47 protein-coding genes (2 of these 47 cut by a window edge) are annotated in these 57,671 nt (G+C 58.3%); 20 read left to right on the top strand and 27 right to left on the bottom strand.

Annotated features, from left to right (window positions below):
* On the top strand, positions 1-721 hold the 3' portion of the coding sequence (locus CLH61_RS02750) for a DUF7281 domain-containing protein (RefSeq protein WP_099613152.1). It extends 146 nt beyond the left edge of the window; the window shows 721 of its 867 coding nt (coding positions 147-867); the start codon falls outside the window, past its left edge; it ends in the stop codon at positions 719-721.
* Here the strand turns inward: CLH61_RS02750 and CLH61_RS02745 are convergent.
* Complete coding sequence (locus tag CLH61_RS02745; RefSeq protein ID WP_099613151.1) at positions 718-1,635, bottom strand: bifunctional transcriptional activator/DNA repair enzyme AdaA; 918 nt, start codon at positions 1,633-1,635, stop codon at positions 718-720. The genes CLH61_RS02750 and CLH61_RS02745 overlap by 4 nt on opposite strands.
* A gap of 103 nt (positions 1,636-1,738) precedes the next feature.
* Entirely contained in the window at positions 1,739-2,704 is a 966-nt protein-coding gene (locus tag CLH61_RS02740; protein WP_099613150.1) for an ABC transporter substrate-binding protein, read from the bottom strand.
* A 484-nt stretch (positions 2,705-3,188) separates the two neighbouring features.
* Between CLH61_RS02740 and CLH61_RS02735 the strand changes: the two genes are divergently transcribed.
* On the top strand, positions 3,189-4,718 hold the full coding sequence (locus CLH61_RS02735; protein ID WP_143752060.1) for a hypothetical protein: 1,530 nt from the start codon (positions 3,189-3,191) through the stop codon (positions 4,716-4,718).
* A gap of 80 nt (positions 4,719-4,798) precedes the next feature.
* Here the strand turns inward: CLH61_RS02735 and CLH61_RS02730 are convergent, their stop codons facing one another.
* Positions 4,799-5,908 (bottom strand): helix-turn-helix transcriptional regulator, encoded by a 1,110-nt coding sequence (locus tag CLH61_RS02730; RefSeq protein ID WP_099613148.1) that lies wholly within the window; start codon positions 5,906-5,908, stop codon positions 4,799-4,801.
* Between the two features lie 8 nt (positions 5,909-5,916).
* On the bottom strand, positions 5,917-7,101 hold the full coding sequence (locus CLH61_RS02725; RefSeq protein ID WP_099613147.1) for a helix-turn-helix transcriptional regulator: 1,185 nt from the start codon (positions 7,099-7,101) through the stop codon (positions 5,917-5,919).
* Between the two features lie 976 nt (positions 7,102-8,077).
* Between CLH61_RS02725 and CLH61_RS02720 the strand changes: the two genes are divergently transcribed.
* A complete protein-coding gene (locus CLH61_RS02720; RefSeq protein ID WP_099613146.1) occupies positions 8,078-9,346 on the top strand; it encodes a tyrosine-type recombinase/integrase in 1,269 nt (422 codons plus the stop codon).
* Between the two features lie 82 nt (positions 9,347-9,428).
* Here CLH61_RS02720 and CLH61_RS02715 read toward each other — a convergent pair whose 3' ends face one another.
* The 5 genes from CLH61_RS02715 to CLH61_RS02695 all read right to left on the bottom strand — a co-directional run bounded on the left by CLH61_RS02715 (position 9,429) and on the right by CLH61_RS02695 (position 14,867).
* Positions 9,429-11,669: a patatin-like phospholipase family protein gene (locus CLH61_RS02715; protein WP_099613145.1), complete on the bottom strand. Its 2,241-nt coding sequence runs from the start codon at positions 11,667-11,669 to the stop codon at positions 9,429-9,431.
* Between the two features lie 41 nt (positions 11,670-11,710).
* A complete protein-coding gene (locus tag CLH61_RS02710) occupies positions 11,711-12,544 on the bottom strand; it encodes a transporter (RefSeq protein ID WP_170003569.1) in 834 nt (277 codons plus the stop codon).
* Between the two features lie 15 nt (positions 12,545-12,559).
* The gene (locus tag CLH61_RS02705; RefSeq protein WP_099613144.1) at positions 12,560-13,291 is read right to left on the bottom strand and encodes a porin family protein; all 732 of its coding nucleotides are present in this window, start codon (positions 13,289-13,291) and stop codon (positions 12,560-12,562) included.
* Between the two features lie 101 nt (positions 13,292-13,392).
* The gene (locus tag CLH61_RS02700; protein ID WP_211289049.1) at positions 13,393-13,704 is read right to left on the bottom strand and encodes a helix-turn-helix domain-containing protein; all 312 of its coding nucleotides are present in this window, start codon (positions 13,702-13,704) and stop codon (positions 13,393-13,395) included.
* A 203-nt stretch (positions 13,705-13,907) separates the two neighbouring features.
* Positions 13,908-14,867, bottom strand: a complete 960-nt coding sequence (locus CLH61_RS02695) for a helix-turn-helix domain-containing protein (protein WP_099613142.1) — start codon at positions 14,865-14,867, stop codon at positions 13,908-13,910.
* 246 nt (positions 14,868-15,113) lie between these two features.
* On the opposite strand from CLH61_RS02695, the gene CLH61_RS02690 reads away from it, so the two are divergent.
* Complete coding sequence (locus CLH61_RS02690) at positions 15,114-17,477, top strand: DUF1254 domain-containing protein (RefSeq protein ID WP_211289048.1); 2,364 nt, start codon at positions 15,114-15,116, stop codon at positions 17,475-17,477.
* Between the two features lie 199 nt (positions 17,478-17,676).
* On the opposite strand, the gene CLH61_RS02685 is transcribed toward CLH61_RS02690, so the two are convergent.
* Positions 17,677-18,606 carry a DMT family transporter gene (locus CLH61_RS02685; protein WP_099613141.1) on the bottom strand — a complete coding sequence of 310 codons (930 nt, stop codon included), beginning with the start codon at positions 18,604-18,606 and terminating at the stop codon, positions 17,677-17,679.
* A 173-nt stretch (positions 18,607-18,779) separates the two neighbouring features.
* Here CLH61_RS02685 and CLH61_RS02680 point away from each other — a divergent pair, with 173 nt between their 5' ends.
* Positions 18,780-19,412, top strand: coding sequence for a nitroreductase family protein (locus CLH61_RS02680; RefSeq protein ID WP_099613140.1), 633 nt, complete (start codon positions 18,780-18,782; stop codon positions 19,410-19,412).
* A 69-nt stretch (positions 19,413-19,481) separates the two neighbouring features.
* Entirely contained in the window at positions 19,482-20,369 is an 888-nt protein-coding gene (locus tag CLH61_RS02675; RefSeq protein ID WP_099613139.1) for a LysR family transcriptional regulator, read from the top strand.
* 68 nt (positions 20,370-20,437) lie between these two features.
* On the opposite strand, the gene CLH61_RS02670 is transcribed toward CLH61_RS02675, so the two are convergent.
* Complete coding sequence (locus CLH61_RS02670; protein WP_099613138.1) at positions 20,438-21,331, bottom strand: LysR family transcriptional regulator; 894 nt, start codon at positions 21,329-21,331, stop codon at positions 20,438-20,440.
* Positions 21,332-21,420: 89 nt separating this feature from the next.
* Here CLH61_RS02670 and CLH61_RS02665 point away from each other — a divergent pair, with 89 nt between their 5' ends.
* Complete coding sequence (locus tag CLH61_RS02665) at positions 21,421-22,170, top strand: NAD(P)H-dependent oxidoreductase (protein ID WP_099613137.1); 750 nt, start codon at positions 21,421-21,423, stop codon at positions 22,168-22,170.
* 33 nt (positions 22,171-22,203) lie between these two features.
* Here the strand turns inward: CLH61_RS02665 and CLH61_RS02660 are convergent, their stop codons facing one another.
* On the bottom strand, positions 22,204-23,472 hold the full coding sequence (locus CLH61_RS02660; RefSeq protein ID WP_099613136.1) for an MFS transporter: 1,269 nt from the start codon (positions 23,470-23,472) through the stop codon (positions 22,204-22,206).
* 86 nt (positions 23,473-23,558) lie between these two features.
* Positions 23,559-24,515 carry an AraC family transcriptional regulator gene (locus CLH61_RS02655; RefSeq protein ID WP_099613135.1) on the bottom strand — a complete coding sequence of 319 codons (957 nt, stop codon included), beginning with the start codon at positions 24,513-24,515 and terminating at the stop codon, positions 23,559-23,561.
* A 480-nt stretch (positions 24,516-24,995) separates the two neighbouring features.
* Here CLH61_RS02655 and CLH61_RS02650 point away from each other — a divergent pair, with 480 nt between their 5' ends.
* The 8 genes from CLH61_RS02650 to CLH61_RS02615 all read left to right on the top strand — a co-directional run bounded on the left by CLH61_RS02650 (position 24,996) and on the right by CLH61_RS02615 (position 37,638).
* Complete coding sequence (locus tag CLH61_RS02650; RefSeq protein ID WP_099613134.1) at positions 24,996-26,189, top strand: efflux RND transporter periplasmic adaptor subunit; 1,194 nt, start codon at positions 24,996-24,998, stop codon at positions 26,187-26,189.
* Entirely contained in the window at positions 26,186-29,359 is a 3,174-nt protein-coding gene (locus tag CLH61_RS02645) for an efflux RND transporter permease subunit (protein WP_099613133.1), read from the top strand. Before CLH61_RS02650 ends, CLH61_RS02645 begins: the two co-directional genes overlap by 4 nt.
* 48 nt (positions 29,360-29,407) lie before the next feature.
* Positions 29,408-31,453: an LTA synthase family protein gene (locus CLH61_RS02640; RefSeq protein WP_099613132.1), complete on the top strand. Its 2,046-nt coding sequence runs from the start codon at positions 29,408-29,410 to the stop codon at positions 31,451-31,453.
* Between the two features lie 84 nt (positions 31,454-31,537).
* On the top strand, positions 31,538-32,506 hold the full coding sequence (locus CLH61_RS02635) for a beta-ketoacyl-ACP synthase III (protein ID WP_099613131.1): 969 nt from the start codon (positions 31,538-31,540) through the stop codon (positions 32,504-32,506).
* Positions 32,507-32,702: 196 nt separating this feature from the next.
* The gene (locus CLH61_RS02630; protein WP_228152504.1) at positions 32,703-34,211 is read left to right on the top strand and encodes a phospholipase D family protein; all 1,509 of its coding nucleotides are present in this window, start codon (positions 32,703-32,705) and stop codon (positions 34,209-34,211) included.
* A gap of 156 nt (positions 34,212-34,367) precedes the next feature.
* Positions 34,368-35,852 (top strand): flavin-containing monooxygenase, encoded by a 1,485-nt coding sequence (locus tag CLH61_RS02625; protein WP_099613129.1) that lies wholly within the window; start codon positions 34,368-34,370, stop codon positions 35,850-35,852.
* 95 nt (positions 35,853-35,947) lie between these two features.
* Positions 35,948-36,628, top strand: a complete 681-nt coding sequence (locus tag CLH61_RS02620) for a FadR/GntR family transcriptional regulator (protein ID WP_099613236.1) — start codon at positions 35,948-35,950, stop codon at positions 36,626-36,628.
* Positions 36,625-37,638, top strand: a complete 1,014-nt coding sequence (locus tag CLH61_RS02615) for a bile acid:sodium symporter family protein (protein WP_099613128.1) — start codon at positions 36,625-36,627, stop codon at positions 37,636-37,638. Before CLH61_RS02620 ends, CLH61_RS02615 begins: the two co-directional genes overlap by 4 nt.
* On the opposite strand, the gene CLH61_RS02610 is transcribed toward CLH61_RS02615, so the two are convergent.
* Positions 37,606-38,274, bottom strand: coding sequence for a molecular chaperone DnaJ (locus CLH61_RS02610; protein ID WP_099613127.1), 669 nt, complete (start codon positions 38,272-38,274; stop codon positions 37,606-37,608). The two genes, CLH61_RS02615 and CLH61_RS02610, sit on opposite strands and share 33 nt — an antisense overlap.
* Positions 38,275-38,501: 227 nt before the next feature.
* Here CLH61_RS02610 and CLH61_RS02605 point away from each other — a divergent pair, with 227 nt between their 5' ends.
* The 3 genes from CLH61_RS02605 to CLH61_RS02595 all read left to right on the top strand — a co-directional run bounded on the left by CLH61_RS02605 (position 38,502) and on the right by CLH61_RS02595 (position 43,593).
* Positions 38,502-40,610 carry a TonB-dependent receptor plug domain-containing protein gene (locus CLH61_RS02605; protein ID WP_265734782.1) on the top strand — a complete coding sequence of 703 codons (2,109 nt, stop codon included), beginning with the start codon at positions 38,502-38,504 and terminating at the stop codon, positions 40,608-40,610.
* 161 nt (positions 40,611-40,771) lie between these two features.
* Positions 40,772-41,644, top strand: coding sequence for an ABC transporter substrate-binding protein (locus tag CLH61_RS02600; RefSeq protein ID WP_099613125.1), 873 nt, complete (start codon positions 40,772-40,774; stop codon positions 41,642-41,644).
* Positions 41,641-43,593: an ATP-binding protein gene (locus CLH61_RS02595; protein ID WP_099613124.1), complete on the top strand. Its 1,953-nt coding sequence runs from the start codon at positions 41,641-41,643 to the stop codon at positions 43,591-43,593. Before CLH61_RS02600 ends, CLH61_RS02595 begins: the two co-directional genes overlap by 4 nt.
* Before the next feature lie 45 nt (positions 43,594-43,638).
* Here the strand turns inward: CLH61_RS02595 and gorA are convergent, their stop codons facing one another.
* The 11 genes from gorA to gspE are packed head-to-tail and all read right to left on the bottom strand — an operon-like array spanning position 43,639 to position 53,561.
* Positions 43,639-45,000: a glutathione-disulfide reductase gene (gene gorA / locus CLH61_RS02590; protein WP_099613123.1), complete on the bottom strand. Its 1,362-nt coding sequence runs from the start codon at positions 44,998-45,000 to the stop codon at positions 43,639-43,641.
* 31 nt (positions 45,001-45,031) lie between these two features.
* The gene (locus tag CLH61_RS02585) at positions 45,032-45,703 is read right to left on the bottom strand and encodes a GNAT family N-acetyltransferase (protein WP_099613235.1); all 672 of its coding nucleotides are present in this window, start codon (positions 45,701-45,703) and stop codon (positions 45,032-45,034) included.
* Between the two features lie 54 nt (positions 45,704-45,757).
* On the bottom strand, positions 45,758-46,282 hold the full coding sequence (gene gspM / locus CLH61_RS02580) for a type II secretion system protein GspM (protein ID WP_099613122.1): 525 nt from the start codon (positions 46,280-46,282) through the stop codon (positions 45,758-45,760).
* A 4-nt stretch (positions 46,283-46,286) separates the two neighbouring features.
* Positions 46,287-47,591, bottom strand: a complete 1,305-nt coding sequence (gene gspL, locus CLH61_RS02575) for a type II secretion system protein GspL (RefSeq protein ID WP_099613121.1) — start codon at positions 47,589-47,591, stop codon at positions 46,287-46,289.
* A gap of 17 nt (positions 47,592-47,608) precedes the next feature.
* On the bottom strand, positions 47,609-48,610 hold the full coding sequence (gspK, locus tag CLH61_RS02570) for a type II secretion system minor pseudopilin GspK (RefSeq protein ID WP_170003566.1): 1,002 nt from the start codon (positions 48,608-48,610) through the stop codon (positions 47,609-47,611).
* Positions 48,607-49,398 carry a type II secretion system minor pseudopilin GspJ gene (gene gspJ / locus CLH61_RS02565; protein WP_099613120.1) on the bottom strand — a complete coding sequence of 264 codons (792 nt, stop codon included), beginning with the start codon at positions 49,396-49,398 and terminating at the stop codon, positions 48,607-48,609. The genes gspK and gspJ overlap by 4 nt, the downstream gene beginning before the upstream one ends.
* Positions 49,399-49,400: 2 nt before the next feature.
* Complete coding sequence (gene gspI / locus CLH61_RS02560; RefSeq protein ID WP_099613119.1) at positions 49,401-49,781, bottom strand: type II secretion system minor pseudopilin GspI; 381 nt, start codon at positions 49,779-49,781, stop codon at positions 49,401-49,403.
* Between the two features lie 19 nt (positions 49,782-49,800).
* On the bottom strand, positions 49,801-50,328 hold the full coding sequence (gspH, locus tag CLH61_RS02555) for a type II secretion system minor pseudopilin GspH (RefSeq protein ID WP_099613233.1): 528 nt from the start codon (positions 50,326-50,328) through the stop codon (positions 49,801-49,803).
* Positions 50,329-50,333: 5 nt separating this feature from the next.
* Positions 50,334-50,786: a type II secretion system major pseudopilin GspG gene (gene gspG, locus CLH61_RS02550; RefSeq protein ID WP_099613118.1), complete on the bottom strand. Its 453-nt coding sequence runs from the start codon at positions 50,784-50,786 to the stop codon at positions 50,334-50,336.
* Between the two features lie 51 nt (positions 50,787-50,837).
* Entirely contained in the window at positions 50,838-52,049 is a 1,212-nt protein-coding gene (gene gspF / locus CLH61_RS02545) for a type II secretion system inner membrane protein GspF (protein ID WP_099613117.1), read from the bottom strand.
* 3 nt (positions 52,050-52,052) lie between these two features.
* On the bottom strand, positions 52,053-53,561 hold the full coding sequence (gene gspE / locus CLH61_RS02540) for a type II secretion system ATPase GspE (protein ID WP_099613116.1): 1,509 nt from the start codon (positions 53,559-53,561) through the stop codon (positions 52,053-52,055).
* A gap of 158 nt (positions 53,562-53,719) precedes the next feature.
* On the opposite strand from gspE, the gene CLH61_RS02535 reads away from it, so the two are divergent.
* Together CLH61_RS02535 and CLH61_RS02530 are read left to right on the top strand one after the other, a co-directional pair.
* The gene (locus CLH61_RS02535) at positions 53,720-54,379 is read left to right on the top strand and encodes a type II secretion system protein N (RefSeq protein WP_099613115.1); all 660 of its coding nucleotides are present in this window, start codon (positions 53,720-53,722) and stop codon (positions 54,377-54,379) included.
* A gap of 24 nt (positions 54,380-54,403) precedes the next feature.
* Positions 54,404-55,045: a transglutaminase-like cysteine peptidase gene (locus CLH61_RS02530; RefSeq protein WP_228152503.1), complete on the top strand. Its 642-nt coding sequence runs from the start codon at positions 54,404-54,406 to the stop codon at positions 55,043-55,045.
* 13 nt (positions 55,046-55,058) lie between these two features.
* Here CLH61_RS02530 and recD read toward each other — a convergent pair whose 3' ends face one another.
* The gene (gene recD, locus CLH61_RS02525; protein WP_228152502.1) at positions 55,059-57,284 is read right to left on the bottom strand and encodes an exodeoxyribonuclease V subunit alpha; all 2,226 of its coding nucleotides are present in this window, start codon (positions 57,282-57,284) and stop codon (positions 55,059-55,061) included.
* Positions 57,281-57,671, bottom strand: the final stretch of a protein-coding gene (recB, locus tag CLH61_RS02520) for an exodeoxyribonuclease V subunit beta (protein ID WP_099613113.1). 3,371 nt of this gene lie beyond the right edge of the window; only the last 391 of its 3,762 coding nucleotides appear in the window; the start codon falls outside the window, past its right edge — the gene reads right to left on this strand; the stop codon is at positions 57,281-57,283. Before recB ends, recD begins: the two co-directional genes overlap by 4 nt.

The raw sequence follows: 57,671 nt of genomic DNA, 5'->3' as shown, positions 1-57,671 counted from the left end.
ACAAAGATTGCGGGAGTACGCCCGGTCGGTCCATGGTATTGACCCCTTGTTTGACGCCCGGGATGGTGGACGGCTCGCCATGGCCCGCTACGACAGCAGCGAAAAACTGGCGAAAGATTCGGTGTTTGGCCGGCTGTTGGTTATGGCGACGGCCGGGAATGCCGAGATCCGGGTCAGCGGCAGTCCGGTCCGGACGCCTCCCGGGGCGGTGCTGAGCGTGGTGCCGGAGCAGCTGGATGCCGATGCCCTGAAAGGGCAACCGCTGGTGGTCATCGAGAACGGCGCGCTGATGCCCCACTGGCCGGAAATCCGCTTGCCGGACGGCTGGAGTGATGCCGTCCTGTTGTACCGGGGGCATCGGGAGAACCAGCGCGCGGCGACCGAACTGATGGCCGTTCAACCCTCGGAGAGACTGGGCCTGTTTTTTGACTTCGATCCGGCAGGTCTGGTGATGGCGCTGCAGGCTGGCAAAGGATGGTTGTTTGTACCCCGTGACTGGCCGCAGCTCTGCCGTGACTCCGGCGTCAACCAGCCCGGTGTCCATCGCCAGCAGCGCGCGGCACTGCAGCAATTGCAACATGTGCAGGAGCGAAGCGGCAGTGGCGACCTGGCGGAACTGCGGGCCCGTATGGAGTCTGAAGAGCTCGCCGTTATGCAGGAGCACATTGTGCAACGGCAGCTGGAGCTGGAGGTGTTGCGGCTAGAAGACCTGCTGGCCTAGTCCGGCCGGTTTTTGTGCTCCGCCTCGAGCAACGCCGCCTTGCGCTGCAGACCCCAGCGGTAACCGCCAAGGCCACCGTCGCCGCGCAATACCCGGTGACAAGGGATAAGGACCGCGATCCGGTTCTTGCCGCAGGCGGAGGCCGCAGCCCTGGTTGCCCTGGGATTACCGATGTTCTCGGCCACCTGGCGATAACTGACCACATCACCCTCCGGGATACTCAACAGAAACTGCCAAACTTTCACCTGGAATGCGGTTCCCCTCATGTCCAGCGGCAGCTCTGGCCGTGGCGCACCGTCGCTGATGTGCCGATCCAGTGCGATCATCCAGGCGTCCAGTTCCGGGGCATCTTTTGCCGGAGAGGCCGTCAGGGCTGCCCTCGGAAACTCTGCCGCGAGGGCGGCCAGCAGCGCCTGTTCCGAGTCCCCGAACTGCGCGAAACAGATGCCCTTTCCGGTAGCCGCCATCAGCAGCAGGCCGAGGCGGGTAGGGCGGCTGCAATAAACAATGTGCTCCCCGGGTGCACCCGAACGATAGGTTTTCGGCGCCATCCCCATCGTCCGTGACGGCTCACCGTAGATGCGACTTACGGAGCTGAAACCGGACTCGAAAATGGCATCCGTCACGCTGCCACCGCTGGTCAGGGCCTGCTTGAAAAGCCGCATCCTGATGGCATCCTGGTACGCCTTCGGCGAAATTCCGAAGGCGTTCTTGAACACTTTCTGGAACCGGGACGGCGACAGGCCGGCCATGCCTGACAGCGTCGCCAGAGTCAGGCGCTGATCGGAATGTGCCTCGATATGACGGGCAATCCCGATCAGCTCCGTAACCTGTGGGTCCCGGCCTGACCGCTCTCGTGCAGGATCTGCGTCCGGTATATGCTTTTCAGAGGGCTTAGGCTTGGCTATCGGCATGGTTCATCTTCGGTCAGCAATGGATTATCTGATAGCCCTATGAGACCTCACTCGGCACCAGGTTTCCATCCGAATCTTGCTCCCGGGCGCAATGGTTGGGCCCTTAATCGACAAAGCTCGACTGGCTGGAAATCAGCGAGGAGAGTTTCAGATTCCAATGTTTCATGCCACTGGTGCTGTACACGTAATGACCGCTCAAGGATTTTAGCTGCGGTATGCTGTCCGGTTTAACGCCGTTTAATATCAGCGAAGCCAAACGGGCTGCGGTAAGACCTTCCTGATATGCGGATACCGTAAAACCACCAATCCCTTGCTCCTTGCCGATAAAAATATCCCAGAACGAAAAAATAGGCACTTGAGCCCGGGCGAACGCCTGAGCCATCAGATCTTGTGGCAAAACATAGTTCTCGGCAGCATCCCTGATGGTGTGGTGGGTGCCCACGATGACCGCATCGAAGCGTTCGTGAGCGCTGAATACCGCCTGTAACCAGGTGTCCTTCTGGTTGGTCAGAACGATGTCCAGTCGGGATCCGTAGAGTGTCGCCTGCCGTGCTTCCCCGAAAAATTCGCTGACTGCGTTGCGCATGGTGGGAGAGTCGTCCATCAGCACCAGGAAGCGTTCGCTGGGCCGCAGAATTTTTCGCAAGTGGCGGATACTTTCCCCAAAGAAAGGGCGCTCCAGAACGCCAGTAACCAGAGGGTGGTTCAGCAGCGGGTGTTGTTGCGGTCCGCCATTTACCCCGAAAAACACCACCGGAACCTGCCGTTCAACAAGATCACCGGCCATCAACGAAAACGCATTATCGTCCCCGAGAATCGCAATATCTGGCTGGATCACGGTTACCGCCTGCTGTATCTCCGCCACTTTTTCCGGCCACTGAGATCTGGGCAGGCGCTTGGTATCCAGCTCGAGAATATGGATCTCGTGATCTTCCGCCAATACCGAGCTGATGGCGGAGATGTAGTCCGCATCCCATTTATAGTCACTGTGATAACTTTCGATAATGACGACCGTCTTACCGAAACAGAACGGGCTTAACAGGAAGAGACTCAGCATGAGCAAGCGCATGTAATGATCCTTGTTGTTATTGGAGTTTGATGAAACAAACAGCCCTTGCGGGCTGCTCTCTTCCGGATTCCGGAGAATCCCGGGAGTTGCATCTCACAAACATTCAAAATTCGAGCCAGACTTGAGAAACGTCGATAAGCTAATGATGTTATCGGATAAAGCGATTTGAACGTGGGTCGTTTGTCCAGCTGACTGAACATGGATGTCCGAATTTCAGGACAGGGATGTCCGCATTCGTGGACAGTAATGAAAGTGTCCGGAACCTTCCGCATACCCAATTTGGGGGATGCGGAGGGCATAAAAAAATATTCTCCTGTTACCTCCGATTGTTTCGATATCTGGAGGAAATATGAAAGCATTCAAATTCGGTTCGCTGGCCCTGGCAGTGGTACTCAGTGGCTGTGGTGGTGGCGGCTCGTCCTCTGACGAGCCGTCTGGCGAACCGGCGACCCCGCCTTCACCCACGGAAGTCACCAGAACCGGTGTGTTCACCGACAGTGCAGTCGCGAATATTCAATATCAAACTGCAACGCAGAGCGGGTACACCAGCGCACTGGGCGAATATGAGTACGTTGAGGGTGAAACGGTGACCTTCAGTATCGGGGGTATTGCGTTGCCGCCTGTACCCGCAACCGGGCGTATCACACCAGCTGACATGACGGATGGCGGAAGTTCCGCAGACCAGCTGACCAATATCCTGCGGTTGCTGCAAAGTCTGGACGAGGATGGCAACCCGGATAACGGCATTGCCATCACCGATGGCACCCACCAGGCGCTGGAAAATGCCGTGCTGGTATTGGATCAACCCGCTGCCACGTTTGAAACCCAGTTTGCCGATGAGGTGGCCATTGCTACGAACAAAACGCTGATCAGTGCGGACGATGCCGAATCCCATTTCTATGCTTCTCAGCAGGCCGACCTGCGCGGAAGCTGGATCTTTGTCGAACCCGCCGGTGAAAGCAGCAATGGTCAGGGCCCGAATGGCGAAGAAATCAATGTGCTGACCTTTTTGGACGGCGGCCACTACATCGTTGCCCATAAATATGGCAATGATGATCAGGGTGCGGCAACGGCAGAGTGGGGCACCTACACCTGGGATCCGGTAACCGGGGCGCTGAATATCACCGTGATCGGCGAATCTGAAGGTGGCGAAGGGGGGCTTTGTCCTGGGCTCGGGGATTGCGTGGAGAACGTGCAACTGGTGGGCGACGAGTTACATTTTGCCAGCGAGGAGGGCGCGGCGACGCCTTTCCAGGCCGTCAAAAACTCCGGCAACCCCTATATTGGCGCCTGGTATCTGGCAGAAGGGGATGGTTTCAACGTGCTGACCGTTCTGGATGATAGCCACTACGTGATCGCCCATAACACCAATGGCGCAGTGTACGAAGGTACCGATCTTGTGGCGGTTTCCTCCGAATGGGGCACCTACAGTTTAGCCGATGGGAGTTTCCTGGTTACCGGAATCGAAGAGGAAACAGACGGTCCTGGCGGATTCTACGATGGCAGCGGCACCGGAGGGCTCAGTGCTGCGACCGAACTGACCGGTTATGGAGATCTGCAGTTCACGCCGGCGGGTGAGGACAGATTTGCCTTTCGCCGGGTTGGTCGCTTCAATGTGGAGCTAAGCGACCTGGCAGGCAATAAGAGCACGATTATTGTCGAGCGTACCGGTGACGTTTTTGTTGACGGAATGAGCAAGGAATTCGAGTTTGACCTGGTGGGTGAAGCCGATTCGGCTCAGGTATCCCTGCAATCCGGTGGCACCGGTTCTGTCCTGTATGTGAACGACCAGGAGTCTACCCTTATCGATTTCTGGTTGGTAAATACCGGTACCGGCACGCTTCTTTACGAAGAAACTAATCCCGACGATTTCTCTACGGGGCACTGGGTGTTTGCCCCGATCAAGACTCGTGACGGTAAAGAATGGGCATTGGTGGATTTCCGGCACATCGACGGTGATACCGAAAGCCTGCTTGGCTTTTATGTCAGCGAGCTGAAGCCGCTACAACAATGAGCACTGACCATTTCTGATGGTTGACAGGGCTGGCGTGCCCACAAGGGTGCGCCAGTCCTATTTTCTGCCTATCGTAACCACTAATGTAACAAAGCCGACAGAATCCGGCTGATCAGCTCCCCTTGTCGCGAACAGTCGGTCTTCTGAAAGATCTGTTTGATCTGCGAACGTACTGTAGCAACGCTGCGTCCCAGCCGTTCGGCACATCCTTGGGGATCAATCCCTGCAACGAGATTTTCGCAGACCTGGGCCTCGGCGGGCGTCAGCGAAAAATAAGCGGCGATGTGCTCAGCACTCGGGAGGGCGCGATTCTCCTGGTCATACACGGTGACCAGAGCTCCCCCGGCCAGCAACTCACTGCTTTCAATCGGCCGTATGACAAAGATCAGTGGAGTACGGCCCTCTCGCTTGAGAAACAGAGTTTCAGAAGAATAACTTTCCTTGCCCATGCTGGAGCGAACCACCTGGGCAGATGTTCGGAAGAAAGCCGCCTGCAAGTCTTTCTCTGCGAAGCTGAATCGATCATGACGGATGCCCAAACAGCGTTCCCGTTGAATCAGGTTGCGGGCTGTCTTGTTGGAATACAAAACGCTAGCAAGACTGTCGAGTACAAAGGTGGCATCGGGCAGTACTTCTATCACGGAAGCCAGCGAGGAAGCCGCTTTGCTTCGTGATTCCAGTTGCCGGTTAAGCAGAACGGCCTGTCGGATATGCGGCACCAAACGGTTAAGGGATTGCAGCTCTGATTCCCGATAGGGCCCTTGAGCCACCGTACGCTGGATGGTCAACAGGAAGGTATGGGTAGGGGTGCTATCCACGACCAGCCAGGCGGAGTCCAGCATATCCTGATCATTTTCCCACCTCGAGTAGTCTTGGCCTGGCTGGAAATCCGGGAGCAATGGCAGGGCGGACTGAAACAGACCGGGGGACTGGTTAATGGCGTGATTGGTGACCACATCCTGGGCAATCATGTTGTTTTCCAGGTACCAGCCCAGGAACTCATCGGAGAGTCCGTGATACCAAAGGTGATCCATCTGCAAGGGGTGCTTGCGCACAACCAGCAACTGAGCAGCACAGCCGTTAACTGTGCCAATCAGTTTTTCCAGAAATCCGTGAAAACCTTCCCGATCGGTCAAGGCACCATACAGGGACTGAATCAGGGAGTGCTCATTTTGCAGTTCCAGTGTCATCGTTTTCTTTACCCCAAGGCCCTTACCAGCTTTGACACCAGTTCGGTCTGCTTGCGATAACCGTTTTTCGCCAGTAGGTTCTTGATGTGTTGGCGGGCAGTATGGATAGAAATCTGCTTTCGATCGGCGATCTCAGTGGCACTCAATCCCTCGGTCAGATCCGCGGCGACGGCGGCTTCAGCCGGAGTGCACTGGAACAGCCTCTGTAGTCGCGGCAGATCCGGATCCAGCGAGGCGTCAAAACCGAACAATTCAGCCAGAACCCCGTTATTTTCCGCACTCTCGGCAATCAGGGGTGTCAGACACACAGCAATACGTTCACCGCGGCTGATGGCAAATACCGTCTGCGGCGAGAGCAAGCCCTTATGGGAGTGGACGATACAAGTGGTGATGGCGTCCTGGAGCTTGCGCGTGATTCGGCTGTCAGCACTTTGCAGCTGCTGGTTGCCGGAAATGGACAACCCCTTGCTTTTGTCCAGCAGAGTCAGGGCTGCATCGTTTACCTGGGCAATATTGCCCAGCGCGTTGAATACAATTATCGGTTTCTTCACATGATTGAGTGCCATCGCCAGGCTTTGGTTATCGCTGCGCGTCTCGTAAAGCTTCATATGCAAAGCAACGGCATTTTCAATATGGGGGGCCAGCAGGTTCATCTGCAGCAGCTCGTCGGCAGAGTAGGGGCCGAATTCCTTGTGTCGATTTGCCATGAAAACCACGTTGGTGCCGCTCTTCCGGGTAACCAGCATGCCAGCACTGTCACCCATTCCCACTTGCTCGGCCCAGGCCCTGCTTTCCGGGCCCAGAATATCGAGAATTGTGCGACTGGTGTCGCCACGCAAAAAACTATCAAACTGGCGAGGCGGAAGCTGGACGTATCGGGTCAGAGCTTCATCCCGTTCCGGCAGATCACTGTTGATGTACCACTCTTCGAAGCCTTCCGGGTAACCAAACGTCCAACCATAAACCATTCGCAGGGGGTTGGTGGAGAGCCCCAGAATACCACCCTGAAGTGCCTTGAAGTGCTGCTGGAAGCTATCGAAGAACGGCTGGAAACCGGCATTGTCATGCAGGCAGCGATATAGAGTGCTGACGAGCGTGTTGTACGCCAGCAATGTTTCGCCCTCCAGAGAGGGAAAAGGCAAGGAAGTTTCCGGGGTGGAGTTTGGTGATATGGGAACGTCCGGATAGGTCACGATAGCGGGATCCTTGTGTCTCCGGCAGCTGCATGCTGTTACTGGCGGGCGTGAGACATAAACGTTATTGTTTTTTATCAACTGTCACGGTGCATCCTTTTCTTGCTCAACAGGTTAGTAAATTCCGGAACCAAAAAACGTTAAAAACCGTAAAACCTTCCGCAAATACAATTCTTCTGCGCTGCTTTCGTTTACCGGAAATCCTCTTTGACATTCGTTGGTGAATACGGCATTTAACATAATATACATTATGCGCAGTACAGCATTGGGCGCCCTGGGATAAGGGAACCGCATTCGAGCATCTCGCAGCTGTACCTGCGCGGCACATCTAGCTGCACCCCATCGCCCGGGATGGCCGTTAACCGATCCAGGAGTGCCTGATCCATTGAATCGAAAACAGAGCCGAAGAATCCACGCTATCTGGGAACCGTGTGAGCCTGGTCCGGAGTTTTGAGTGATCGTGCTCCAACAGGAATCTTGCACAGGAACAATCTCAGACCTGACCCAGAACTTCATCCCCGATTTACATCGTTCAAGCGAGCGCCGACATATCGCAGATCCATTGCCAACGGAAGTTGGCCGTTCTGCTTCACGCTCGCCGGTGTCCATGGTTTATTGTTTGTGCCAACACCCACTCTGAAAATCCTCAGTCGCTTCCGGTGGTATATCGGTATTGCGCGATCGAGACGTATGAAGGGTCGCGGGTGTGGATTCGTGGCGCAAACTGGCTGTCATATGTTCAGAGAGTCCTGTGCCGGAATAGCACGCACTTGAATTGCCATCAGCAGCGCTCAGGATTATGCATCCAGGGTCACAATTAGGGTCAGGATGAATTACGGGCAGGCATAATTAGGGTAACATACTGATTTAAAGACGATATAAGCAATGTCCAATATTTGGGAGTATTGGACATTTCGTGGCTATTAGCACTATTGCATTACCCTGAACTGACAGACCACAAAGACAGAACCCCTCCATGAACTCAAAAGCCAGATTTTCCGGTTTTCCGCTGTTCGATACAGCCGAACTCATTCACGAACAGGCAGAACTGGCGCTGTATCCGGATTTGCGGGCTGCGTTGGCCGCCCTGCCGCTGGATCAGGATTCTGTTCAGCAAGACTACCTTGTTACCCAACGGTTCCTGGTGAAATATAGCGACGTATCAGGCACCTATAATCGATTTCGAAGCGAAGTTCAGAGGTTTCTGAACTACCTCTGGCTGATCGCGAGACGTCAGCTTTCCCAGGTTGATACCGATACGGTGAGCAGTTATTTCACCTTTCTCAAGACCCCGCCGGCCGCCTGGGTCTCCCCAGGAATCTATCCTGCATTTGTCGATCAGGATGACCTCCGACGTTCAAACCCGGCCTGGCGGCCGATGGCGCAGCGCTCAAAAAACGCTCAAGGCCCCTACTCTGTGTCGCAGGCCAGTCTGAATGCCAGCCGGACCGCCCTGCAGACGTTCTTCAAGTATCTGGTAAACCGGGACTACTTGCAGCGAAATCCCTTGCTTGATGTTCGCAAACGGGATCGCAATGCCAAGCCAAGCCTTAATCAGGACCGTGATGCGGAGGTGCGCCGGCTCACGGACTGGCAATGGTCGTACCTGTTGGAAACCCTGACGGAACTGGCAAGTGAGAATGCGAAATTCGAACGGCATCTTTTCGTCATAGTGACGATGAAAAGCCTCTTCCTGAGGGTCAGTGAGTTGGCCCCACGACCGGTGGACCGGAGCCAGATGCGGACCCCGACCTTTGGTGATTTCCGGCGCACGGTCGTGGATGGCGAGCCCTATTGGGTCTATTCGGTTTTCGGTAAGGGCGACAAAACCCGCCAGGTCACGTTACCCGACGCCTATCTGGGCTACTTGAAACGGTGGCGTGTCCACCTCGGACTGCCATCCCCCCTGCCCGTTCCCGGCGAATCAATTCCAATTCTGCCGTCCAATAAGGGGGATGCCATCGGCAAACGACAGGTTCAGCGGATCTATGAGCAGGCCATGGTGGCCGCGGCAGACCGAATGGAGCGGGAGGGATTTACCGATGAAGCCAAACAGATGCTGGCGATTCGGTCAGAGACTCACTATCTCCGGCATACCGGGGCCAGCCAGGCGATTGAAGCTGGAGGGGATATTCGTCACATTAGCGAAGAACTCGGGCATGCCAATGCGACTTTCACCGAATCGGTTTACGTGAACTCAGAACAGACACGGCGCCGAACCGAGGGTCGGAGACGCTTGGTTTGAATGGACCTGGGAAAAACACTGTGGACTTACCCCGGTCCAGGGGGGGGTGGGCGCACAGTCTCTACACTGTGAAGTAACTGGCTCAGAACATCGGCCGCCCCAGATAGAAGAACACGGCATTGTTCCCCGCCTCTGCTTGCCCTACTCCGAGATAAATCGGCCCTATTGGCGTGTCGGCCCCCAGGAAAATGCTGCCCGCTGCCAGCCCGTCGTCTCCGATATCGTTACGATTCTCGCAGGTTCCGCCATATTCCAACGACGTGCCGATGTACCAGGACAGAAACGGCAGCATCTCGAAGCGGCGGTAGTAGAGCGCAGCAATGATCCCCGCCTGCTGGCCACTGAGTGAGTCCTCGGTGAAGCCAGACAAATTCAGGAAGCCACCCAGACGATAACGGTCCTGTATTGCCGCGTTGCCGTCCAATGTTGTTTCCAGGCGCCCTCCCAGTCCGAGCACATGGCCATCGCCGAAAACCGCAAACTTGCTACCACGCAGAGTCGCCTGATCGAAATCTTTGTCGCCGCCCAGGGCTTCGCGAGCAGTGGCGTACTCCAACAGGCCAGTCCATCCATTTTCCGGGAAGTTAAAGGAATCCAGCCGGTCAACCGATACTCGCCCATACAGCTCGGCGGTGTCATAGCTGAAATCTGGTAATTCAGGCGCACCGGTTTGAAGCTCGACCTGACCGGTGCGGTAACGATAACCAAACCGCGTTTCACCATACACACCGAATTCTCGTCCCAGGGCTCCGTCGAATCTCGTTTCTGTAACCCGGAAGTCAGCCAGCCGGTCCTGGTCATCAAACAGGCTGACTGTATGTGATCCGTAACTAAGGCCAGTATTCAGGAAATAACGTGACAGTGTGTCGAGGGGTTGATACCACTCGCCAGCGATCAAGGGTTCCTCACCCACTTGAAGCGCCGCCCGAAGCTCACCACCAAGACCGTTGATGCCTGTTCGCAGATAGGCGAAGCCCAGGTTATAGCTGCTGCGCCCCTCACCATCACTGGAAAGTTCCAGACCAAACTGGACGTAGTTCGGCCCCCAGCTGCGAGCCTTGGCGCTGACTACCAATCCTGTCAGGCCGTCGTCCTGCTCGACGTCGTAACGCACGTTCTGAAAGAGCTCCAAGCCGTAAATGGTTGAAATATCTTGCTCAAGCTGTTTACGGTCCAGGGGTTCTCCAATGGCCTGGCGTAGGCGGTCGCGAATCATGCCGTCGGATATCGGCGAATCGTTCTCGATCCGTACGAAATGGATGATCGGTGATTGCGATAATGGCGGCGGGGTGAGTGAGGCCACATAGTCGCGATAGGCCGCTAACGATAAACCAAGTGCCGCCAACTGCTGGCGCTTTGCTTTCGCGGCGTCACGGCCACGGGGCACGGCTTCGCCAGCGCGCTGGAAATCGCCGCTGCCAATATCTCCAAGGTCCGGTACGATTAGCACATCCGTTTCGGCAAGCGAGGCGATCTGTTGCTCGGCGTTCGTTCGGGTCATGATCGACGTTAACTGCCCGGTGATCGAGAATACATTCGTGACATCCTCGGCCTCTGCCAGAGGTGTACTGATGTCGACAGCAATGACAATGTCGGCACCCATATCGCGGACCACATCAATCGGCAGGTTATCTGTAATGCCGCCGTCAACCAGCAGCCGCCCCTCTATCTCCGTAGCCGAGAATATTGCGGGAACGGCCATACTGGCCCGCATCGCGGTTGCAAGATCTCCTGACCGGATGACCACACTTTTGCCGGTGCCAATGTCCGACGCGACGGCACGGAACGGGATATGGAGTTTGTCGAAATCCGTAATCGCGGTAACTGGCAGAGTCAGTTCTCTCAGGGCGAGATCGAACTTCTGGCCCTGAATAGCGCCGGTGGGGAATTTCAGCTCGCCATCGTCCGAGATACCGGGCTTGGCCTTGATGAGATACAAATCATCATCGCGCTTGCGGCGAAATGAACGGTCTTCCCTGGGCGCGTCGTCGCTGAAAATATGCTCCCAGTCCATGGTAACCAGGGCCGTTTCGATTTCGTCCGGGGTCATGCCAGCGGCGTACAAACCGCCAATAATCGATCCCATGCTGGCTCCGGCAATGTAGTCGACCGGGATTCGCATCTCCTCCAGCACCCGCAACACACCCACGTGAGCCGCTCCGCGCGCGCCACCACCGCTGAGCGCAAGGCCGATTTTGGGACGATCACCCTGTTGTGTTTGAGTCTGGGCCAGCCCTTGGGAAGATATGGCTGTTACAACAACAGCGAAAAGCGCCATCGTTTGAAGGTACCGGCCAAAACCCGTAAACAGCCTGAATCCCATGGCACGCTCCGGAATTGAGTTCCGTTGTTTTAGCCGACGGACTAACGGGGGAAAACCAGGGTATATGTCATGCGCCACCCCCAGCCTTCCGGCCCGGAATCCGGGGCATCCGCCCAGTAACGGGCCCCAAGCTGTAGCGACATGGGTTGCTCGCCCACCTTGAATACTTGCGTGGCGGTCAGATTAAGCGGTACGGACCACTCTTCGCGCTTCCAGTCATAGCTGGATTCGGTATTGGCTCCGAGGGTGGTGAACGTTGCCGTGGTATACGCCAGGAAGGGTTGCAGGAAGGTCGTGCTGATATCCGCACGATCATTGTCGCCGGCAAAAGACCAAACATGGTTGGTCAGAGCGCCATAAGTCCAGCCGCTGGCCTGTTTTAGTGCTACGGCGGTGGGACCGGCAGCCCATTTCTCGGCACCGAGAACATTTTCGCTGGCCGTTGGTAACAGCAAGGCTGGGCCTACACCCCATATCCAGCCGCCTGCTGTCGGGGCCTTGGGTGAGAAGAATAAACTCTGGAACACGTCCCCTAACCCGCTTTCGTCCGTACCCGCGGGAATATCGTTCTGGTCGATAAGGGGCAAAATGGTACGGGAGATAACGTTCCAGTTTTCATTCAGATTGATCGGTATCACGGGCTGGATGTTTAGAACCCAGCGCTCACCAGCGTCGCCAGGACCAATGTTCTCATCATAATTCAACTGCATTGGTACGCTGATCAAGGAAGCGATCGGATTGTTGAGCTTCTTGGCGATCTCCGACTGGCTGTCCGCCGCTGCGGCAACCTGTCCGAACGTCAACACACCGGCCGCCAACAGGCATGTCAAAGTGTGCCTTAACTGGCTGTCTGGATGCCCATTTTGTATGGTCATTTAAGATTTCCTGATTCAGAAAAGGAACCCTAGCCCGAGCGTAACCCCGTGAAACGAAGCATCAAACGTATTGCCGCGATCACCCTCAACATCGTAATGCAGTCGCCGATAGCCTATGCGTGCCGCCAGGTGTTCTGTGGCATTAAACTGAAACTGAGGCCAAAGCTCGTAGGTGCTATCTGAGTCACCGGCCCCAACTGACAGGGTTGGGTTAAAACGCCACCGTTCGCCAAGCGGCAGGCTTGGCCGGACTACGAGCACCCCATCGGTAAAATCTTGATCACCTTCGAAGGAACCGACACCGTCGAGGGAGATTTCATTATCCAGTGAGAGTTGTCGCACTCCCACAAGCACGTCAAAGGTCTGTCCAGGCTTCCAGCCGCCGAATTGCCAGCCAACGGCCAAGGTTGCAATGGTGGCCTTTGTATCCGCATCTCCTGTGATTCCGCCTGGGGTAACGATATCGGTCCCGAGATCCAGATAGTCCACCTGCCCCCAGAAGACCAACTGATTTCTTTGAAGAACGCCAAGAAATGAGATCGCCACGTCGGTTTTATCCAGGAGATCATCGAAGCTGACATCGAGCTCAACATCCCTGCCCCCGACAGTGGCATCACCATCAATGCCAGCCGCCCATAAATAGGGAGTGATTTCTCCACTCCATCTGTCCTGCGCCGTTGCTGGTATAGCCAGAACCAACGTGGACGACATCATGACAGCCCCTGCCAGTGTTTTTACATTGTTCATCACCAAGTTCCTCTTGTATGACAGCAGCCTTTGCTGAAGCGTCCCCAGTATTTCCCTCGACCGGTCCGCTCGCTATCAGGAAAACGCATGGCGTTGGTTAATTACTGAATGTCTGGGCTCGTGTCGTGTTTGTGGGGGCGGCGCAAGGTAGTGGATGGCAATTCTCCGAGCAGCCGCTTGTAGTCGAGCGAAAACTGCCCCATGTGGGTGAACCCGCACTCTCGGGCGATACTCGTAACAGTGGCTGTGGAAGGGTCAGCATGCTGCAGTAGCATCCTGGCTTTCTTCAGTCGCTCCTGTTTCACGAAAGCCATCGGTGTGATGCCATAGGTATGTAGAAAAAGATAACCGAGCGTTCGCTTACTCACACCGGACGCTTCAGAAAGATGATCGAGCTGGATTCTTTCTTTCATATGTCCTGCAATGTAGGCGAGCGCTTCATCCAGTCTGTTATGGTGAATCGGTCTCTTGATTTGCATGGTCTGATGATCGAGAACACTCTTGGACGCCCGATTGCGTGAGAGTGGATTCTAGTGCGGTGAGCAACGGCTGCGCTATCGTGATTCCGCATGGATGCGGGTTGGCAGGGAAAAGTTGTGTAGCAGGCGTTCGGTGACTATCGGGTCGCCCGAGCAAGCGTCTGGCTCGGGCACTCACCAAAGGCATTCTTGTACTGGGTAGCAAACAGGCTCAGGTGGCTGAAGCCCAACCTGAGCGCCTCATTGGTGACTGTAGTCTGGCCACCTGACGCCGTTAGTCTGCTGCGTACCTGGTTAAGCCGCATCAGGCGCAGATAGCGGGACGGGCTCGTGCCAAAGGCATCGGCGAAGGCGTATTCCAGGTATCGACGGCTGACATGCATTGCAATGCACAAGTCATCAATGCTCACCGGCTCTTCGGTTCTCTCGCGCATATAACTTTCGGCACGCTTCGCGACAATGAAATGCCCCCAGGCCTGAGAAATGACTTTCGGCGGGGGAACATCCATAGCACTCAGAACGGCACCCAGCATATTGCGGAGATCGGTCACCAACCACTCTTCCGATGGACTAGTCAACGGACTTTTCGATAGTTGAAGTACGTTTGAGGCGGCCTGCCTCAGCTCCGCAAGCGTTTCGGGAGCGGGACGGCTGGCAATAAAGGAAGACACCGAGGTTATGTTCGTCCGAGAAGCGGCTTTTTCGATTACATCAATCCACGAGGTAGGAATGATCAGAGATGTCCACCCGTACATTGTCGAAGCATAGCCACTGAGCTCTCTGCCGGGTGGGAACAGTAACAATTGTGAGTCATCAACATGAGTGCCGTTCCAGGTGGCCTGAGCGCCCCTTGTGAGGACGCCAATGCTGAATCGCCCGGGGTCCAGTTCGCCCACCACACGGACCGGCTGGTTGACCGCACCCACATCAATTGAAAGGTCGTCCAGCGACATATGATCAAGCGCGATGTCGAGATTGCCAGACTTCAGTTGGATAAATTCCAGGTTGGAACCACTGATGGCCTGGTTAACCTGGTCCAGATCATGAAACACCGGAGGCTGGTAACGATTCCCTGAAATACCACGTGTCGCGCCCATGGATCGCTCCCTGCGATTTCTCGATAGACATCATTAACAGTAAGCCCGCTGCCACCCCACCGCAAGAAACCTCTCAATAATAATTTCAGCGCATGTCTTCCCTGCCCACCGCAGCCCTGGGTTCACCGTGTCTTGCGCATAACTGATAGCGCCTGAGAGACGCACCGGTGATGCTAATGAAGGAGCCATCAACAAATCACGGGTTCCCACACGGGACAAAGTGAACATCAAGCAGGAGCAATTGCTGTGAAAACACCCCTTCACACCAGGTTCAGATTCACCACTGCAAGCGTGTTTGCGCTGGCCATGCTGCCGGCCGGGGTTGCTAGCGCTGCTGCACCCGCTGTAACGCCAGCGGAAGCCCGCGTCATCGCCAAGGAGGCCTATATCTACGGCTATCCCATGGTGGACAGCTACCGCATCCAATACGCCTACTTCGTTGACAAGGAAGACCCCGAATACAAGGGGCAGTGGAATGAGATCCACAACATCCCGCGCGTCTACACTCCGGAGGATAAGTCCGTCCAGACGCCCAATTCCGACACACCGTACTCCTTTCTCGGTGCAGACCTCCGGACCGAACCGCTCGTGCTGACCGTCCCGGAAATTCCAGAAGGTCGCTATTATTCGATTCAGTTCATCGACGCCTATACGTTCAACTTTGCTTATGCCGGCAGCCGAACCACCGGTAACGAAGCGGGTAGCATCATGCTGGCTGGCCCGAAATGGAAGGGCGAAAAACCGCAGGGAATCAAGGAAGTCATCCAGTCAGAGACCGAGATAAACACCCTTATCTACCGCACCCAGCTTTTCGATCCGACCGACCTCGACAATGTGAAGAGAATCCAGTCGGAGTACAAGGTGCAGCCCTTGAGCCAGTTCCTCGGCCAGCCCGCGCCCACGCCCGCACCGGCCATCGACTACATAGAGCCGATCAGCCAGGAAGAGCAGAAAAGCTCTCTCGAGGTGTTCAAAATCCTGAATTTCGTCCTTCAATTCAGCCCGACTGTTTCGTCCGAAAAGGAGCTCATGGAGAGGTTCGCCAAGGTTGGCATCGGCGCCGAAAAGACCTTTGATCCCACGAAGCTTTCCCCTGAAATGAAGAAAGCCTTCGAGGATGGCATCGGCGACGCCTGGAAAGAATTTGAGGGCGGCGCGAAGTTATTGGCGGAAGGTAAAATTACCGCCGGCGATGTTTTCGGCACGCGCGCATTCATGAAAAACAATTACCTCTATCGCTGGCTCGCAACTATGGGCATCTGGGGAAATTCAAAACAGGAAGCGATGTACCCTATTTATTGGGCTGACGCCAGCGATCAGAAGCTCAACGGCGCTAACCGCTATACTCTGCATTTCCCGAAGGGCCAACTGCCACCCGCCCATGCGTTCTGGTCGCTCACCATGTATCAGCTGCCGGAGAGCTTGCTGGTGGCCAATCCCATCGACCGCTACCTCATCAATTCGCCGATGCTGCCGGACATGAAAATGGATACCGACGGCGGCCTCACGCTCTACATCCAGCACGAGTCACCCGGCAAGGATCTGGAGTCCAACTGGCTTCCTGCACCCAAGGGACCATTCGCAGCTTATCTGCGCATCTATTGGCCGGCAGAAGCAGCCCTCGACGGCTCCTGGAGGGCTCCGAAACTGGAGATGGTGAAACAGGAGAGAGAAAAGGTGACCGTCGACAACTTCGTTCGCGCTGAAGCGGATACGTACTTTAAGCGTTATGAAACTGCTGGCGGATTTGGAAAAATGGTCCATATACGTCAGCCGACGCCATTAGATAAACAAGATGTTATTCGCATGAATCAAGACACCCTGTATTCTATCGGGATCTTCGATTTAACAACCCCACTCACTATTACCAAGCCAAAAACCGACCGCTGGCAATCAATGCTGCTCATCAATCAGGATCACTCGATTCCGCCTGCGATCTATGAACCGGGCACTTATACGTTCACACAGGAGCAAATCGGGACCCGTTATCTAGCGGTGGTTTTCCGGACTCTTGTGAATGCGAACGATCCCGATGACATCCTGCAGGCGAACGCTTTGCAGGATCAGATAACGGTGCAACAGGCAGACGCGGGCGCGTTGGAGGTCCCGGACTGGGACGAAGAGTCACTGGGTACAGTACGTGACGCGCTCAATGTTCTGTCTGCCACCCTCAGCGACACGTCTGTCATGTTTGGGGAAAAAGACAAACTCAACCCGATTCACCATCTTCTTGGAACGGCGTTTGGCTTCGGGGGCAACCCGAAGAAGGACGCAATGTACATCAACGTCTACCCCGAGCAAAACGATGGCTCGGTGAACCACAGACTGTATGTCAAAGACGTCCCTGTTGATGGATTTTTTTCAATTACTGTCTACAACAAGGACGGCTTCATGGAACCGAACGACCTCGGGATCAATTCGGTCAACAACTTTACGGCGACACCTGATCCAAATGGAGGGGTAACAGTACACTTTGGTGGTTGCGACGACGGTCGGGTGAACTGCTTACCAATTACCGATGGGTGGAATTACATCGTGCGCCTCTATCAACCGCGTCAGGCTCTCCTCGACGGCAGTTGGTCATTTCCTGATCCGACACCTGTGAAATAGATCTGAAATATACTGCGGTCAAAGCACCACACAACAAAGCAATTAATTTGACCGGCCCCCGTATTCAGGGCCGGCCAGAGCTGGAAAATCCGCTTCTTGAGCTGGACGACAGGTTCAGCGAATCGAGACGCGCGAGCGAGAAGCGGATAACTCTTGTGTCACATCTGGAGGATTCATCGTGCCCACTTCACGGCGACTGTTAATCAGCGCCGTAACTGCTGGACTGCCGGCCCGGCAGGTTGGCAAGCACGACGCCAGTCAAAAGCAGCACCACCCCACCCCACACGGCCCATCCGTAGGATTCACCATAGAACACAATCCCAAACAACATACCTGCAGGTGTGATGACGAATCCCAACTGGCTCAGGAATGTCGGCGATGTTTGTCGCTGTAAGTGGAAGAAACCCCGGTACCCTATTGCCGTCAGTATCGACTGGAGCACCAGTATTGCCCAAAGCCGAGTGCCCTCCACTACTAGTGTCTGTACGTCGCCGGCCATCAAAACAACCATGAAAATCAGCGCCGCGCCACCCAAAAGCATGCCAACGGCCAGTTGCTCGGGTGAGGCACCTGTTGGCCAGTGAGCGGTGCGATAGATATTGCCAATAGCCAGAGACAGCGGGACGAGCAACCCCAGCAGCAGCCACGGGAGCGTATCCGGGCTGATGCCGGCTGGGTTAGGTGACAGAATCCAGACGCACCCGGCCACTCCAAAGCTGAGACCTATCGCCTTTCTCTTTCTCAGGGGTTCCATGCCCAAGGTGACGGCAATGGCGTAAGTGGCTAATGAAGGCAGCGCGTAAAGCGTGGCCGTCAGGCCTGCTCCAATATTGGCAACCACAGCAAACGCCACGGCGTTCGGGACCGCAATTGCCGTGAGCCCGCTGATCCCGAAGTAGCGGACAAATTTACCCTGCACACCTAGTGACGAACGTCGCCGAAGCCACGCAGCCAGGATGACGGCACCACCCAGCGCCTGCCAGAACGCATAGGCCAATGGGGTTACACCATCTTCCAGGGCGGCCCTTGCTAAGGGCAGCATCAAAGCAATCAATACGCCGACGCCGAGTAACAGGAATACGGACTTGATACCCGGCTGATAGGTGGGAGTTACGGATGGGGTACTCATAACGGGTTCTCCAGCTGACGTTGCCTACATCTTCCGCAATCCATCGCCATGGATCAGCACACGTTTCGTAAAAACTCCATTCCCGAATCGGTGGTCGATACCGACGGCTCCATCATTCAGTCTTCCAGGCTGACAGCCCATACATACACCCAAAATTTACGAGGTAGCCTACTATGGATTTTCTGGCAGCACTGGAATGGCGTTACGCCGCCAAACGCATGAACGGGGCATCGATTCCGGAGTCGATTCTTTCCCGAATTCTTGCGGCTACACGGCTGGCGCCTTCTTCCTACGGACTACAGCCGTACACCATCAAACTCATAAGCGACCGTTCAGAACTTGCCCGAATCCACGAACTGGCCGCACCACAGCCCCAGGTCAAGGAGTGCTCTCACCTCCTGGTTTTTGCGACCATGACTGATATCGATGATGCCGCGGTAGATCAATACATCCAACTTACGGCCCGCGAGCGGGACCTTGACGTTACCGATCTGGACGGCTTCTCCGAAGCCATCAAGGGAACCATCAACGGTTTCGCAACCGCAGAACGGAAACATGCCTGGGCGGCCAAGCAAGCCTATATCGCCCTTGGGTTTACCCTTGCCGCCGCGGCCGTTGAGCGGGTCGATGCGTCGCCGATGGAGGGTTTCGATCCGGCCGCTCTGGATTACGCGCTGGGATTGGAGAAAGAGAATCTGAAGAGCGCGGTTATAGTTGCATTGGGCTACCGTGACCGTGCGCGAGACCCGTTGTCGCAGATGGTAAAGGTTCGTAAACCCCACTCACAACTGATTCAGCCGCTGTAAGGTGTGGCCGGCATATCACTGCCCTGTATAATTCGATCTTCGACTGGTGGTGTGCGGTGAGGAACAGACATGGACCGTCTCAAGGGTGTTGAGTATTTCCGCAGAGTCTATGAACTGGGCTCGTTTACGGCTGCGGCCAACGAGCTCCAGTGTTCGAATGCAGTCATATCGAAATACATTCGATACATGGAATCCTGGACCGGCTCCAAACTCATCAACCGCAATACGCGGACGATCAGCTTTACCGATGAAGGTGAGCGATTCTATCGCTACTGTGTTTCAGTCACCGGGCAGACACGGGAGTTACTTGATGCTGTCGCAGACGCCGACAACCTCACAGGAACACTGGTCGTCGCCAGCCCCGTATCCTTGTCCATCGCAGTTCTCAGCCCGTTATTCATTCGCTTCCAGAAAGAAAATCCGTCGTTGTCTATCCGGCTGCAGATGAGTGATCAGCTTACAGATCTTGTAGGCAGCGGGGTTGATGTGGCGATCAGGGGCGTGGAAGCACCGGAGGACTCGTCGCTGATAGCCGCCAGGCTGGGTGCTCTGGACCGCATACTGGTGGCATCGCCCGGCTACCTGGAAAACGCGACGGTGCCCACAAGTATTGCCCATCTGCGATCACACAAATGTCTGGTTTACAGTCTGAGTTCAGATGCCAACCAGTGGGAGTTCATGTCGCCAACCGGCTCAGGAAAGCCGATTGCCGTTGAGGTTGAAGGTCCTCTGGTTGCGGATAACTCGATGATACTCATTGAGGCGGCTAAGGCAGGCCTGGGTATAGCGATGGTGCCGCGGGCATACGTCAACGCTGACCTCAAAAATGGCTCACTTCAACAACTGAAACTGGATGCTGATCCGGTGCCTCGCTCAATTTATGCGATGTACTCCGATCGGCGTTACTTGCCGCGACGAGCCAGGGAATTCATCGACTTTATCCGAAAATCCCTATAGCGCAGGCGCGAATCTGATCACGTAAAGCAAGCAGTCAGATCGGATCTTTGCCAAGGACTGGCGGTGCCTCAAACCTGCCCATGAAGGGTGTAGCGAATGTGATCGGCCATGGTTTGGGAGAAAGCTCTTATCCGGCTGACGCGACGCAGATCCGGATGAATCAGGAGCCAAAGCGGTGTTGCCAGCTCCGGCAATGGGTTAGACAGCCTTCTGAGACGCACGTCCATATCACCCACGTAGCACGGCAGCACTGCAAGCTCCGATCCATTCCGTACTGCCATTTGCATGCCGAGCATTGAATCGACGCGGTAGTGACAGTGATCATCAAGACCTCGTTCAGTCATCCAGGTTTCAAGTGCGATGTCTCCCATATGTTTGTCTGGCCCGATCCAACCGTAGTCCGAAAGTGCATTCAATGGCGTGGGGACATCTTGCCAGTGAGATTTTTGCCCGTAGATGGCTTGGTCGATGGTTCCAACGCGTCTGCCAATCAAAGTTTCCGGCGGGTTCCGCGTGGGGCGGATAGCAACGTCCGCTTCGCGTTTGCTCAGGCTGTGCACCTGGTTGGAGATGACAATTTCCAGTTCAATGTCCGGGTAATGCATTCGGAACTCAGCAAATGCAGGCGCCAGGAGTCTGGCATACAAGGTATCGGTGGTGGTTACACGGATGTTGCCAGAGAGCCTCAGATCCTGTCCCGCCAGACGGCGTTCGGCGCCCTTGATATCTGCCTCCACCCGCTGTGCGACGACCACAAGATCCTCTCCGGCGGGAGTGGGTATGTAACCGGTACGTGACCGTTCAAACAACGCAACCCCCAGCCGGCGCTCTATGTTCGCAAGCCGTCGAAACACCGTGGCGTGGCTGATCTTCAGCCGCCGTCCCGCTCCAGACAATGTGCCGGTTTGAGAAATGGCCCAGACGATCTGAAGGTCGTCCCAGCGAATCAACTGTTCATTCATGCAAATACGACTCTTAAAAATGGGGAATTCCTGTTTATCAAAGAACAGCTTAGGCTGTTGTTAAACGGATGCAACAGGAGTCGTAGGTTATGAATGTATTGATCGTATTGGCTCACCCGGAGCGGTCGTCATTCAACGGTGGACTGGCAGATGTAGCAAAGTCGCGCCTCCAGAAGGCAGGCCATGTCGTCAAGCTCGCTGACCTTTATGGGGAGGGATTCGACCCGGTTGAACGTGCGGACCACTATGCACAACGGGTGGATGACGACTACTTCGCGATTTTGACCGAGCAGCGAGCACACTTTGATCGCGGACTATTACCCTCCGATATTCAACGTGAAATTGCCCGCCTGGAATGGGCCGACCTGTTGATCCTCCAGTTCCCGCTCTGGTGGCATGCACAGCCTGCGATCCTCAAGGGTTGGTTTGACAGAGTGTTTGTCTATGGAGGGCTATATTCCGGTAGTCGTCGTTACAACCGCGGTCATTTTCACGACAGAAAAGCAATATGCTCCGTGACCACAGGCTCGCCGGAGAAGGCGTTCATGCCTTTTGGTCGGGCCGGCAATATGGTGGAGTGGTTGTGGCCAATACACTCCTCCCTCTTTTACGTCGGTTACGATGTCTTGGCACCTCAGGTCACCTATGGCGTGCAAGGAGGAGGAATTCAGTATCAGGAAGAAGATACATTCAGGACACAGCTCGAACAGAAGAAGACAGCATGGGCTGACCGTTTGCCCGGGCTTATTTACGAGTCCCCTATCCCATTCACTGGCTGGGAAGACTGGGATGAAGACGGCGTGCTGAAGGGGGCTCATCCGATCAGGTGGCGGCCCTGAATAACATGAGCGCGTTGATCGCTGATCTATTGTTTACGTCGCAATGGCGACTCTGCCGCGTTCGGACCAGGGGTACTCCTTGACCGGCAGGTGAATCAGCGCGGATAGGGCCCCTACTCCCACGCCAACCCACCAGACCAGCGTGTAATTGTGGTAGAGGTCGTAGAGTGCACCTCCCAGCCACACGCCGAGGAACCCGCCCAACTGGTGGGAGAAGAACACCAGTCCGTACAGTGTGCCCATGTATTTAAGACCATAGATGTGGGCGACCAGGCCGGAGGTAAGCGGTACCGTGGCAAGCCAGAGCGAGCCCATTGCCACAGAAAACAGCACAACCGTCTCGGGAGTTATGGGTGTCATGATGAACGCCGCCGACATCAGGGTTCGCAACAGGTAGACACTGGCCAGCAGGTATTTACGGGAGTACTTGTTACCCAGCCAGCCGGCAAGCAGAGTTCCGCCAATATTGAATAAACCGATGAGTGCGATGGAAATGGCACCTAGCCCCGACGCCGATGTCACTCCCAGCACATAAAGCAGGCTGTCAGGGGTAATGGGGCCGCACATTTCTGTGATAAACGCCGGAAAGTGGGCGGTTATAAACGCCAGTTGGTACCCGCAGGAGAAAAAACCGATAAATATGAACAGAAAAGACGGATCCCTGACCGCGCGTTTGATCACTACCCCCATGGGTTCGTCACTACCGGTCGGCTTGTCTTGCTTTGGTACCCGCATAAGCGCCAGTGCGGCCATGGACAGCAGGATGAATCCGGCGAAGGCCATGAAAACAGACTGCCAGGGCATCTCACCTAGCAGCAAATTCGCCACGGGCGGGCCGACGATCTGCCCTGCCGAACCCGCCGCCGTGGCAATCCCCAGCGCCATGGACCGATGCTTGTCAGAGGTCGCCCTGCCAACCACGGCCAGAATGACGCCGAACCCGGTGCCGGCAATCCCGAAACCGACCAGGATTTCCAGCATCTGGTGTTGCCCCGGGGTAATTGCATAGGCAGATAACAACAGACCCGTCACATAAAAGGCGCCGCCGGCCAGAATGGCTTTCCGGTCCCCGTAACGTTCTGCGAAGGCGCCAAAGATGGGCTGTCCGATGCCCCAGGCCAGATTCTGGATAGCAATCGCCAGGGAAAAGGATTCCCTCGGCCAGGCGAACTCAAGCGCAATCGGCAACTGGAACAGCCCGAAAGATGCGCGAACGGCAAAACTGACGAGGATGATGATGCAGCCTGCAATCAGAACGGGGCTGATCAACTGATCGTGGGTACCGCTGGATAATCTGCTCACAACCTTGTTCTCGCTCTCGTCAGTGGCGCGAATATAATAGTCGTTGCCTACCGATTAGCAACTGGCAATATTAAAGGTTGTGTCGATTATGCCGGCTCTGGTGAGTGCTCGCCCCGCAACTGATTCACGTCCGCCCGGGGCGGTGCGCCGAACAGGCGGCTGTATTCGCGACTGAAATGAGAGGGGCTTTCATACCCTACCCGATAGCTGGCAGTAGCCGCCTCCAGCCCCTCGGTGAGCATCAGCCGCCGGGCCTCGTGCAGGCGGAGTTTCTTCTGGAACTGCAGCGGAGACATCCGCGTTGCCTGTTTGAAGCTGTGGTACAGGGTGGACTCGCTCATGTTGGCTGCTTCCGCCAGTTCGCGGATTCGCAGGGGTTCCGCGTAATGATCTTTCAAGGCAGAAATCACCGTGGATATCCGGTGCGACTGGGAATCGGCAGAGGCAAACTTGCGCATGCGCGATCCCATCTCGCCGATCAATGTCCGATAGATGATTTCCCGGCGCGCCAGCGGCGCCAGGATGGGGATGTCGTCGGGGGAGTCCAGCAGGCTGAGCAGTCGGTATAGTGCTCCCTGCATCCGTTCGTCCATGGATGAGGTACACAAGCCACACTCCACTTGCGGACACGGGCCGTGGGGACCCAGCGGAGGTGCCTTGTCTCCCAGTTCCAGCACCAGATCTGCCACTTCCTGAGGATCTACTTTGAGCGAGGCCCCCAGATAGGGGTGCTCTGCAGATGCGTCGATGACCCGTGCCAGCACCGGCAAGTGGACCGAGCTCGCCAGATAGGTAAGCGGCTTATAGGTGATCTCGCTGTCGCCCAGCTGAATGGTTTTGGTGCCCTGAATCACGAAACTGAGGGAGGGTTCATACACACTCGAACCACAGCTTGAGGGCTGGTCACAACGGATCAGGTTTACGCCATCGATCGCAGAACGCTGAATGCCCTGTTGGGTTGCCCATTTACCGATTACGCGGGCAAGCTGTTGTTGCAGGTTGAGAGTCAGAGCTCCGGAAATCCCGGGAATGGTAGCGGTCATCGGTGCTTCTCCCTTTGGCGGCAGGCAGTATAATCCTTCGCAACCTGAATCGTATGAGTATTCAGCCATTTTCTGCAGGATCAGGCAATGACCACGCAGAAACCGGCAACCGGGTTAGTCCGGTCTCGGCCTTCGGCAGAATCAGGCAAGCTTTCCGCAGTAATCCGCTACCGTTGCACTCGCCCCACTCCTTATTTTGATGGCCTGTTGGGAAAACGTAACCGATCCGGCGAAGCCGCGCTGTCTCACCTATAGCCAACACCTCGATTCCTTTGTTTGACCTGCCCCTGATCAGAGGCGGCCAGCTCGGTGTCGATTTCGTTTTCACCCAACCGACTTGATAAGTGATCCATCCGATTACTTGGCAACCGGGAATGCTCACAAGGCGGCCCGACAGTGGAGCGAGAAACCATGGAAAGTCTGACGGCAAAAAATGTAAACGGAGCCGACCCGGTCAGGGCTCGGACGGTGTTTTCTACCATGTTGTCCAAGGTGTTACCCGGGGAGTTACCCGGGGCGTTACTTACGGTTTTACTGACAGGCGTGGTGGCTGGGCTGGTGACCGGCTGCAAAGCGCAGAGTGATGAGGCTGTAGTCATGCCGCCACCCCCTGAGGTAGAAGTGGCCGAAGTGTTAGCGGAGCCAGTCACGCTCTGGGAGTCCTTTACGGGGCGGGTGGCTGCACCGGACACCGTGGATTTGCGACCAAGGGTCAGTGGGTATATTGACGAAGTGGCCTTTGAGGAAGGCGAGCTGGTGCAAGCAGGTGAGCTGTTGTTCCAGATAGATCCTCGCCCCTACCAGGCCCGTGAACAGGCTGCCCGCGCGGAACTCGCTCTGGCCAGCAGCCAGCTGGAACTGGCGCGGAGTGAAGCCGGTCGGGGCAAGACATTGCTCGAAAGCCGCGCCATCTCCCGTGAGGAATACGACCAGCGCAATGCCGCCTTCATGAGCGCCCGCGCCCGGGTGCAGGCTGCCGAGGCGGCTCTGGATACAGCCAGACTCGACCTGCAGTACACCCGGGTAACCGCGCCGGTCAGCGGCCGGGCCGGTCGCGCACTGGTGACCCGAGGTAACCTTGCCAATGCGGACCAGAGCCTGCTGACCACTCTGGTCTCGGTAGACCCGCTACATGTCTACTTCGAGGCCGATGAAAAGTCGGCGTTCAACAGTCAGCAGCTGCTCGCCAGCGGCCAGCCGCAGAGTGTGCGCATATCGTTGGCGGATGAGGACAGTGGCCGGTATCAGGGCGAACTGGACTTCGTCGACAACCACCTGAACCCCGAAACCGGCACCTTGCAGTACCGTGCGGTGCTCGCCAACCCGGAAGGCCGGATCAGGCCCGGCCAGTTTGCCCGAGTTGAAATGCCCGTGGCCGAGCTGGACGAGGCGTTATTGGTCAAACGCCAGGCCGTGTTGACCGATCAGGACCGCCGTTATGTCTATGTAGTAGATGCCAATAATCAGGTCACGCCACGACCGGTAAAAACAGGACACCAGGTGGACGACCTGCTGGTGATCCGTGAGGGCCTGGAGAGTGGTGACCTGGTGATCGTCAACGGCGTGCAGAAGGTGTTCGGCGCCGGCATGAAAGTGGATCCGCAACTGGTCAACATGCGGAATCCGGCCCTGGTTAACGAGGTGGCGGCAGTAGCCCGGGAGTTGTCACGATGAATGCCTCCCGCTTTTTTGTGGATCGGCCGATCTTCGCGGCGGTGCTGTCCATCATTATTCTCGCCATAGGGCTGATATCCATTCCTAACCTGCCCGTCAGCGAGTATCCCGAGGTGGTGCCGCCGTCAGTGGTGGTTCGCACGGTCTACCCGGGAGCCAACCCCAAGGAAATCGCTGAAACCGTCGCTACGCCGCTGGAAGAAGCCATCAGCGGTGTCGAGGACATGATGTACTTCAAGTCTGTGGCGGGCTCCGACGGCGTACTGCAGCTTACTGTCACCTTCCGGCCGGGTACTGACGCGGAGGATGCCACCGTGCGGGTTCAGAACCGTGTCAGCCAGGCCCTCGCGCGGTTGCCGGAGGAGGTGCGGCGCCAGGGCGTAACCACGCAGAAACAGTCCCCCACCTTCCTGATGGTGGTTCACCTGACCTCCCCGGACGGCACTTACGACACCCTGTACCTGCGCAACTACGCGCGGCTGCATGTCCGCGACCGGCTGGCGCGCATTCCGGGGGTCGGAGATGCCCAGATTTTCGGTGGTGGGGATTACGCCATGCGCGCATGGCTGGATCCTGAGCGGATTGCCGCCCGCGGGCTGACGGCCAGTGACGTGGTTCGCGCCATGCGGGAGCAGAACGTACAGGTATCCGCCGGCCAGATCGGCGCCGAGCCAGTGCCGGACAGTGATTTTCTTACCCTGATCAATGCCCGCGGCAGACTGGAAACCGTCGAGGAATTCGGTGACATCGTGCTAAAGCGCGGCAATAACGGCGAGATTCTGCGGCTCGGCGACGTGGCACGGCTGGAAATGGGTGCCGGCGATTACACCCTGCGCTCCCAGCTCGATGGCAAGGACGCCGTGGCTATTGGCATTTTTCAGGCCCCGGGCGCCAACGCCCTCAGTATCCGCGATGAAGTCATCGCAGCCATGGACGAAATCGCTACCCTGTTTCCCAAAGATGTAAAGTACGAAGCGGTCTACGACACGACCGTTTTCGTCAGCGACTCCATCAAGGCGGTGATTGCGACCCTGCTGGAGGCAGTGCTGCTGGTGGTGCTGGTGGTCACCCTGTTCCTGCAGACCTGGCGGGCATCTATTATTCCGTTGCTGGCGGTACCGGTATCGGTGATCGGTACTTTCGGCGCGCTCTATCTGCTGGGTTACTCCATCAACACCCTGACCCTGTTCGGAATGGTGCTGGCCATCGGAATTGTGGTGGATGATGCCATCGTGGTGGTAGAGAATGTTGAGCGCAACATCGAGGACGGTCTTACTCCGCTGGCAGCGGCTCACCAGGCCATGAGAGAGGTGTCCGGCCCGATCATTGCCATCGGCCTGGTGTTGTGCGCAGTGTTTGTGCCGATGGCCTTTCTGTCCGGGGTGACCGGGCAGTTCTATCGGCAGTTCGCCGTAACCATTGCCATTTCCACGGTGATCTCAACCATTAACTCGCTGACCCTGTCACCGGCGCTGGCTGCCATGCTGCTCAGGCCCCACGATGCCCCCAGGGATCGGCTGACCCGAATCATCGACCGCCTGTTCGGCTGGGTGTTCCGGCCGTTCAACCGCTTCTTCAATGCCAGTGCAGAGCAGTACCAGCGCGGTGTATCCCGCTCCCTGCGCCGGCGTGGTGCGGTGTTTGTGATCTACGCCTTGCTACTTACCGGAACCGGTCTGGTGTTCAAGCTGGTACCTCCGGGCTTTATTCCGATCCAGGATAAACTTTACCTGATTGCCGGGGTCAAGTTGCCGGAGGGTGCCTCCCTCGAGCGCACCGACCAGCTGCTGCAGCAGGTGACGGATATCGCCATGCAGACCGAAGGCGTGGCCAATGCGGTGGCCTTTCCAGGGTTGAATGCCCTGCAGTTCACCAACACTTCCAACACCGGTGTGGTGTTCTTCCCCCTCAAGCCATTTGACGAGCGCAGCCTCAGTGCCGGCGAAATCAATGCCCGGATCAACCAGGAAATCAGTAGCCTGAAGGAAGGCTTTGCCTTTTCTTTCATGCCACCGCCGATCCTGGGGCTGGGCAACGGCTCCGGTTACCAGTTGTTTATCGAGGACCGTGGCAACCTGGGTTACGGTGCCCTGCAGAATGCGGTGAACCAGCTGCAGGGAATGGTAGCCCAGGTGCCGGGCATGGGGTTTCCCATCACCAGCTACCAGTCCAACGTGCCGCAGCTGGACGCGGAAGTCGACCGGCTCAGGGCCAAGTCCCAGGGGGTGCCGCTGACGGAGTTGTTCGCTACCTTGCAGACCTACCTCGGGTCTACCTATGTCAACGATTTCAATCGGTTTGGCCGCACCTGGCAGGTGATTGCCCAGGCCGATGCCCCCTACCGAGACAGTGTAGCGGACATAGCCCGCCTGCGTACCCGCAACGATCAGGGCGCCATGGTGCCTATTGGCTCGATGGTGGATATCCGTCAGAGCTTCGGACCGGATCCGGTGTTGCGGTACAACGGCTACCCAGCCGCCGACCTGGCCGGGGAAGCGGACCCGCGGTTGCTGTCCTCGACTCAGGCCATGGACACCCTGGCGGAACTGGCTAACCGGACACTGCCCGCGGGTATGGCATTTGAGTGGACTGACCTGAGCTACCAGCAGGACACCCAGGGTAACGCGGCACTGGTGGTCTTTCCGCTCTCCATCCTGCTGGTGTTCCTGGTGTTGGCCGCTCTTTATGAGAGCTGGACGCTGCCCCTGGCGGTGATTCTGATTGTGCCCATGTGCATGCTTTCAGCACTGATTGGCGTTTGGTTCGGCGGCGGAGACAACAACATCTTCGTCCAGGTCGGGCTGGTGGTTCTGATTGGTCTTGCCTGCAAGAATGCCATCCTGATCGTGGAGTTCGCCCGTGAACTGGAACTGCAGGGCCGGGGTGTTACGGAGGCTGCACTGGAGGCCTGCCGGCTGCGGTTACGGCCGATAATCATGACCTCCATCACCTTTACCGCGGCCGTTGTGCCATTGGTACTGGCCACCGGCGCCGGCGCAGAGGTACGCCAGGCCCTGGGTACCGCGGTGTTCGCGGGCATGATAGGGGTTACCCTGTTTGGTCTGTTCCTCACACCGGTGTTTTACGTAGCCCTGCGCAAGCTCTCTGGCAGCCATCGCCTGAAGAGCCACCACACATCGACGCTGACCGACACGTTAAGTTTGCATTAAGGCTACACGGGTATCTTGCAGGCTGACCCGATCAGCCTGAGGATACCCATGTCGCTCACTTTCCGCTCCCGCAATGAGGGATTCGCCTTCCGGCTATACACGTCGTTGCGCTGGTCGGGCGCATATGCACCGTTGCTGGCGTTGTTCCTGATGGTTCTGCTGGTCAGCGGTGTTTCCCGAACGTTGCTGGTGGCCTGGCAACTGGAACGCGTAGCGGCTACGGAGGTCTGGCCGACGATTTTTCTCCATGGCCTGCGGGTGGATGCCATTCTGGCCGGGCTGGTGGTGGCAGTACCCTTGCTCCTGGCGCCGTTGCTGGCCCACCGGTACAGTTGGCTGTTCTGGAAGCGGTTCACCGTGGTCTGGGCTGTTGCCATGGTCTTTATGGTGCTGTTTATCGAACTGGCGACACCAACCTTCATTGCGCAATATGACGTGCGGCCGAACCGCTTGTTCATCGAGTACCTCAAATACCCCCGGGAGGTGCTGGCAACCCTGTGGAACGGCTTCCGGATCCCGACATTGCTCGGCAGTTTACTGGCGATCATCCTGGCCTGGCTGGCATCCCGGTTACTCCACCCCTGGCAGGAGGAAACCCGCGTCCCCCGCTATCGCAACACTCTCGTTGTCTGGCCCGTGGTTGTGCTTGCCGTTTTCATGGCGATACGCTCAACGACAGACCATCGGCCGGCAAACCCAGCGATGTTTGCCTTGACCTCTGATGCCCTGGTCAACTCGCTCATCCTGAACTCCCCGTGGTCCGTCGCATTTGCGATCTATAACCTCAAGCACGAAGCGGACGCCGACGAAGGCTACGGCACCATGGCGGCGGCTGATGTGCTGGACGAGGTTCGCAGCTCGCCCTGGCTGGCCTCGGCAAACTTTACCTCGGAGCAGTATCCGACACTGCATTACCAGAGTCCGTCCGTTGCCAGAGCCAAGCCACTGAACCTCGTCATTATCCTGGAGGAAAGCCTGGGCGCGACCTTTGTCGAGTCGCTGGGTGGCCGCCCGATGACGCCGAACCTGGAGGCGCTTCGGGAGCAGGGCTGGTGGTTCGAGAATCTGTATGCCACCGGGACCCGCTCGGTGCGCGGCATTGAAGCGGTGGTCGCCGGCTACCTGCCCTCGCCCGCCCGCAGCGTGGTGAAGCTGTCATTGTCCCAGACCGGGTTCTTCACTCTCGGTCGGTTGCTGAGTGATCAGGGCTACGATACCGGTTTCATTTATGGCGGCGAGGCCCACTTCGATAACATGCGGAGCTTTTTCAGTGGCAACGGTTTTGGCCATATCGTTGACCAGTATGATTTCCAGGACCCGATCTTCGCCGGCAGCTGGGGCGTCAGTGACGAAGACCTGTTCGAGCGGACTCATCAAGAGCTGACCCGGCTGGATGCAGACGGCCAGCCGTTCTTCCGCCTGGTATTCTCTTCTTCGAATCACAGTCCCTACGAATTTCCTGATGGCCGGGTAACCCTGGTCGATGACGAGAAAAACACGGTCAATAACGCGGTCCGATACGCGGATCATGCCCTCGGGAAATTCATCCGGGAGGCCCGGAGCAGCGATTACTGGGACAACACGCTGTTCCTGATCGTGGCGGACCACGATTCGCGGGTTTATGGCGATGACCTGGTACCGGTCAAGAACTTCCGCATTCCCGGGTTGATCATGGGTGCAGATTTAGAACCCCGGCGGGTGCAGACACTGGCCAGCCAGGTCGACCTCGGGCCCACCCTGTTGTCGTTGATGGGCATTGCCGGGGAACACCCGATGATTGGCCGGGATCTGACCCGGGACGCCGAGGGTCCGGGGCGGGCCATGATGCAGTTCAACGACTACTACGCCTGGATGGACGAGGATTTCAAGGTCACCGTGTTGCGACCGAACCAGCAACCACTTTACGGGGCCTATGATCCCGCACTTGGCCGGACGACCTACGACGATGCGCCAGCACCGCAAGCCAGCGCCCGCAAAGCGCTCGCCCACGCCCTGCTGCCGCTGTGGCTTTACCGGGAGCAGCGCTATGGTCTGCCGGCGCAGAAGACACTCTCTCTCGCACCGTCGCTGGCACCGTCTTTGACAAATCGCTAATAACCCTCGGGCGCTCCAGGGTATACGATGGGGAGATCTGTTACTTTGCTATTTATACTCCGAGACGCCTGGGGACAATAAAGAATGACCTACGCACGAATCGCCGGCACCGGTTCCTATCTGCCGGAAAACGTCGTCACCAACAAAGACCTTGAACAACAGGTCGAAACCACGGACCAGTGGATTCGTGAGCGTACCGGGATAGAACAGCGTCATATTGCTGCCGACGGCGAGACCACCGTTGACCTGGCTGAAAAGGCGTGCCGGCTCGCCATCGAGGCCGCGGGTATTGAGGCCGGTGACATTGACCTGATCGTTTTTGCCACCTCGACGCCCGATAAGATCTTCCCGAGTTCCGCCTGTATCCTGCAGGCCCGCCTGGGCATCCACGGCTGCCCGGCCTTTGACATCCAGGCGGTATGCAGTGGTTTTGTCTACGCACTTTCAGTGGCGGACAAGTTCATCAAGACCGGCAGCAGCAAGAAGGCCCTGGTTGTCGGCGCAGAAGTGTTTTCCCGCATCATCAACTGGAAAGACCGAGGCACCTGCGTGCTGTTCGGCGACGGCGCCGGCGCGGTGGTCCTCGAAACCAGCGAAGAGACCGGCATCCTGTCAACCCACATTCATGCGGACGGCCAGTACGAAGAACTGCTGCACGTGCCCTGCGGTATTTCAAACGGTCTGGAACGGGTGATGGCTGGCGAAGCCTTTGTCGAAATGAAAGGCAACGAAGTCTTCAAGGTGGCGGTAAATACCCTCGGCAAGATTGTCGATGAGACCCTCGAAGCCAACCAGATGGAAAAGTCCGACATTGACTGGCTGGTACCGCACCAGGCCAACCTGAGGATCATTTCGGCGACTGCCAAAAAGCTCAATATGCCGATGGACCAGGTGGTAGTGACAGTCAACAAGCATGGCAACACTTCCGCAGCCTCGATTCCCCTGGCCCTCGACGCCGCGGTCCGTGACGGACGGATCAAGCGTGGTGAAGTGGTGTTGCTGGAAGCCTTCGGCGGTGGTTTCACCTGGGGCTCTGCATTGCTCAGGTACTGATCCGGTACGGGGCTGTTAGCACCATGGTTCCGGGCTGATCATCGACAAATAGCCGTAACGTGCTATTTTCTTAGTGATCCCGGCCATGGTCCTGCACGGAGAGAGTTCTCTGACCGTCCCGACAGCGAAACCTGCGCGCCCTCTCGTTGCCTCACTCTCCGTCTCCCTGTTGACGGTCTTCCTGCTAGCGACCTTGATGCTGGCGGGAGGCTGTGCTCGATTACCCCCGCTCGACAATCGCCAGTCATCACTTGCCATTCCCGCCCAAGAAACCATCACGACCCGTCTGGGCGGCTCCATCGCCTCAAGAGTTGATGAACATCCCGGAGCCAGTGGCATCTACCCGCTGGCGGATCCGATGGATGCTTTCGCAGCGCGTGCCCTGCTTACAGAGGCTGCCGACCAGTCGCTGGATATCCAGTATTACATCTGGCAGGGCGATACCACGGGGCTGCTGTTGATGAGGTCGTTGCTGTCCGCTGCGGACCGCGGCATCCGCGTCCGCCTGCTGATGGACGACAACGGCATCCGTGGCCTTGACCGCTACTTTGCGGTACTCAATTCCCACCCCAATATCGAGGTGCGGCTGTTTAACCCGTTTGTGGTCCGGAACCCCAAGTGGGTCAACTACTTCACGGACTTTGTCCGGATCAATCGCAGGATGCACAACAAATCCTTCACCGCCGACAACCAGGCCACAATTATCGGAGGCCGCAACATTGGCGATGAGTATTTCGGCGCCACCGACGGCGTACTGTTTGCGGATCTCGACGTGCTGGCGGTGGGGCCGGTCGTGGTCGACGTCAGCAATGATTTTGACCTTTACTGGAACAGTCAGTCGTCCTATCCGGCGGAGCTGATTCTCGCGGAACCCTCGACGGCGGACACCGAGGCGGTGGTCAACACTCTCGAGCAGGTCGGCAAAAGCCGCGAGGCAAGAGACTATCTCAGAACGCTTCAGGACACGAATCTGCTGCAGGCTTTGCTGACAGGCCAGCTTAAACTGGAATGGGCGCCGACGGTGATGGTCAGTGACGATCCGGCGAAGGCACTGGACCGCGCACCGGTGACAGGCCTGCTGAGCCGGCAGCTGCTTGAGGCCCTTGGGTCACCGCAGCAGCGGGTCACTCTGGTATCACCCTACCTGATCCCGACCGGGGCCGGCGTCGAGCTTTTCCGCCGGCTGGTAGCACGTGGCGTGGAAGTGCAGATCCTGACCAATGCCCTGGAGGCGACCGACATGGCTGCGGTCCATGCAGCTTACGCCAAGTACCGCGAGCCACTGCTTGAGGCCGGTGTCGTACTCTATGAGCTGCGCAAGGTCGCGGGTGACGCAGGCGAGACAAAGGGTGGCTCCGCACCTTTTGGCAGCTCGGGTTCCAGTCTTCACGCCAAAACCTTCGCGGTGGATGGCGAGCAGCTCTTTGTCGGATCATTCAACTTTGACCCCCGCTCCACCCACCTCAATACGGAGCTGGGCTTTGTCATCAACAGCCCGGTTCTCGCCAGCGCCATCGACGAGGCATTTCTGGAAGATGTGCCCATGCGCGCCTATCAGGTCAAGCTCGACAGCAGGGGCAATCTCTACTGGCTGGAGCAGGCGGAAGGCCGCAATCTTATTCACGGTCATGAGCCCAACACCACGCTGGGCAAGCGAGTCATGGTTTTCCTGATGTCGCTGCTCCCCATCGAGCCATTACTGTAAGTTCCGACAATGCCCGCGGGGCTGGGCTCGGTCGTTCCGGAATTTCTTGTCAGTCAGTTTGTCACTCTAAGACATGCCGCAGTAATCCGGACGCTCTTATACTGACGGCTGTTTTTACAATAACGAACTCAGCACGGGCGTATTCAGGAGTCACCCATGACAAATTCCGGGGCCGCATCCCGCAACATCCTTATTATCGGCACCGGCTTTGGCGGCCTGTGCATGGCCATACAGCTCAAGCTGGCGGGCATTCATTCGTTTACCATGCTCGAGAAGGCCCCGGGGGTTGGCGGTACCTGGCGCGACAACACCTATCCCGGCGCGGCCTGCGACGTGCAGTCCCATCTGTATTCCTTCTCGTTCGAGCCCAGGCACAACTGGTCCCGCAAGTTCGGCCTGCAGAAGGAAATACTCGATTACATGGAGCACTGTGTCGAGAAATACGGACTGGGTGAGCATATCCGCTTTAACCAGGAGGTTACCGCGGCGACTTATGACCAGGCTGCCGGGCAATGGCAGGTCGAGACAGCCAGCGGTGGCCGCTATGACGCGGATGTGCTGATTACGGCGACCGGGCAGCTCAACCAGCCGGCGTACCCGGACATTCCCGGCACGGATCGTTTCCGCGGCCATATCTTCCATTCCGCACGCTGGGATCACCGCTATGACCTCAGCGGCAAGTCCGTTGCAGTCATCGGCACCGGTGCCAGCGCCATTCAGTTTGTCCCGGAAATCGTGCCGAAAGTGAGTAAGCTTGCGTTATTCCAGCGCTCTGCGTCGTGGGTTTTGCCCAAGCCGGATCGCCCCTTCAAGGTCTGGGAGCAAAGTCTGTTTCGATCGTTGCCGGCATGGGACCGGCTCTACCGTTCGATGATCTACTGGAAGAATGAAAGCCGCGCGCTTGCCTTTACCCGCTTCTCTGGCCTGCTGGAACTCTTCGCCATTCAGGCCCGCAGGGAAGCCCGCAAGCGCGTAAAAAACCCCGAAAAACGCAGGCTGCTGATCCCGGATTACAAAATCGGCTGCAAGCGGATCCTGATCTCCAACGACTGGTATACCGCAGTGGACCAGCCCCATGTTGACCTGGTGACCCAGCCGATTGATCACATCGAGGAAGACGCCGTGGTGACCCGGGACGGGCACCGCTATCCGGTAGACGCCATTATCTACGGCACCGGTTTCCGGGCTACCGAGTTCCTGGCTCCGATGACGATAACCGGCAGCGGCGGAATCGGCCTTAATGAGGCCTGGCGCAAGGGTGCCGAGGCGTACAAGGGTATTTCTGTCAGTGGCTTTCCGAACCTCTTCATTCTCTATGGCCCCAACACCAACCTTGCCCATAACTCCATCGTCTTCATGCTGGAATCCCAGGTTCACTACGTCATGGATTGTCTGCGGGAACTGCTACAACGCCCGGGCACCGCGATGGATGTAAAAAACGATATCCAGGCTGCCTTCAGCACCCGGATCCAGCAAGGCCTTGAAGGCAGTGTGTGGGACTCGGGCTGCACCTCCTGGTACCTCGACAAGAATGGCAAGAACACCGTCAACTGGCCTGGCTTTACCTTCAGCTACCGGCTGAAAACCCGTCACGTCGAAGCATCCGATTACCACTTTATCCCTTTGGTGACCGCCGGCTAGGCCGGCGCCCCACCCCTAAAGCACAGTCAATGGTTGAACTTCCGATTTAAAGATAGGATGATTGGATGATCTGATTTCAGGATGATAGGTTGATCATGAAACTTGAACGGGTTGCCAGGGGCTCCCTGGTGGATACAGCGCTTGAAAGCCTGCGCGGCGCTATTGAGTCCGGCCAATGGTCGCTGGGCGAGAAGCTGCCGGTTGAAGCGGAGCTCGCCGACTCCCTGGGAGTCAGTCGTAACACGGTACGGGAAGCCGTTCGGGTACTGGTCCATGTCGGGATGCTGGAGACCCGCCAGGGCGATGGCACCTATGTACGGGCCCTGAAGGATCGCGGGGAAACCCTGCGGCGGATAGAACATGCCCGGCTGAGAGATCAGCTTGAAGTGCGCGCCATGCTGGAAACCGAAGCCGCAAGACTTGCGGCCGAGCGGCGTACTGCCGAGGATGTGGCAATCATGACCGAAGCACTCGACCGCCGCGCCCGGGCCTCGGCCGACGTCACCGAGCGCATCCGGCACGATGAGCGCTTTCACCATGCCCTGGTGGCTGCAGCCCACAACCCTGCCCTCACCGAAATCTACGATTATTTTGCGCACGCAGTCAGTCGGACCATCGAACGCACCGAACTGGATGCCGACCTGCCGGAGCCATCCCAGGAGGATCATGAATTACTGCTGGCCGCAATCCGCCGCCAGGATTCCGCGCAGGCCGAAAAACTCGCAACGGCGTTGCTGAAACCCAGTCTTGATGCGCTTTCGAGGAGAGCCCAATGAAGGTTCGGATTGATCTGTTTACCTGGTTATTGCTGGGTGCGATTGTATTGGCGTCATTTCTGCCGGTACGAGGCTCCGCTGCAGATCTGCTGGCGACGGCCGGCACGGTTGCGGTGGCCTTGCTGTTTTTTCTGCATGGCGCTGCGCTCTCCCGCCAGCAAATTGTGGCCGGCGCTACCCACTGGCGCCTGCATATCCTGATTACGTCACTTACCTTTGTGTTCTTCCCCCTGGCGGTACTGCCGGTGAACGAACTGGCGCCCCGCTGGATGCCGGAAGATCTCGGACTGGGATTCCTGTACCTGGGTGTGCTGCCGTCAGCGGTGTCGTCATCCATTGCCTACACCGCCCTGGCGCGGGGTAATGTACCGGCGGCGATCTGCAGTGCGGCAGCCTCCAACGTATTCGGCATGATGCTCACACCGTTCCTGCTGCTGTTGCTGGTCAGTACTTCCGGCGCGGCGGACTTTCCGATTGCCAAGGCCTTGAAGGACATCGTGCTGCAATTGCTGCTGCCGTTCTTTGTCGGGCATGCCATGCGGCCCTGGCTGGGCGGGTTCCTGGCGCGAAACGAGACCCTTAGTGCCCGCTACGATAAATGCGTCATCTGGCTGATCGTCTACTCGGCATTTTCCAACTCGGTGGTCAGCGGGCTCTGGGAGAACCTGCCGTTGTCGGCCATTGTCCTGGCCATTGCCCTGTGTTTTGCCCTGCTTGGCCTGTTCATGCTGATGGCGCACTGGCTGGTGCGGCGGTTCGGCTTCAGCCTGGAAGACGAAGCCGCCGTGGTGTTCTGCGGCTCCAAGAAAAGCCTGGCCTCCGGGCTGCCCATGGCGAAGGTACTGTTTTCCGGCCACCCGGGCTTTGGCATGATCGTGTTGCCGATCATGTGTTACAACCAGATCCAGGTCATCGTCGGGGCCATCCTGGCCCAGCGTTACCGCCAGAAGATCGAGGAAGCCTCAGCCGCCAAGTCCTTAACCGCCAAAACCACCAAACAGTGCGGTTAGGATAACGAGGGCGGCAATCCAGCCAATCACCGCCGGCCAGAAGTTGGTCATCTGCAGCTGCGCCCGCTCGATCTGTTCGGCAACTTCCTGGTCCGGTTGGTCAGCGTTTTGTTCGCGGGCCAACCGGTCACGCAGTTCGTACCAGCCAAACCAGTCACCCAGAAAGCCCGCTACAGGCGCATCAAGAGCCCCATTATCCGCAAGCGGGCGTAACTGATGCTCCAGTGCCTGGCCGATTTCGTTTCTTACAGCGGGCTGGTCTGCCGGAGGTTCGCAAAGGATTGCCCGCCAGATTGCAACCTCAGAGCTGCGATGCTGATCATTCAGCAGCGCCTGAACCTGAATGACCACTTCACGGACAACCTGATGCTCGCTGTCGGAAAGTTCCCGTGCCTCAGCCACGGGCGCGACCTGATCCGCGGCGGCAGGCTCGCTGATTTCGGGCCTGGCAGATTCCACTTGCGCTTCAGGGGTGTCAGCTGCCGGGTAGCCAGCCTCGGAAAGTGCCTGCTGCAAGGCAGAATCCAGACGGACAGCCTCTTCAGCCGAGGCAAACTTACTCTGTTGGTTGTAGGCGCGCTCAATCTCAGAGCGGTTCCTGGTGGGTGCGATGCCCAGAATTTCCCAGCAGTTCATCGGGTACTGCTCCTGATTCGGTAAATAGTTTTTGCCAGAGCGAGACAAGTCCGTTCCCGCTGACTTATCATGAACCCCAGTTAATGTTAAGGGGAGCCTCCTGCGCGTTCCAGCCGGCCAAAGAATAACAGATACAGGCACTGGTTGGGTCGAGCCTTATTGCAGGCAATTTGCGAGTCAATTCGGGCCCAGTAAAGCGAGTGATGAGCCAGAGAAGAATAGCAACCGTGACTACCAGACGCGTACCGCCCACAATTATCTCCAGTTCTTTGCTGGGTTGTCTTGTCCTGTTCGCCAATCCGTTACATGCCGCGGGCACCGCAACCGGAGATATGGAAGCTTATCTCGCCTCCGGCGAATTATCGCTGACCTCCGATATCCCCGAAGTATTGACCACCACCCGTCTGCGCCAACCCAAATCCCGGGTGCCCGGCACCACCACCATCATTGAAGGCGAGCTGATTCGTGCCCTCGGTATCATGAACCTTGTGGAGGTTTTCCGCCTGGTTCCCGGGATGACCGTCGCGGCCGTTGGCAGCAACAATCCGGTCACCAGTTACCATGGCACTGTCCATTATGAACAGCGACGCATGCAGGTGCTGGTGGATGGCCGGACCTCTTACCGCCCTAACCTTGCGGACGTCGACTGGAACGCCATGCCCGTGCCGCTGGAGCTGATTGAGCGCATCGAAGTCAGCCGCGGCCCCAATGCCGCCGCTTATGGCATCAACGCCTTCCTTGCCACCATCAATATCATTACCCGCTCCCCCGAGGACACCGGCGGCACCGAAGTCCGGGCGGTTTCCGGCAGCCGGGGATATTTGCGTACCTTTGGCTCCACGGGCAATGCATCCGGCGACTATAACTGGCGTCTGGCCTACGAAAAGCGCAAGTCTGACGGTTTCGACAGGCAACTGGACCGCTCGGTGGAAGCGCCCTTCCACGATGGCATCGACATGAACACCTTCACCTACGACAGCCTGCTGGCTCTCGATTCCCGGCATAGCCTGGAGTTCCGTGGTGGCGTCGTGGATGGCATCAACGAAGAAGACCAGATCAAAAGCGGTGAATTTGGCGCTCAGGCCGATCCGGACATCACCGTGGATGACTACTACCTGCAGGTCAGGTTCAATGATTCGGTGAGTTCCGGCCACTTCTATCACCTGCAGGCCAGCTACCAGAACTATAACCGTCGCCAGCGCTGGCCGATATGTCTTCCACCCTCGGAAATCCTGCCGGGAGCTCCCGATGAGCCGTTGTTCTGTGCAACTCTCAATAATGACATCGAGGAATCCCGCCTGGAACTGGAAGCCCAGGACACCCTGATCTTCAACCAGAACCTGAGATTGATTTCCGGTGTCGGCTACCGTGAGGATCAATACGAATCGGAGACGTTTTTCGACGGCCGGGGCCGGAATTACCTGGCACGGGTGTTTGGCAACCTGGAGTACTCGCCTACCCGCTGGCTCACACTGAATGCCGGTGGCAACTGGGAAAGTACCACCACCACACAGGAAAATTATTTCTCGCCCAGGGTAGCTGCCAATTTCATCATGGCCCGCAATCACACCCTGCGATTCGTATATTCCGAGGCCGTCAGAACACCGGATGCCTTCGAGCAGGAGCCGGACTGGTCCTATCGCCCCACAGACGTAACTCCAGACCTGTACTCCGGCCTCGACGGCCAGCAGTTTCCGATTGCTGATTTTCTCGATCCCGCCACATCGACCTACGGGGCATGGCTGCAGGAGGAACGGATCCAGTCCAGGGAGATCAGCTATTATGGCCAGTATCATCTGGACTCGGCGCTCTTGTCCCTTGAAGTCCGGTACTTCAATGACCAGCTGCGTGACATGATCAGTGGCATCATCGGTCTTGAGGACTGGACCATCGACAACAACGTCGCGCTGGATCAGGAAGGGTTCGAAGTCGAGGCCACGCTGGACTACCCAGGCACGCGATTACGGCTAAGCTATGGGTATCTGGACCAGGAAGGTACCTACACCGGGACGCGGGATATTCCCGCTGACCGTCAGCAATACGCCATTGATCTGCTGGGACGATTGTCGGTGCGCCATTCCGGAAGCTTCGCCTGGATTCAGGAGTTGCCATTTGACCTGTATTCATCCGCAGCGTTCTACTTTGCGGACGAATTTCGTAACGGACAGTTCGAGCGTACGGATTTTCGGCTGGCACGGCGGGTCGACCAGCCCCGATACAGTTATGAGCTGGCCTTCACCGTTCAGCACTATCTGAACGATCACCCGTTGCTGAGTCCGGATAACATCATCAAGGAACGGAACCAGTTCTTTGTCGAGGCGGGCGTACGGTTCTGACCAACCTGCACAGGGAAGACGCCATTACCAGGAAAGGTATGACATTCAGCCACCATAGAGTCTCTAAAGCCAAGGGTATCGGGCGAAGGGTCAGGCCAGTCTTCGCCTCGATGGTCTTTTGGCTATTGGCGGCGCTTCCAGCGTTGGCCCAGGCCAACGTTATGATGGAGAACACCCTGTTTCTGGCCGGTACCGGCAACCCCGCCGTCGACCAGCGTGTCAGCGACTTACTGGAAAAGGCGCTCTCCGGGACCGATGCAACCGATAACCGGCCGGAGCTTACGGTACTGCCCTTCCGCGAAGACCAGGCACGCAAGGCCCCTTCCGTTCCGGTCGTTGCCCTTGGTCCTGAGGCGGTCACCCGGGTGCTTCAGGAAAGCCCCGAATCCCCGATATTGGCGCTGCTGGTGAACGAGGGCTTCTATTCTGCGCTGAACGCACCTTCAGAGCGCATATCCGCGCTGTTTTACGACCCGCCCCTGGCTCGACAGGCACTGCTGGGCAAAACGATTCTGCCTCATGCAACCCGGATTGCCGTGCTGGCCCGACCGGAAAACGCGTTACGCTACGACAACCAGTTGGCGCCCCTGCGTGACGCCGGGCTGGAAGCTCAGGTGTTTGTGGTTTCCAGCGATGACCGGCTGATTCCAACCCTGGTACGCGCCCTCGGTTATGGCGATTTCCTGCTGGCCCTGCCGGACGACCGAATCTACAACCCTCGTACCATCAAGCACATCCTGCTGACCGCCTACCGCAGAAGTCGCATTGTGATTGGCCCTCGTCAGGCCTATGTCAAGGCCGGTGCCCTGGCGTCCACTTACACCCCCCTGACCACACTGGTCCGGGAAGCTGCCGGCTACATCCGCACTCACCGGGAAAAAGGTGCTTTTCCTCCCGCCGCCTATCCACTTGGCTATGCCATTGAAGTCAACCGTCAGGTTGCGCGCTCGCTGAACATTCTTCTTGGCGACGACCAGGCACTTGAACAGCAATTACAGGACAACATCCGGCAGTTGCAGGAGGTAGCGCCATGAGTCGATCGGCCGGTACCCTGCCTACCCTTACCCGTCGCCTGTTGTGGCTGGGTGCCGCTCCGGCGGTGGTCATGTTCCTGACGCTGCTGGTGTTTTTCACCTCGGCGCGGATCGATGATGCGCAAACTGATCTCCTCAACAGCAGCCAGAGCCTGGCCGACAACCTCGCCCCGGCTGTGGAATATGCCGTGGTATCCGGCAATACCCGGGTATTGCAGCAGATTCTCGACCGGTCTCTGCAGCGCAGCCACGCCAGCTGGATCCGGGTGCTTGATGTCATGGGCCGTCAGGTGGGCCTGGTTTCCCGGGACACCCTGATGCCCGATGACCTTCCTGCAACCGAGGACGTTGAAGTTTTCGAATCAGACATCCTGCAGCAACCACTGGAAATGTCCGGCGTCGACGATTCATCCTGGTTTGAGCCTGACTATGCACTGGGCTCCGGTGCGCTGCGGATGGGAACCGTCCAGGTGGGGCTTGATCTCGGCCTGCTGGACGCCCAGCGGAGGGAGATTATCTGGACTTCGGTCGGGGTCGGCCTGGTCCTGCTCTTTCTGACCTTGCTGGTGGTTAACCGGGTGCTGCACGGCATCGTCGCACCGATCGAGCAGCTGTCGGAACGGGTAAAGAAACTCAAGGCCCGCCACTACGAAACAGTGCCGCCCAGTCAGCAGCAAACCTCGCGGGAAGTCCACGAACTTGAGGAGAACCTGAATGCCCTGGCCGAACACCTGGCCGAGCTCCAGGCCTCGAGAGAGCAGACACTGGCGGCCTCCGAGCAGTCCCGGGAGCGAGCGGAAGCGGCCAATCTCGCCAAATCGGAATTCCTGGCGGTGATGAGTCACGAATTACGCACACCACTTAACGGCGTGTTGGGCATGATAGAGTTGGTGGGCGAAGAGCCCCTCAGCGAACGACAGCAGGATTACCTGCTGACCGCGCGGCAGTCGACCGAGGATCTGCTGACTGTAATCAATGATATCCTCGACTTTTCCCGGCTGGACCGGGGCAAACTTGAGCTCGACCGCCAGTCGTTCGACCTCCGCCAACTGATCGAGAATTGCACCGCGACTTTCCGCCACCAGGCCGCCCAGCAGGGGCTTGTACTCACCCTTGACTGGCTTGGGGACTGGCCGGCCCATCCGGCGGTTTGCGGTGACGGGCCGCGCCTCCGCCAGGTCCTGGCAGGCCTGCTGGACAACGCCATCAAATTCACCGATGAAGGTTCAGTCTCGGTAGTTGCTGAATGGTTACCGCTGGAGGGCAGTGCCATGAAGCTGGCCTGTGCAGTAGTTGATTCCGGCGCAGGGATACCCTCGGACCGGATGGCGGAAATATTCAACAGCTTTGAGCAGCTGGATCATTCCCATTCCAGACGGCATGGCGGAACCGGAATGGGTCTGTCCCTGGTTCAACGACTGGTTGAGCTGATGGGCGGGCACATCCAGGTAGAAACCGATCTCGGCAGGGGTTCATCGTTCCGGTTTGAGGTTCCGTTCGAGCTTAAGTGCGACAGCTGCAACGAGCGTCCACCGGCCCCTGCCCCGCTTTCCAGCGCAGACTATCCCCCCGGCCGGGCCCTGATTGTTGAAGACAATCCGGTCAACCAGCGGGTGACCTCGGCCCTGCTTGCCCGGCTCGGTTTTGAAACCGACACCGCCACCAATGGCGAAGAAGCGATCGAGCGGGTGCGCTCATGCCATTCCGGTTACTCGGTTATCCTGATGGATTGCCAGATGCCGGTGATGGACGGCTATCAGGCAACCCGGGAAATCCGCGAATGGGAGCGTAGTATGGGTCAGGGCCATACACCCATCATCGCCCTGACCGCCGATGCACTACCGGGCACCGAACAGACCTGCCGGGAGACCGGTATGAGCGACTACCTGTCCAAGCCGGTGAAAAAAGAGAACCTTCAGACGGTGCTTGGTCGCTGGGTAAGAGTCTGAGTCCGTCCGTAGACCTGCAAGGTATCAGCGCCGTGCCTGCGATCCTCAGGCAACCGGCTCCCTCATGGTGACAAATTCCTCTGCCGATGTGGGGTGGATTCCCAGGGTGCTGTCAAAGTCCGCTTTGGTGGCGCCCGCTTTCATGGCGACGGCCAGGCCCTGGGTTATCTCTCCGGCGTCGGGACCGACCATGTGGGCTCCGATGACCCGATCAGTGTCTGCATCCACCACCAGCTTCATCAGACAGCGCTCATCCCGGCCACTGAGGGTGTACTTCATCGGGCGGAACTCCGAGCGGAAAATCCGCAGGCTGTGGCCCGCCTCCCGGGCCTCGGCTTCGGTCAATCCGACGGTTCCGATGTTGGGCTGACAGAAGACGGCGGTCGGAATGAACGAGTAATCCATTTCGCCCTTGCCATCGCCAAACAAACGACGTGACAACACCATGGCCTGGGCGAGTGCCACCGGCGTCAGCTGGGGCGTACCAATGACATCGCCAAGCGCAGTGACTGAAGGCACTGCGGTCTGGAAATGCTCGTCCACCACCACGTGCCCGCTCTGGTTCAGCTCAACCCCGAGTTGCTCCAGCCCGAGGCCATCGACCAGCGCCCGCCGCCCGGTCGCTGCCATCACCAGACCGGTGGTCATGACTGAACCGTCCGAAAGTGCCAGCGAATAGTGCGAGTTGTCGGAACTGACAGATTCAATGGTGACGCCAAACTTCAGTTTGATGCCTTTCTTGGTCATCTCATCCGCAAGGAAGGTGCGGATATCGTCATCGAAGCCACGAAGGAACCGCTCGCCCCGATAGATCAGCGTGGTGTCCACTCCCAGCCCCGCCAGTATTCCGGCAAATTCGACGGCAATGTATCCGCCGCCCCAGATAACGGCCTCCCGCGGCAGCTGCGGCAGGTAGAACATCTCATTGGAGGTAAGGATGCTTTCCTTGCCGGGAATATCGGGCACCACCGGCCAGCTGCCGGTCGCCACCGTAATGTGCCCGGCGGTATAACTGCGGTCACCCACCACCACGGTATTGGCGTCCTGCAAAGCCGCCGTGCCGTTGATGATTGTCACGCCGGCATTTTCCAGCAGGCGGCCATAGATACCGTTGAGGCGCTCAATCTCAGCATTCTTATTGGCAACCAGCGTCGGCCAGTCAAAACTCACCTGGTCGTGGGGAATGTGCCAGCCGTAGCCGGCAGCATCCTCCAGGTCGTCACTGACGTGGGCGCCGTATACAAACAGTTTCTTCGGCACGCAGCCCACATTTACACAGGTGCCGCCCAGGTAGCGGGACTCCACCACGGCCACCCGGGCGCCCCGCTGGGCGGACATCCGCGCCAGCCGAACACCGCCGGAACCGGCACCAATGACGATCAGATCAAAATCGTAACGCTCTGCCACGCTGTCTCCTCAAATATGTGTTGCTGGATCGTTAGCCGCCGGTTGCCGTCGCCGCGTATCCCGGCACTTCCCGGAACAGTACGTAATCCTCGAAGTCACCGAGCCGGATTTTACCAAGCGGTCGGAATCCTTCCGATTCATAGAATTGCAGGTAGCGGGTATTCCCGGTATCCAGCACCAGTCCGCATCCTGCCGGGTTCTCCGAGCACAGTCGCTGCACCGCTTCGAGCAGTTCGCGACCGTAACCGCGGTTCTGGTATTTTGGGTTGACGCCCATCAGGGGTAATTGGTGGGCAAACCGGCTTTCAGGCAACATCTCCCGAATTTTCTGGTGGTAATCCAGGTATCGGCGGGTGGAGGCAAAACCTGCGGTCAGCACCATTTTCATTCGCCAGCTCAGTTGCTCGGCAAGATTGAGCCGCAATTCCGGATCCCCGATAAACGCCACCGCAACCAGGGTGTCATCCACCATCACACCAATCGCGTCCTGCTGCAATTCGAAGTAGAGTCCGATCAGCTCCCTGATGGTTGCCCTTACCCGCTTCTCGTAACCCGGCCGGCGGTAATCAAAAAGGTACTGGAATGTCGGTTCATGCCGGTAAGCCTGGTAGAGAATGGACTTCGCCTCGTTCAGCGCAGTTTCATCCAGTCGCACAATGACAGGCTGTTGTTGCTTGTTGTTTTCCGAACTGCCGTTTGCCATTTCCATTGCTCCCTTTTCTTGGGATGATTGTGAGCCGGACACAGCACCTGGAGATCAGATCGCCAGTGTCAGTCTCACCGAAACAAGGCCCGGTGTGTCACGCCGGTCAAGAGATGCCTGGTCAACCACGATGCCGTGCTCGTCACCGAGGCCCTCCAGCCAGGCAGCCACCTGATTAAACGGAACATTTTCCAGCCATACCCGAATCGCAGTGTCACCACTCGGCTCAAACCGTTGCAGGGAGATGCCCGCTTCACCGGCACTGCGGGTGACCACGGCCATCAGTTCGCGGCCATTGGCTATGGATGAGGTACTGCCACCATTGCTCCCTGTCGCGGCGAGCGCGGCAATATTGCTCCGATTAGCCTGCATCCAGCCCAGCAATTCGACGGCGTTCTCCCGTGCACTGACGGCGCGATCATTAAAATCGGCAACCGGACGCCAGATGACGAAATAGAGAATGCCGATAAAGATTGCAATCGAGAGCACCAGTAAGGCTTTCTGGTCGCGCCTGGGTAACTGGTCGTACTGTGCGATGAGTTTACCAACCGCCGGTTGTTCCTTGATTCGTCCCAGCATTGCATCAGCCTCCTGAAACCGTCAGGCGGCCACGGGCACCGCTGGCTTCATTGACTACCGAACCGATGTTGGCCTCCAGGCCGCGTCCCGCCAGGCCGTTTCGCAAGGCGCTCAGTTTGTCATAGTTATCGGCATGCAGATCAACCACCAGTTCTCCCCGGGATCGGCTGTAATTTATGGAATTGAAGGTGACCGAGTCGCGGGCAGGCAATTGCGAGTATTGTTCCCCGGTAAACTTCATCAGCGTCAGGAAACCTTCGACATCGCCTGACGATCCGGCAAGCCGCAGCTGCCCTTCGACAACCCGGCGCACGTTGCCGGCGTGGGTGCGCCGGTCCTGGGGAAAGCTTTCCCGGTAGATCGCCATGGCCTGGTCCGAAATCTGGCTTGCCTGGCGTTGATGGTACAGGCCCATACCGGCTTCCACCGCCACTTGCAGCACGAACCACACCGATGCAACGGCAATCAGCGGGCGCCAGGGTTTCAGCGGGCTTTCCCGGTCGACCCTTACCGAGTAACTGCCCTGGCAAAGGTTGATGGGTGTACAGGCATGCTGGTAATGGGCATGGGCAAGCAATTCCAGCGGCATCAACTCCAGTTGCTGTTGCCGGACCACCAGCCGGCCGGATCCCTGCAGCGAGGCAATCACCGATTGTTGCTGCTCAAGTTCGGCTTCGGTGCCATAGATGGTTACCGGAACCTCAGCAACCACTTCCTCGCTGGGGGGAATCGCCAGGGTCTGGGCAAACATCACCAGGTTGGCAGACTGCATCCGCAACCACTCGCCCCGGTCACTGGCCATCAGGGCGAACTCACCATCGAGGCAGATGGACCAGCCACCTTCGGTGACCGGTAGCAGAGCCGCGTCCGGGTAGATGGCCTCCAGGCGAGTATGGTCCCAGTGGCTGAACAGATCCCGCCAGGCACCCATCTGGCCATGGTCAATCGCGGCCACCCGAAAGCCGGCCTCATCACGGTTTCCGAGGGCAAGATGCACCGAGTCGATGTCCTGGGCGATCTGTTCCTCCACCGCATATGGCAGGGCCTGCTGCACGTAGCGGGTCTGCTTGGCGGGAATGTCCGCGAAACAGAACAGTGCCTCATCGCCGGGGATCAACCCGATAAGCAGCACATTTTCCAGGGCGTTCTGGCCCAGCGCCTGCTCGATCTGTTCCCGGAGTTGGGCCAACCCCCTGGCCTGCGCATCGCCACTGGCATCCACCAGCACCCAGTTATAAACCTGGGCGCCGGGATCCGATTCCAGATCCGCAAAGGGCGGTACCGGGCGAACATAAAGGCGATAAGACATTGTATTAAGAATCCTCTTTAACCTTCTGAAACTGCAAAAGGTTCCTTGTTGATGCGAGCCTTCTGACTGGCGTCCCGCCGCACAGTCTGGACCTTGCCCTCCTGGTCTCGGTAAACCAGGCTGACCAGGCTTGCGACGCGATTATCGTAGGTAATGCGGGCGACAACTTCAAAAAACCGGCTTCTCAGGCCCAGGCCAGCGGACTTGAGACCAAGGCCGGCAAACTCCGGCAATGCCAGGAAATCCTGCAGGTTTTCAAAGCGCTCCTCGGTTCTTCTCTCAAGGATAGACTCTGCCTGGGCCGGCGTCAGTTCCTGATGCAGAGACTGCAGTACTGCGCCGGTGGCAAAGTTTACATTGATTCCGGTGCCATGCACGGGTAACGCCGCCACATGAGGCAATAATGCGGTGTAGGCCTCCTCGGTCATGCCCCGGATCAACCGAAGTTCACTGACACTGGCAAAGGGCTGGTTAGCCGCGCGGTAAGACGGATCGGACAGCAGGTACTCACCGTCTTCTGCACCGTAGGCACTGGTTGTCTGATCATTGTCATCAATCCAGTCAACGATGGCATCCACTGGCACCTCATTGATGTCCAGCACCTGCAGCAGCCGGGCGAGCCGGTCCCGGGTCGTCGTGTCCACCTGCCCCGCCGGGGAGACCAGGTCGTTCAGATTGATCCGTCCGCCCAGTTCGTCGATCTGGACTTCCGCCACACCGCCGTCATCCAGCGGCAGGATTGCGGAATAACGGGCCCAGAATTCGTCAGGACTGTCGACCGCTGCGCCATCCTCACGATCCTGGTCAAAGTCCCGCTTGAGGATCTGGCCGGCAAAAACCTCTGCCCCCAGCGCAACACTGTGGCCCTGTTGTTGAGCCAGATAATGGCCGGCACGGAATACCCGCACACTCTGTTGCTGGGTCATACCGGTCGCCAGAATAACCACCAGTGCCATGGCCAGCAGCACCATAATCAGTGCGACTCCCTGCTGGTTACCTGACGGCGGGCGTCGATTCATTGCGGGTTAACCCCTGCGTCCTGGTTGTCAGCCGGCGTTGCCCCGGTGGCGTCCTGGTCACTTTCTTCCGTGTCATCGGTATCGCTCTGCCCGCCCGGCTCCTGGTCATTGGCCTGATTCACGATGCCCTGCGCGGTCGCCGGATCGAACTGTGGCAAGGCGTAAATCCGGGACAGTTCGCCGAATCGTTCGTGCTCCAGAGTGATTTCAACACCCAGCGGCAACGGCACGGTCGGGCTGACGGTGGTTCCGATACTGGCCATGGCCTCGTCACTGGGCCACTGGTCGACCCAGGCACGATCGTCATTCATGAAGCGGATCGAGAAACTGTTTATCCCGGATATCATCAACTGGTCATGGCTGTTGTCTTCCTGGCCCTGGTCAACCGATTCCCAGTAACGCCGGCGCAATTCGCTACCGGTGTATTCCCAGGCGACCCGTTGCAGTTCGCTACGCCGGATGCCGAGCGGATTGCGCCAGCCCTGGCGTGTCAGTTGCAGCTCGAATTCCTCGCTCTGGCTGGTGAACGCCGGCTCGAAATCGCCATAGATGTTGCGGGCCGGGCGATTGACCACCTGGCCAAGATCCCGCTCCATCAACAGGAAGGTACGCAGCAGCTGGTCAAATTCGGCGGAAACCTCATTCACCCTGTCCCGGGAACTGATAACCCCGTTCAGCACCTGCCAGACTCCGAGACCAATCACCGCGGTGATGGTGACGGCAATCAGCACCTCCATGAGGGTGAAGCCCTGCTGGTAACGCCTGGTCTGCGGCTTGGTCGGCGGCATGGTCACGGCTCCCCGATGAAACCGGACAGGGCGTGAACCGCATAAGGTTCGGAACCACTGGCGGGGATGCGGGCAACGGTGACATCCACCCGTCGCATGGTAGGTTCGGCGGTGCCGAGAACCGCGGTGGTTACCTGCCAGCGGTACTGGCCGAAATCCAGGTCGTCGGTGGTTTCGGAAATACCCGGCAGAGCCTCGGCCAGCCGCATTTCATTCATCCGGTTGTCGGCAATCCAGCTCGCCAGCGTCTTGTCTCTGACCCGTTCATAACTGTTGATATACTGACTGGCAACTTCCGAGGCCGCCGTGGCGATCAGTCCGAACACCAGCAGCGCCACCAGCACCTCAATCAGCGTAAAGCCCGAATGCCTGCGGTCGCCCATCCTGGCGCTCCTCATCCCGCTACTCATCCCGCTGTTCTCCCGGAGCAATCCACTCCAGCGGTGACAGGCCGTCGGACCAGATCAGGTGACGGCGGTCGCTGACCGATCCGATGGTGAACTCCAGCTCAAAGGGAGTGAACTCTCCGCTGGAGAAAAACACCACATCCGGACGCAGGCGATCCTCGTTGGAGGACAGCCGCGGAAGGTCGTTCTCGATGAATTCGGTAACGGTCATCCATTCCGGCAACTGGCGGGCACTGAACAGGCGATCGCCCTTACGTTCCCAGTCGCCATTCTCGTCGTCATAAACCACGAACTGGTAGCGGTCCTCTTCAATGAGCAGGCCCAGCTCCTGGTTGTTGAGAACCGCCTGTTCGGAGGCCGTCTGCATAAGCAGGTAAAGCTCCCTGACTTCGTTTTCCAGCTCCCGCTGGCGGCCACCGTCGCCAATACTGATCACCGCAAGCGCTGCCAGCAAGCCGACCACTATCAGCACAACGAGAATCTCGATCAGGGTAAAACCCGCGGACGACGGCCTTGTCAGCACCGGTTTTATTTCCCGGACGCCCACACACTGATGTCTGCAGCGTCACCATCGCCGCCTTCCTGGCCGTCAGAGCCAAAGGAGTAAAGGTCGTAGGGACCTTCGGTGCCCGGGCTCACATACTGGTAAGGCGCTCCCCAGGGGTCTTCCGGGACGCTCTTCAGGTAGCCGTCCGGGTTCCAGTTCTTCGGTTCCGGGGTGCCACTGGGCTGTTGTACCAGGGCTTCGAGGCCTTGCTGGGTCGATGGGTAATGACTGTTATCGAGGCGGTACAGGTCCAGGGCATTGGCAATATTGCTGAGCTGGGTCTCCGCTACGGTTACCTTGGCCTGATCACTTCGCCCCATGATATTGGGGGCAACAATTGCGACCAGCAGCCCGAGGATCACCATCACCACCATGATTTCGATCAGGGTGAAACCGCGTTGTGTACCTTTGTGTTCCATTGTCATAACTCTCATTTGTCGAACGTTTCCTTTTTCAGTTTCCTGTTTCCATGTCCCTGTGGCTGCCTAGCCCACCAGATTGCTCATGTTAAGGATGGGCAGCATGATGGCCAGGACGATAATCAGCACCACTACGCCCATGACCAGCAACATCATTGGCTCGAACAGCCCCACAATAGCGGCAATCTTGGCCTGCAGCGTGTTCTCCTGCATTCTCGCGGTGCGTTCAAGCATGCTGTCCAGCTCGCCGCTGGATTCACCGCTGGCAATCATGTGCAACATCATCGGCGGGAAGTACCCGGTCTGATCCAGAGAACGGTGCAGGGATCCCCCTTCACTCACTTTCTGGGCGGCGCCCCGGAGCTCCTGACGCAGAAAGTCGTTGGACAGCACCTCCCCGGCAATCCGCATCGCGTCTACCAGGGGGACGCCACTGGTGGTCAGGATACTCAGCGTACTGGCATAACGGGCGGTATTAACGCCGCGCACCATGCCCGAGAACATGGGCATGTTGAGCAACGACCGGTGAAACCGCAACCGCACCGCTGGCTTGCGCAGGGACAACCGGAACGCGACCACCGCGACTATCAACAGGATCAACAGATAGACACCAAAATCTGCCAGGAATTCCGACATCGCCAACATGACCCGGGTCAGGGTCGGCAACTCCTGGCCCTGCTTGACGAAAACTTCAATAATGTCCGGCACCACGTAGGTCAGCAGGAACACCACGATGGCAATGGCCACCACACTGAGAATGATCGGATAGATGGCCGCCAGCTGAATCTTCTGGCGGGCTTCCTGGCGGGACTCGGTATAGTCGGCAAGCCGGTTCAGCACCAGATCAAGGTGGCCCGCATGCTCGCCGGCTGCCACCGTGGACCGATACAGCCGCGGAAAGGCCCTGGGAAACTCACCCAGGCTGTCCGCCAGGGTATGACCTTCCATGACCTTGGCTCGAATGGCAATCAGCATGCCCTTGATGCGCTGGTTACCGGACTGCTGGGCGGCGGCCGACAGTGCCTGCTCGACCGGGATACCGGACTGGATCAGCGTTGCCAGCTGTCGGGTAACCAGGGCCAGGTCCGCCGGCCCCAGGCTGCCGCGCCGGCTTAAGGGATTGGTGCGAACCTGTTTTTCCGCAGCCGGCTCGACCGCCAGTGGCGTCAGCCCACGCTCTCGCAGTTGCTGGCGAATAGCGCGGGCACTGTCTCCCTCCAGAACGCCTTGCTTCTGCCGGCCCCGGGCGTCCAGGGCCTTGTAGTCAAATGCCGGCATGGGTCATCGGCTCCGGTGGGTGACGCGGAGAACTTCTTCCATCGTCGTCATTCCGTCAAGGATCTTGGTAACACCGTCGGCATGAATACTCGGACCGGCACGCCGGGCCTCGTGTTCCAGGTCCAGTTCACCGGCACGCTTGTGGATGAGCGAGCTGATCTGTTCGGTAATCTCCACCACTTCATAGATACCAATCCGGCCCCGGTAACCCAGCTGGTTGCAGGCATCGCAGCCCTTTGCCCGGTATATCGTGGGCGGGTTGGCAGGGTCCTGCTGGAGGAATTCGCACTGCTCCTCGCCCGGGGTGTAGGGTTCCTTGCACTCATTGCACAGGACCCGCACCAGGCGCTGGGCCACGATACCCACCAGACTCGAAGAGATCAGGAATGGCTCAATCCCCATATCCATCAGACGGGTAATGGCACCGACCGCAGTGTTCGTGTGCAGTGTGGACAACACCAGGTGGCCGGTCAGACTGGCCTGTACCGCAATTTCAGCGGTTTCCAGGTCACGGATCTCACCAATCATCACCACATCCGGATCCTGACGCAGGATGGCCCGCAGGCCCCGGGCAAATGTCATATCCACCTTCGGGTTGACCTGGGTCTGGCCGATGCCCGGCAGGTTGTACTCGATGGGGTCTTCGACCGTCAGGATATTGCGGGTACGGTCGTTGATTTCCTGCAGCGAGGCATAGAGCGTGGTGGATTTACCGGAGCCGGTCGGGCCGGTCACCAGCAGGATGCCGTAGGGCCGCGAAATCAGCTTGCGCAGCACCTTGAGATCGTTGCCGGCCATGCCGAGGGATTCCAGGCGAATGCGCCCGGCCTGCTTGTCCAGCAGACGCAGCACTACCCGCTCGCCACTGGCGGAAGGCATGGTGGATACCCGGATGTCCACTTCCCGGCCGGCAACCCGCAGGGCGATCCGACCGTCCTGTGGAACCCGCTTTTCGGCGATATCCAGCTTCGCCATGACCTTGATGCGGGACACCAGCAGCGGCGCGAGGGCTCGCTTGGGCTGCACCACCTCACGCAACACGCCATCAACCCGGAAGCGGACCACCAGGCGTTTCTCATAGGTTTCAATATGCACGTCCGAAGCGTTGGTCTTGACCGCTTCAGTAAGAATGGCGTTGATCAGCCGGATGATCGGTGCGTCGTCCTCCTGCTCCAGCAGATCCTCGGTTTCGGGAACCGAGTCCGCCAGGGACGCCAGGTCCATGTCGTCGCCGATACCTTCTACCATCTGCATGGCTTCGGTAGAGTCACTCTGGTAGGCAGCGTTCAGGGCCTCGTCGAAGTGCTCCGGGGCAATTGGCGCAAAGCGGGCCCGCCCGCCGCTGATGCGGTTGGCTTCGGCCAGCGCCGTGTGGACCGCGCCCGGACGGACCAGGATAACCGGTTCACCGTCTTCGTCGCGGGTCAGGATGACCCCGTTGCGCTTTGCAAAGGTGAAGGGCAGACGGCCCAGCGGCGCATCCTGCGGCTGGAGTTCGATGTCTGTGTTCAAGGCTGTCCTCGTTGTGTTGACGGGCCAGTCATTTCGGGCCCCGGAAATCCTTGTTATTCAATTAATTCAGAAAGGCTACCATAGGATATGGAACCGCTGAATAACTCTATACACTATACTGCCTTTTACTGATTAAAATGCCGTTACCAGGAACATCAATGTCTGTTATCAGCCCCCGGTTACCTGCTCTTCTCAGCCTGCTGGCCATCCTTGCCATGGTCGCGACCCTGTCTTGGCAGGGTTACAGCTTCTGGCAGATGGAGCAGAAAACCCGCACCGACGCCGGCGCGACCAGCCAGGTTACCACTCCGGAATCCCGCGAGCCGGAAGTTGACTTATCCAGTATCGACCTGTTTGGCACCGCCGACCAGAGTGCGGCTGCCCAGGCTGTGGACACCGAAAACCTGCCGGAAACCAACCTGCGTCTGTTCCTTCGCGGTGTGCTGGCTGCCGACGGCGACTTCCCGGGCAGCGCACTGGTTGAAGATGACAAAGGCAAAACCGAAGCCTACCTGGTGGGCGACGAACTGCCCGGTAACGCCAAATTGCGGTCAGTCCACCCCCGGCGCGTGATCATCGAACGGGCCGGCAAGCTCGAGAACCTGTATTTTCCCGAGACCGAGGATCGCAGCGGCATGGACGTCGCAGACAGCAATGATTCGCCGGGCTACGATACCGCCACCCCATCCGTCACACCCGCGGCATCCGGAGGCGGGGTGACCATTCCCGCAACACCCGCTGCCGACGAGCAACGCCGAGAGGAGATCCGCCGCCGCCTTGAACAGCTCCGTGAACGCCTCAGAAACAACAGTAACTGAGGTCACGTCATGGCGGCCGGGGTCATGCAACCAGCTCGCCGGGCTTCCCTGCTCCCGATCCTGCTGCTGGTCACCACCGTTGCCGCCTTCGAACTGGGTGGCAAACTGCTGGATTACGTCCAGGACGAGTTTGGTACCGAAGCCCGCGCCCGCCTGGAAACCTGGCAAAACCTGCAAAAAATGGCGGCGTCTGCACCGATAGAGCGCAAGCTCAGCCTGGTGAATTCATTCTTTAACCGCGCCAGATTCATCAACGACATCAAGCACTGGGGTGAGGAAGACTACTGGGCGACCCCGGTGGAATTACTGGCCACCAATGGCGGCGACTGCGAAGACTTCTCCATCGCCAAGTACCTGACCCTGAAATCCATGGGCGTTCCGGACGATCAGCTCCGCATCACCTACGTCAAGGCCCTGGAACTCAACCAGGCCCATATGGTTTTGGCCTGGTATCCCACGCCGGATGCCGATCCGCTGATCCTCGATAATCTGATCAACGAAATCCGGCCCGCCTCCCAGCGTCCGGATCTGGAGCCGGTCTACAGTTTCAACGGTGAAGGCCTGTGGTCGAACCGCGCCGGAGACCGTAACCGGCGGATTGGCGAGGCCGCCAAGCTGCAACGCTGGAATGACCTCAATTCACGCCTGCTGGAAAGCCTGCGTTGAGCGCCGGCGCCCGTCAGCCAAACAGCACCCGCCCCAACCCCGAGGTTCGAATGACCCGGCGCCCTACCGCCTGATCAAAGACTTGCTGATCCGGCACCAACAGGCTGAACCAGTGTTTCGCCCGGGTAATGCCGGTGTAGACCAGTTCCCGGGTAAGTACCGGATTGATCCGGTCCGGCAACACCAGGCAGGTGTGGGCGAATTCGGAGCCCTGGGATTTGTGCACCGTCATCGCAAACACGGTTTCCACCCCTTGCAGTCGGCTGGGCAGCACCCACCGAACCCCGCCGGAGCCATCGCCGGCCGGAAAGGCCACCCGGATGACCCGATGATCCGGATCGATCACTTCGCGGCCATTCAGCCAGTGGCGGGCCGGCACTTCCAGGGTTATCCCGATATCACCGTTCATCAGCCCCAGACTGTAGTCATTACGGGTGACCATGATCGGGCGACCGGCGAACCAGCCTTCCCCGGTACTGATCAGCTTGTCTTTGCTCAGGGCGGCAATAATTGCCTGGTTCAGCCCCTCGACCCCGAACGGGCCACGGCGCAGGGCGCACAGCAGCTGGAAGCGGTTATAGGCCTCCAAAACCTGGCCGGCCCACTGCTCCCACTGGGTCCAGTCGGCATCCGCAGCGGGTCGCGCCCGCTTCATTACCCCCAGGTAGTGGCGGTAACCTTCCGGCGGTGCCACCGGCCGGCCCTGGATCAGCCGCCCCTCGCCGCCACCGGGGAAACTGGCAGCGCCACCGCCAAGGCAATGGCGGGTGACTTGTGGTTCCGGTTCCGTCCGGTTGATGGCCGCTCGGGCAATATCAACAAAGCCACCCTGCAACACCCGGGCGGCCTCCGTGGCCGCGTCGCCACTGGCCGGCTGGTTGACCGCCGTAGCCAGCTGGCCGATACCGCTGTCCGCAGTGAAACGATAGCTTTTGCGGAGCATGGTGATGGCCTGGTCCAGCGGAGTACCCGCGCCGTCCAGCAGCTCCGGAGCGATGACGGTGCCGGCGACCTGGGCGAGCCAGCCAGCCGTCGCCGGAGTGTAGTGGCCGCCAGCTGCGCGCTGGCAAAACTCGCCCAGGACCGCGCCGGCATCCACTGACGCAAGCTGGTCCTTGTCGCCCAGCAGAATCAGCCGGGCGTGGGGCGGTGTTGCCTCCAGCACCCGCGCCATCATCTCGATGTCCACCATCGAGGCTTCATCGATCACCAGGACGTCTGCCACCAGCGGGTTGTGCCGGTGATGGCGAAACTTTCGCGAGCCGGGAATGCTGCCCAACAGCCGGTGCACCGTGGTCACTTCGACGGGGATTGCGGCTCGGATGGCCTCACCGTCGTGTAGCCCGCTCAAGTCCAGGCCGTCGACCGCACCGGCGAGGGACTCATTGAGGCGGGCGGACGCCTTGCCCGTGGGCGCGGCCAGGCGGATACGCAGGCTGCGTGCCCCCGCAGACAGGCTCAGCGCAACGCTCTGCAGGGCAGCCAGCAGCTTGACTACGGTGGTGGTTTTGCCGGTTCCCGGGCCACCGGTAATCACACTGAAGCCCTGGCGGGCGGCATTGGCACAGGCGACCCTCTGCCAGTCCACCGCGTCATCAGCGTCGACCCCGCCAAACAGTGCGTCCAGCGCCCCGGCCAGGGCCCGGGCACCCACACCGGAGGGGTCCTGCAGCTGCGTTAGCGGCGCCAGGCGGTCTGACAGCTGATGAAAGATGGCCTGCTCGTACTGCCAGTAACGGCGCAGGTACAGGCGGTGGCCATCACGGACCAGGGGCGACGACGAGTGCTCACCATCGGCGACGTCCGCCACCACAAGGGGCAAATCGAGGGCTGTTTCCCAGTCGCCCAGTGCAGTATCCCGCAGAATATCCGATGGCAGCAGACGTTCGTCGGGCGCCACGTCATCTTCCGGCGGTAGTGACAGGGCGTCGTTAAAGCCTTCCCGGGTCATGGCGTCCAGATCCAGGCAGACATGACCCCGTCCGAGCTGATGGGATGACAGCGCAATCCCCAACATCAGCAACGGGCTGAGCGGCTGGCCGGCAGCCTCCGCCTGATGACTGACAAATCGCACCAGGGCAAGATCCAGCGCCCGCAGCCAACCCAGCTCTACCCAGGACTCCAGCAGCGACAACAAGGTGGCCGGATCGGCCAGTACCGTCTCGCTCATCCAGCGGGGTTCTGGTGTAGTGCTTGCCTGCGCCCCGGTTGCGGAATTATTCATTGTTACCTCGGTCATAGCAGGGCCTCCTGCTCCATGACACCATCGGCACGGGGCTCCGTCCGGGCCTGAAACAAACGGTCCATGGCCTCAATCAGCCGGCGATCCGGCCGGTCCAGGTGAACGCCGCCCTGTTCGCCGCCGTTGCCCCGCAGGAACAGGTAAACCGCGCCGCCAATATGCCGGTCATAATCGTAATCCGGCAGCCGCGCCGACAACAGCCGGTGCAGGGCCAGCAGATAGATCGCGTATTGCAGGTCGTAGCGGTGACCCGCAACCGCCAGGGCCATGGCGTGGGGGGTGTAGCTCGGATCATCCGGGCCCAGGTAGTTGGATTTATAGTCGGCCACGTAATAGCGGCCATCGTGTTCGAACACCAGGTCGATAAACCCCTTCAGCATGCCA

The sequence above is a fragment of the Marinobacter profundi genome, from assembly GCF_002744715.1.
GTDB lineage: Bacteria > Pseudomonadota > Gammaproteobacteria > Pseudomonadales > Oleiphilaceae > Marinobacter > Marinobacter profundi.
Note: the sequence above shows the minus strand (reverse complement) of the source record. Positions and strands in the feature narration are given on the sequence as shown.

Excerpts from the sequence above, each read along its gene's own strand:
- CLH61_RS02740 (WP_099613150.1), bottom strand. The coding sequence starts at position 2,704 with ATGCGCTTGCTCATGCTGAGTCTCTTCCTGTTAAGCCCGTTCTGTTTC.
- CLH61_RS02695 (WP_099613142.1), bottom strand. The coding sequence starts at position 14,867 with ATGGGCGCGACACGTGGTATTTCAGGGAATCGTTACCAGCCTCCGGTG.
- CLH61_RS02680 (WP_099613140.1), top strand. The coding sequence starts at position 18,780 with ATGGATTTTCTGGCAGCACTGGAATGGCGTTACGCCGCCAAACGCATG.
- CLH61_RS02535 (WP_099613115.1), top strand. The coding sequence starts at position 53,720 with ATGTCTGTTATCAGCCCCCGGTTACCTGCTCTTCTCAGCCTGCTGGCC.
- CLH61_RS02650 (WP_099613134.1), top strand. The coding sequence starts at position 24,996 with ATGTTGTCCAAGGTGTTACCCGGGGAGTTACCCGGGGCGTTACTTACG.
- CLH61_RS02745 (WP_099613151.1), bottom strand. The coding sequence starts at position 1,635 with ATGCCGATAGCCAAGCCTAAGCCCTCTGAAAAGCATATACCGGACGCA.
- CLH61_RS02530 (WP_228152503.1), top strand. The coding sequence starts at position 54,404 with ATGCAACCAGCTCGCCGGGCTTCCCTGCTCCCGATCCTGCTGCTGGTC.
- CLH61_RS02685 (WP_099613141.1), bottom strand. The coding sequence starts at position 18,606 with ATGAGTACCCCATCCGTAACTCCCACCTATCAGCCGGGTATCAAGTCC.
- CLH61_RS02730 (WP_099613148.1), bottom strand. The coding sequence starts at position 5,908 with ATGACACTGGAACTGCAAAATGAGCACTCCCTGATTCAGTCCCTGTAT.
- CLH61_RS02710 (WP_170003569.1), bottom strand. The coding sequence starts at position 12,544 with ATGACCATACAAAATGGGCATCCAGACAGCCAGTTAAGGCACACTTTG.
- CLH61_RS02600 (WP_099613125.1), top strand. The coding sequence starts at position 40,772 with ATGATGGAGAACACCCTGTTTCTGGCCGGTACCGGCAACCCCGCCGTC.
- CLH61_RS02635 (WP_099613131.1), top strand. The coding sequence starts at position 31,538 with ATGACCTACGCACGAATCGCCGGCACCGGTTCCTATCTGCCGGAAAAC.
- CLH61_RS02610 (WP_099613127.1), bottom strand. The coding sequence starts at position 38,274 with ATGAACTGCTGGGAAATTCTGGGCATCGCACCCACCAGGAACCGCTCT.
- gspM (WP_099613122.1), bottom strand. The coding sequence starts at position 46,282 with ATGCTGGGACGAATCAAGGAACAACCGGCGGTTGGTAAACTCATCGCA.
- CLH61_RS02645 (WP_099613133.1), top strand. The coding sequence starts at position 26,186 with ATGAATGCCTCCCGCTTTTTTGTGGATCGGCCGATCTTCGCGGCGGTG.
- CLH61_RS02715 (WP_099613145.1), bottom strand. The coding sequence starts at position 11,669 with ATGGGATTCAGGCTGTTTACGGGTTTTGGCCGGTACCTTCAAACGATG.
- CLH61_RS02670 (WP_099613138.1), bottom strand. The coding sequence starts at position 21,331 with ATGAATGAACAGTTGATTCGCTGGGACGACCTTCAGATCGTCTGGGCC.
- gspJ (WP_099613120.1), bottom strand. The coding sequence starts at position 49,398 with ATGCCGCCGACCAAGCCGCAGACCAGGCGTTACCAGCAGGGCTTCACC.
- gspL (WP_099613121.1), bottom strand. The coding sequence starts at position 47,591 with ATGTCTTATCGCCTTTATGTTCGCCCGGTACCGCCCTTTGCGGATCTG.
- CLH61_RS02720 (WP_099613146.1), top strand. The coding sequence starts at position 8,078 with ATGAACTCAAAAGCCAGATTTTCCGGTTTTCCGCTGTTCGATACAGCC.
- CLH61_RS02630 (WP_228152504.1), top strand. The coding sequence starts at position 32,703 with ATGCTGGCGGGAGGCTGTGCTCGATTACCCCCGCTCGACAATCGCCAG.
- gspK (WP_170003566.1), bottom strand. The coding sequence starts at position 48,610 with ATGAATCGACGCCCGCCGTCAGGTAACCAGCAGGGAGTCGCACTGATT.
- CLH61_RS02615 (WP_099613128.1), top strand. The coding sequence starts at position 36,625 with ATGAAGGTTCGGATTGATCTGTTTACCTGGTTATTGCTGGGTGCGATT.
- CLH61_RS02585 (WP_099613235.1), bottom strand. The coding sequence starts at position 45,703 with ATGGCAAACGGCAGTTCGGAAAACAACAAGCAACAACAGCCTGTCATT.
- CLH61_RS02655 (WP_099613135.1), bottom strand. The coding sequence starts at position 24,515 with ATGACCGCTACCATTCCCGGGATTTCCGGAGCTCTGACTCTCAACCTG.
- gspI (WP_099613119.1), bottom strand. The coding sequence starts at position 49,781 with ATGGGCGACCGCAGGCATTCGGGCTTTACGCTGATTGAGGTGCTGGTG.
- CLH61_RS02625 (WP_099613129.1), top strand. The coding sequence starts at position 34,368 with ATGACAAATTCCGGGGCCGCATCCCGCAACATCCTTATTATCGGCACC.
- CLH61_RS02700 (WP_211289049.1), bottom strand. The coding sequence starts at position 13,704 with ATGAAAGAAAGAATCCAGCTCGATCATCTTTCTGAAGCGTCCGGTGTG.
- recD (WP_228152502.1), bottom strand. The coding sequence starts at position 57,284 with ATGACCGAGGTAACAATGAATAATTCCGCAACCGGGGCGCAGGCAAGC.
- CLH61_RS02705 (WP_099613144.1), bottom strand. The coding sequence starts at position 13,291 with ATGAACAATGTAAAAACACTGGCAGGGGCTGTCATGATGTCGTCCACG.
- CLH61_RS02595 (WP_099613124.1), top strand. The coding sequence starts at position 41,641 with ATGAGTCGATCGGCCGGTACCCTGCCTACCCTTACCCGTCGCCTGTTG.
- CLH61_RS02665 (WP_099613137.1), top strand. The coding sequence starts at position 21,421 with ATGAATGTATTGATCGTATTGGCTCACCCGGAGCGGTCGTCATTCAAC.
- CLH61_RS02675 (WP_099613139.1), top strand. The coding sequence starts at position 19,482 with ATGGACCGTCTCAAGGGTGTTGAGTATTTCCGCAGAGTCTATGAACTG.
- gspG (WP_099613118.1), bottom strand. The coding sequence starts at position 50,786 with ATGAGAGTTATGACAATGGAACACAAAGGTACACAACGCGGTTTCACC.
- gspF (WP_099613117.1), bottom strand. The coding sequence starts at position 52,049 with ATGCCGGCATTTGACTACAAGGCCCTGGACGCCCGGGGCCGGCAGAAG.
- CLH61_RS02640 (WP_099613132.1), top strand. The coding sequence starts at position 29,408 with ATGTCGCTCACTTTCCGCTCCCGCAATGAGGGATTCGCCTTCCGGCTA.
- CLH61_RS02620 (WP_099613236.1), top strand. The coding sequence starts at position 35,948 with ATGAAACTTGAACGGGTTGCCAGGGGCTCCCTGGTGGATACAGCGCTT.